A 57671-nucleotide genomic window follows, 5' to 3' on the forward strand; every position below is an offset into this window, starting at 1 on the left:
CCGTCGCCGCGCTGACCGGTGATCCGCACCGGGCCGACGTCGAAGTCGAGGTCTACGCGTCCACGGTCCGGATTCCGCTCTTCAAGATGTCTGCGGAGATGCGCGGGACGCACCGCTCCGCCCCGGAGCAGCGCGCCACCGACCTCGACCTGAACTCGGTCACCACCACGATCGAGCGCGATTACGGCGACGACCTCGTCAACAAGGGAGCGGTGCGGGTGATCACGGTCGGCGACCGCCTCTATGCCCGCAATACGCTCCAGTCGGAGCAGTGGCGGACGCCGGCGGAGGGGCCGCGGGTCGTCGGCAAGAAGGGGTACGACCCGGCGAGCACCGCGAACATGATCGAGACCACCCTGATCGGGCAGATGTTCCTCGACTCATGGCTCTACGGCTCCAGCCCGAAGTCGACGGCGGCGGCAGGAGGTGAGCGGATGAGCGTTTACTCCATCGTGTGCGAAGTGGCGAAGTGCCTCGAAGACTCCCCGGAGGCGCACAGGAAGGCGCTCAGCGCGTACCCCGGTGACGCGATCTTCAACGCCGAACTCTGGGTGGACGGGCAGGACCGCCCGCGCCGGCTCACGATGACGAGCGAGTTCGTCACCGGCGAAAGGAAGATGGGCCTGTCGGTGAAGTTCGAGGCGTCGCTCACCTTCCACGACCTCGGAAAACCACAAACCGTCACACCACCGGTGAACTGACCCGAAACGCACCGCGACCGGCCCGGTCCGCGGCGCGGCGGCCGGGGCCGGGGCGGGGGTTAGGTTTCGGTGGTGCTGGTGAGGCCGTGGCGTTCCTGGTCGCAGGGGCGGGGGGCCTCGGGGCCGTCGCGGCCCAGGCGCACCATCCGGGAGATGCGGACGGTGCGGAACTCGCGTCCGCGCGCGGTGATGTGGTGGCCGGGCGCCGACCGGATCTCCGCGGCGAGGGCGGTCCACTCGGTGAGTTCCGCGGGGGTGGCGGGGTCGCCCTGGAACTCGCGGAGCCGGGGGAGCAGGTCGGTGAAGTGCCGGGCCAGCCGGTCGCGGGACTCGGCGGGATCGGAGCCGCCGGCGATGGGCGCCCAGGACTCGCCGTCGATCTCCATGACGATGAAGGTGGGCGGGAGCAGCACGACTCCGGGGTGCGTCTGGATCGCGTGACGCGTCTCCGCGCGCACCATGTCGGGGACGGTGCCGGGCGCGGGCATGCGCGCGACGAGGTTCAGCCGCAGTTGCGCCTCCCACTGCCCGCACGGCGCAGGCGGGTCGAGCGGGTGGCCGCGGAGGTAGCCGTCCCCGTCGAGGTCGGCGTCGGTGGAGCGGGGCGGCTCCATGACCCGGTCGCCGATCAGGACGAACTTCTCGACCCGGATGATCCGGTAGCGGCGGTCGGCGATCTCCCATTCGTCCTTGGCGAGCTGCTCGCCCTCCTCGGGGTCGAGCCGGCCGGCCGCCGCCAGCATGGCTCCGGCGGTCTGCGGGTCCTTCTCCTCGGCCGCCGCCGTCCGCAGGTCCATGGCGAGGCCGTACCGGGCGGCGGACGGATCATCGGAGCACAAGGATCCAATTCGCCACTCTTTTCCAATCTGTACCGCATGCCCGAAACTGGGGGAGCCGGCGGGAAGGATCTTCGGGTACTGCAGAATTCGCTCACCGAGTTCCCGGTCGCGCACCGCCGCGACGGGATCGAGCTGGGCGACCACGTTGATGTGGTCGTACCCGTGCATCAGCGGGAAGGTCATGCCCGCATCCTGGCCGGACGACCGGGATGCCCGCTGGATTTTGGCGATATCCACCGGCCGCCTTGCGGCAATTAACCGGAAATGGTCCTATTGTGCATCGGGCGGCTCGGCGGCGGCCATCCGATCAGGGATCGGGATGCTCGGATTGCTCGGATTGTTCGGATTGCTTGGCCGGCGGTGCGGCGTCCGTCCCATTGCGGGACCTGCCGAACCAGGCGGGGACCTCGCGTTCGTCGTCGAAGCCGCGCGCCACGATCACGTCGGTGGACGAGTGCGCCAGGATCGACAGCGCGATCGTCGCGGCGACGAGATGGAAGATCTCGTCGGCGGCCGAGATGCCCGATTTCAGGACGATCAGCCCGTACACCACCGAGGCGAACCCCTTCGGCCCGAACCACATCACCGCGCCCTGCTCGCGCGCGGTCAGCCCCGACCGCAGGAACGACACCCAGATCGCCACCGGACGCGCGACGACCAGGGCCAGCACCGCGAACACCCAGCCCGCCCAGCCGACGTCGCCGAGGAACGTCGGGGACAGCAGCGCGCCGAAGACCAGCAGCGCGGCGAGCTTCAGCAGCTCGGCGATCAGCTCGCCGAACTCCTCGAACGACTCCTTGTACTGGTCGCCGACCGTCGCCACCGTGACCCCCGCCGCGAACGCGGCGAGGAACAGGTTGCCGTGCGTGGCGTGCGCCAGCGCGAGCACCAGCAGCCCGATCGCCAGGGCGTTCAGCGGCTTGTACTTCGGCGACACCGCGAACAGGCGGGTGCGCTCCAGCGCGAGCGCCGCCAGCGGCACCGCCACCCCGATGGCCAGCCCGCCGGCCAGCTCGGCGCCCAGCGTGCCGATGTGCAGGTCGTCCGACCCTTGCGCGACCGCCAGGAACACGATCACGAACGGCAGGACGAGGCCGTCGTTGACGCCGGACTCCACGTTCAGCAGGTGGCGCAGACGCGGCGGCACCTTCTCGTTGCCGACCAGCGCCGCCGCGAACACCGGGTCGGTCGGGGTGAGCACCGCCGCGATCAGCAGCGACTCGACCCAGCCGAGACCCACCACATAGTGGGCGAGGACCGCGGTGATGAGCAGTGTCAGCGGCAGGCCCCAGCCGAGCGCCCGCCCGGGCAGCCGCCATGCGCTCCGCAGGTCCTTCCAGCCGGCGTGCATGCCGTCGGTGAACAGCACCGCGAACAGCGCCAGCTCGGCCAGCGTGTTGACGATCTCGTCGTCAGGGCCGAGCGTGATGACGTCGCCGATGCCGTCGCCCAGCAGGAATCCGCCCAGCAGGAACAGGGCCGCCGTCGACAGGACGGTGCGGTGGGCCAGGCTCGACACCAGCACCGCCAGCAGCAGCAGAGCGGCGAAGACCAGCAGGAGATTCGTCATGACCGGGGTCCTTCGGGGATCGACGGACGTACTGCCGACCAGACTTCCCGGCGCACCGGTCAACGACTCTAACGGTCAGGACCCGCCCGGCGTAACCCGGATTATTCGTCGAGTGCGATGACGACCTTGACGTCGTCGGGGCGGGGCGTGAACGCGTCCTCGAAGTCCTCCAGCGGGACGCGGCGGGAGATCAGCCGTCCGAGCCAGTCCAGATCGGCCCCCGCCAGGGCCCGCGCCGCATCCTCGTAGTGGCCGAAGCCCGCGTTGACCGACCCGATGATCGCGTCGTTCTCCAGGACGATGTCGCGGTTGAGGCCGCCCGCGTCCGCGGTCACCTGGCGGCCGGCCGGCGACACCCCGGTCAGGCAGACGATCCCGTACGGGGCGTTGTTCGCCATCGCCCCGAGGACGAGCTCCGACGCCCCGGTCGCCTCGATGACCACGTCCGGCTCCGTGCCCCCGATCGCGCTCTCCAGGCCGTCGTGGTGGTACGCGGCGCCGAGGTCGGCGACGAGTCCCGGCTTGGGGCCGTCCGTGACGCGGTCGAGGACGTGCACGTCCAGGCCGCGTTGCACGCCCAGCAGCGCGGCCAGCAGCCCGATCGGCCCCGCGCCCGTCACCAGCACCTTGCGCGGCTCCCACCAGGCCCGCCGGCCGACCTTCTCGATCTGGTCCCACGCCTTCGCGACGACCGTGGCCGGCTCCATGAGCACGCCCACCTCCGCCAGCCGCGGATCGAGCGCGACGGCGTAGTCCGCCTCCACTGTCCACACCCGGCTCGCGAAGCCGTCGAGTTCCTTGATGCCGCGCTCGGTGTAGCGGCCGTTGCGGCACATGTCGAACTCGCCGTGCGCGCACGCCCCGCACGGCACCGGGTCCGGCCGCCGCACGACCCCGACCACGAGGTCGCCGGGGGAGAAGCCGCTGCCGGACGGGGCGTGCCGCACCCGGCCCAGCGACTCGTGCCCGATGACCAGCCGTTCGCGGCCGGGCGGAGCGGAGCCGAACTCGCCGGCGACGATCTCCTTGTCGGTGCCGCACACTCCGGCGGCGAGCCCGTCCACGAGCAGGTCGTGCTCCCCGGGCTCCGGAGCGGGGACGTCCGTGACGGCGAGCGAGCCGGGCTCGCCCGGCAGGACGGTCAAAGCGCGCATGGCGCTCTCCTTCCACGACTACGGGCGTGATGACTGAGCGCGGTCCCGCCAGGCGGGGCGCGTCCCGCTGAGATGCCGGGCGGTGTTGACGAGCCCGACATGGGAGTACGCCTGCGGGGTGTTCCCGACCTGCCGCCCCGCGGCGGTGTCGTACTCCTCGCTGAGCAGCCCCAGGTCGTTGCGCAGGTCCAGCAGCCGCTCGAACAGGTCGGTGGCCTGCTCGGTCCGGCCGATGCCGTGCAGGGCGTCGGCGAGCCAGAACGTGCACACCAGGAACGCGCCCTCGTCCCCGGGGAGCCCGTCGACGCCGCCGTCCGCGCCCGTGTCGTAGCGCAGCACGAACCCGTCGCGGTACAGCTCCCGCAGCACCGCGTCGACCGTCCCGACCACGCGCGAGTCGTTCCACGGCAGGAAGCCGACCTGCGGGAGGAGCAGCAGCGCCGCGTCCAGCCCGCGGGAGCCGTAGAACTGGGTGAACGTGCCGCGGTCCGCGTCGTAACCGTGCTCGCACACGTCGGCGTGGATCCGCCGCCGCAGCGCCTTCCAGGCGTCGACGGGCCCGTCCAGCCCGAACCGCTCGACCCCCTGGACGGCCCGGTCGACGCCCGCCCACGCGAGCACCTTGGAGTGCACGAAGTGGCGCCGGTCGCCCCGGACCTCCCACAGGCTGTTGTCGGGGTCGCTCCAGTGCCCTTCGAGGAAGTCCATCAGCGCGAGCTGCATGTCCCAGGCGTTCTCGTCCATCTCGATGTCGGCCTCCCGCGCCAGATGCAGGCCGTCGAGCACCTCACCCCACGTGTCGAGCTGGAACTGGCCGGACGCGGCGTTGCCGACCCGGACCGGCGACGACCCCTCGTACCCGGCCAGCCAGTCCACGGTGAACTCGGTGAGGCGGCGCGTCCCGTCGATGCCGTACATGATCTGCAGGTCGGCGGGGTCGCCGGCGACGGCGCGCAGCAGCCACTCCCGCCACGCCTTCGCCTCGGCGACGAACCCGGTGCCGAGCAGCGCCTGCAGCGTGAACGTCGCGTCGCGCAGCCAGCAGAACCGGTAGTCCCAGTTGCGCGGGCCGCCGAGCTGCTCCGGCAGGGACGTGGTCGCGGCGGCGACGATGCCGCCCGTCGGGGCGTAGGTGAGCGCCTTCAGCGTGATCAGCGACCGGCGGACGGCCTCGTCCCACCGCCCGTCGTAGTCGTAGTCGCGCATCCACTCCGACCAGAACAGCTCCGTGTCCTTCAGCGCACGCTCGGCCTCGACGGCCTTGGGACGGGGCTCGTGCGACGGCTTGTACGTCAGGACGAACGGGACCCGGTCGCCGGCCGACACGGTGAAGTCGCCGTACGTGGTCAGGTCGCGTCCCTCCAGTTCGACGGGCGTCTTCAGCCAGGCGGCGTCCGGGCCCGCGATCGCGTTGTGCTCCCCTTCGCGGTGCCGCATCCACGGCACGATCCGCCCGTAGTCGAACCGCAGCCGCAGCGCCATGCGCATCGGGACCCGCCCGCTGACGCCCTCCACGATCCGGACGACGTCGGCGGCCTCCCCGCGCGGCGGCATGAAGTCGATCAACCGGACGGTGCCCTCCGGCGTCTCCCACTCCGATTCCAGGATCAGCGTGTCGTCCCGGTAGCGGCGCCGCGTGCACAGCCCGCCCGCCGCGGGCGCGAGCCGCCAGAACCCCGCCTTCTCGTCGTCCAGCAGGGATGCGAAGCACGCGGGGGAGTCGAACCTCGGCAGGCACAGCCAGTCGATCGACCCGTCGCGGCCCACCAGCGCCGCCGTCTGCGTGTCCCCCAGCAGCCCGTAGTCCTCGATCCGCAACGCCAAGGCGCACCCGCTCTCATCCATCCGACTCACTCCGGAGTACCCGTGATAGTGGATGAATCTCGCGCAGGTCGGCGCTTCCCGCAGAAAGTCACCGGCACGGCGGCCTGGGAGCTGCCGCCGTGCCGGTGGTCAGGGGGTAGGAAGAGGGGTAGGGGTCAGGGGGTGCTGCAGGTGAGTGCGGGGTTGGCCACGTTCCCGCCCGGGGCGCTCACCGTGAAACCGAACGAAGCGGACGCGCCCGGTGCCAGGTTGAAGTTCCAGCCCACGGGCTTGACCGTGATGACGTTGCCGTTCTCCGTCGGGCTGCCGTTCCAGAGGGCCTGCAAGTCCTGGCCGGAGTTCATGGTCAGGACGGCCGTCCACGAGCTGACCGCGCTGCTGCCGGCGGTGATGGTGACCTGGCCGTTGAACCCGTTGTTCCACTGCGCGGTGCGGGTGTAGGCGCAGGTGACGCTGCCATCGTTGTCTCCGTCACCGTCACCGTCCCCATCTCCGTCTCCGTCGCCGGGGGTACCGCCGAGGGCTTCGAGCGTCGCGTCGTACGCGGGCTTCTTGTTGTAGTTGTCGTCGAAGAGCAGCGCCGCGCCCTCGCCCTCGAACACGTCCGGAACCCAGGAGTACTTGTCGGTCACGCCCCAGACGGTGATGCCCTTGCAGCGCGACACCGCCAGGCACGCGGACGTCACCGCGCGGTAGTCGCTCGCCTGCTGGGCGAGCTTGGAGCTGTCCGGCGGGGTCTGCATCCGGATGTCCAGCTCCGTGATGTAGACGTTCACGCCCAGGTCCGCGAAGCGCTGGATGTTGGCCTGGATGTCACCCGGGATGCTGCCCACGATCAGGTGCGCCTGGAGACCCACGCAGTCGATCGGGACGCCGCGGGCCTTGAAGTCCTGGACCATGGCGTAGACGGCATCGCTCTTCGCGTTGCGGCCGTCGATGTTGTAGTCGTTGTAGCAGAGCTCGGCGCCGGGGTCGGCCTGGCGGGCCGCCCGGAACGCCTCCTCGATGTAGCCGTCGCCGATGACGCGCTGGAAGACGGTGTCGCGCCGCGCGCCCGACCCGTCCTGGAACGCCTCGTTCACGACGTCCCAGTACTCGATGTCGCCGCTGAAGTGGCCGGCGACGTTCGAGATGTGGTTTCGCATGACGTCCAGCAGCTCGGTGCGCGAGGAGATGCCCTCGACCCAGCTCGGCAGCTGGCTGTGCCAGACGAGGGTGTGCCCGCGCACCGCCATGCCCTGCGACTGGGCGTGGCCGACGAGCTGGTCGGCCGCGCCGTAATTGAACGAGTTGCGGGACGGCTCGGTCGTCTCCCACTTCATCTCGTTCTCGGGGGTGAGCTGGTTGAACTCGCGGTTGAGCGTGTCGACGTACGCGGACTCGCCCATGTGGCTCTGGGCCGCGGCGGTGCCGAAGACGATGCCCTTGGCGGCGGCCGCCTCCTTCAGGGTGCTCGCCGCCGCCGACGCGGGGAGCACGCCGGTCACCAGCATCGCCAGGAGCAGGGTGGCCGCTCCGAGCACCGCGGTGAGTGCTCTTCTCATGGTTGTGTTCCTCCTTGGGGGTGGTGCCTGCTTTCGGGGGGCCCGAGATAGGAGGCCCTGAGTCCTCCGGTGTCGACGACGATCTTCTGCAGGACGACGGTCGGGTCGACCATCCAGAACTTCAGGGTGTGCGTCCCCGGTTCGGTGACGGTGTGCGTGGTGACGGTGCGGTTGACGTTGTCGGAGGTGTTCCGCTCCCACTGCTTGTTCATGGTCGTGTCGTTCGCGCCGGTCGCCTCGGTGATGTTCACGACCTGCGGCTCGCCGCCGTCGATCGAGACGGCGTACCTCAGCCCCCCGGTCGACAGGACGCTGTTCCTCGGCGACAGGTAGGCCCAGACCTTCACCGGGCCGGTCGTCGTCAGCGTCATGTCGTATTCGAGGCGCGGGCCTTCACCGGGCTGCCGGCTCGGCGCGGTGACGGGGAACGGTTCCATGCCGGCGCCCGTCCGGCCGACTCCCGGGACGCGCTTCCACCGGGCGTCGCCCGTGCGGGTCGCGCGGGTGTAGCCGTCGGCGTTCATGGAGACGTAGCCGCCGGCCTCCAGGAATCCGCGGGCCTTGAACGATTCCGGCTTGTCGACGACGGCCTGGACGGTCACGGTGCGGCCGTCGGCCCCGGTGACCTCGATGGGCACGCGGCTGGTCCCGTCGGGCGCATGCCGCCAGTCGATCCACACCGTCGCCCGCACCTGCTTGTCGACGCGGCCTCTGGCGTGGGTGACCTTCACCCACGGCTCGGCGGGGGTGATCCGGTAATCGAAGGGATCGGTGCCGCGGTTGAACACCTCGATGTACTGCCGGGGTGCGCTCTGGTACGGGCTGAACTCCGGCAGGACGGCCTCGGACTCCGCCCGCGGCCACCACTCGGTGGAACCGTCGATGGCCACGCCCATCTCGGAGCCGTCCGGCACCTCGATCCGCTTGAGCTCGGGGAAGATCTTGTCCGGCAGGGCTATGTAGTCCTTTTCGGGCTGCTGCCAGGGCGCGTTCGGGCCGTAGCGCTCCACGTCCCCGTAACCGATCTTCGGCTGGCTCTGGAAGCCGTTCCATTTCCCGCCGGCGAGTTCATTGTCGTAGTGGTCCGACATCGCCTGGTCCTCGTTGAACCGGGCCTCGGCGAGGTCGGCCTGGTCGTTGGTGGCCGCCCGTCCCTGCTCCGCGTAGAGGATGTTCGTGAACTCGGCCTCACGCAGCTCGTACAGATTGGCCGTCGCCTTCACCCGGTAGTAGACGAGCTGGTAATAGGCGTCCTGATACTCCTCCGGCAATCGGCGGCGTATCCGCTCCGCCTTCTCGGCGAGCCGCCGCCACCGTGCGGTGACCCTGTCCATCTCCCGGTACCGGTTCAGGTAGAACGGCGTCTGCTCGTCGTCGTAGACGACCGCGGCCGGGTCGGTGGACAGGTCCTTTTCCGGGTCGACGGTGATGCGGCGGTTGAGCAGTTCCGGCTTGCGGAGCGCCTGGAGGTCGCCGTAGGCGTTGAGCACCTCGGCGATCTCGTCCGCGTGCCGGGAGCCGAAGTTCTGCGCGGCGAACTTCCGTTCCCATTCGCCGAGCTTGTGCAGGGGCCAGCGGTCCGGGTTCCAGGCGTAGTCGAGGAAGAACTGCAGCGGCAGCTCGTTCGCCTTCATGTCGCCGACGTTCGCGACCCACAGGTTGCGGATGCCGTACTGATACGACTGGTGCAGCTGCTCCCACGTGTTGCCGAGCTGCGCGGTGTCGACCCACTTGTAGTTGCGGCCGCCGCCCACATAGTCGAAGTGGTAGTAGAGCCCGTATCCGCCGGCGCGTTCCGGCAGCCCCCGCTCGGGCATCTTGCGCATGTTGCCCCAGTTGTCGTCGGTGAAGACGACGGTCACGTCGTCGGGGACGCGCATCCCCCGGTCCCAGTACCGCTGCACCTCCTTGTAGAGGGTCCAGACCTGCGGGGTGGCGGACGCCTCCTCACCGGTGACCTCTTCCAGGATTTGGCGCTCGCTCGCGATGATGTTCTGCATCAGTTCGATGCCGTCGCCGTCGGGCAGGCTGACGTCGCCGTTGCCGCGCATCCCGATGGTCACGACGCCCTCGAAGTCGTCCTCGACCATCCGCTCGATGCCGTCGCGCCAGTACTTCTTGATGGCTTCGGAGTTGCGGCGGAAACTCCACTCGCCCGTTCCGCCGTACGGGTCGTGGCCCGGCTTGGTGATGTTCCCGTCCTCGTCGCGCTCCGCCGGGACGGCGTGCCGGTTCCACTCCTCGATGCCGCGCATCATCGGCGCCTCGTGGGACGTCCCCATGACCACGCCGTACTTCTTCGCGGTCGCGTGGTTCAGCGGATCGTCCTCGGCGAACGCCCGTCCCCAGACCGCCGGCCAGAGATAGTTGGCCTTCAGCCGCAGCATCGTCTCGAAGATCTTGGCGTAGAACTCGTGGTTGAAGCCGTTGGGGTATCCGGGGGCCTTTCCCTGGCCGAAGAACTTCGGCGCCCACCGGTTCAGTGCGGGGTTCTCGTCATTGATGAAGAAGCCGCGGTATTTCACGGCCGGTGTGCCCTGGGTGTGGCGGCCCGGCTTCACGTACACCTCGTCCCGGTGCCGCGACGGGACGTCGTCCCAGAAGTACCAGGGCGAGACGCCGATGTTCTTGGAGACGTCGTAGGCGCCGTAGATGGTGCCGCGCTGGTCACTGCCGGCGATGACGAACGCGCGGCGGACGCCCGGCATCGGGTGGTCCACCACCTGTTCCAGGGTGGTCTCCCATTTGCCTGCGATGCCCCTCACGTCCAGCTTCCCGGAGGAGACGAGCCGGTCGATGAGCGGGCTCTCGCCGATCGTGCCGATGATGACGACGGCGCTTCCGGACGGGACGTCGCCGCCGGTGGAGAGCGCGGGCCGCTCGCCGGTCACCCGCTCGATGTCGGCGCGCAGGTCTCCGGCGACCCGGACGACGCCGGGGTGGTCCGTGTCGCTGACCACCAGCGGTGCGGCCTTTCCGTCCGCGACGAGGGGGAAGTACCCGCGCCCGTCCCGGAAGGAGATGTAGGACGAGGGGTCGGCGGGCCTGTCGTGGCCGTGCCCTCCGCGGTCGGCGGGGAGCGCGGCGGCGGGCTGGGCGGTGAAGGCGATGACGGTCGGTATCAGGGCCAGGAGCAATTTCCACGTCCGACACGGTCTGCCCATCGGCTGTCTCCTCACTGCGGGAGCGGCACGGCCTTCGAAATATTTCGATACTTTTCGAGAGCCGACAGGAAAATAACCCCAGGAATCCCTTTCGTCAACCACCTCTTTCACCTTGGTTCTCGGTAAAGCGCTCTGATCTGGGAGCATGCGACCGCGACCCTTCCTTCGAAACATTTCGAAGGAAGTCGGATGATCACTGGAAGCAGTGCGTGGCCACGTCCCTACATTTCGCTACATGGAAAGATCCGAGCGCATAGGCTTTGTCGCAGGTGGCCGCGATCCTTCGCGGTGGCGGTTCGGCGAGCGCGCACGAGAGGGCCCGGACAGTGACCAACGATGAGCAGGCTCGCGTTGACCTCAGCGTGAACGTCGCTCACCCCGCCCGGATGTACGACTACTACCTGGGCGGAAAAGACAACTACGAGGCCGACCGGGTGGCCGCCCAAGCGTCCCTGGAGGCCGCGCCCGAACTGCGCGTCATCGCGCAGGAGAACCGCGCCTTCCTGCACCGCGCCGTCCGCCACCTGGTGAACGCCGGGGTCAGGCAGTTCCTCGACATCGGCGCCGGGCTCCCGGCCCAGCGCAACGTCCACGAGGTCGCCCAGGAGATCGCGCCCGAGACACGCGTCGTCTACGTGGACAACGACCCGATCGTCCTGGTGCACGCGCGGGCGCTGCTGAGGTCACACCGGATGGGCCGGACGGCCGTCGTCCAGGCCGATATCCGCGACCCCGAGGCGATCGTCGCCGACGACCTGGTCCGCTCGCTGATCGACTTCGACGAGCCGCTCGCGGTCATGCTCGTCTCGGTGCTGCAGTTCGTCCCCGACCGCGAGCCGCACGACATCGTCGCCCCGCTGCGGGACGCGATGCCGGCCGGCGGCTACCTGGCCGTGTCCCACCCCACGCAGGACTTCCGCGCCGGCCAGGTGACCCAGGTCGCCAGCACCTACAACCGCGCCAAGGCCCCCGCCGTGCCGCGGCGCAAGGCCGAGATCGAGCGCCTCTTCGACGGCTTCGAGGTGCTGGAGCCCGGCATCGTCCAGACGCCCCTGTGGCGGCCGGACGGCCCCGTCACCCCCGACCTCGATCTCATGTGGATGTACGGCGCCGTGGGCCGCAAGCTCTGAGCCGACCCGGCTCCGGCCGGCCGCCCGCCCGCCCGTCCGCCCGGCTGCCCGCCCGTCCGTCCGCAAGCGCAGAACCGCAGCCCGACCCGACCTGACCCCCCAGAGAGGTGACATGGACGTCATCGAGGCCATGAAGACAACGGGAACGTGCCGCTACTTCCGCAGCGACCCGGTACCGGACGAGGTCCTGATGTCGGCGTTCGAGGCCGCGCGGTTCGCTCCGCAGGGCGGCAACCGGCAACCCGTCCGCTGGGTCGTCGTCCGCGACAAGGACCGCAAGCGCCGGCTCGCCGAGTGGTACCTGGCGCCCTGGAAGGCCTACCTGGAAGGCATCGGCACCGGGGACGTCGGGGTCGGCGCCCCGCCGAAGGCCGTTACCGATGCGGACCACTTCGCCGAGCACCTGCACGACGTCCCGGCCATCGTCGTCCTGTGCGCCGAGATCGACGGCCTGCACCCCACCGACCTGGAGCTCGACAGGTTCAGCGTCGTCGGCGGCGGATCCATCTACCCCACCGCGCAGAACTTCTGCCTCGCGCTGCGCGACCAGGGCGTCGCCAGCGCCCTGACCACCCTCCTCGTCCACGCCGAGCCGCGGGTGAAGGAACTGCTGGGCATCCCGGACGGCGTCATCACCGCCGCCCACATCGCCGTCGGCTACCCCGAGCACGGCTTCCCCACCCGGCTGACCCGCACCCCCGTCAACGAGATCGTCTACGACGAGACCTACGGCGCCCCGTTCACCGCACGCTGAAACGTGGTGGAGTAGAGGGGCCGACACCCGAGGAGCGTTGATGGCACCGTTGCCGCTACTGCCGACGTCGCTGGTGGGCAGTTACGCCCAGCCCGAGTGGCTGATCGACCGGTCGAGGCTCGCCGGCCGGTTCCCGCCGCGCGTCCGCGCCAAGGAGCTGTGGCGCGTCGCGCCCGACCTCCTCGCCGAGGCCCAGGACGACGCGACGCTGCTGGCGATCCGGGCGCAGGAGGAGGCGGGGCTCGACATCCTCACCGACGGCGAGATCCGCCGGGAGAGCTACTCCAATCACTTCGCGACGGCGCTGGAGGGCGTCGACGTCGACAACCCCGGCACGGCGCTCGACCGCAGCGGACATCCGAATCCCGTCCCGCGGATCACGGGGCCGATCCGCCGGCCGCGCCCGGTCGAGGTCGAGGACGTGCGGTTCCTTCGGGCGCACACCGACCGGACGATCAAGATGACGGTGCCGGGGCCGTTCACCATGTCCCAGCAGGCGCAGAACGAGCACTACCCCGATGCCGAGGCGGCGGCGATGGCCTACGCCGAGGCGGTCAACGCCGAGATCGCCGACCTGTTCGCGGCCGGCGCGGACGTGGTGCAGATCGACGAGCCCTACATGCAGGCGCGCCCCGACGCCGCCCGCGCGTACGGGCTGACCGCGCTGAACGCGGCGCTCGACGGGATCACCGGCACGACGGCGGTGCACATCTGCTTCGGATACGCGGCGATCATCCACGAGCGTCCCGAGGGCTACTCGTTCCTGCCCGAGCTGGCCGGCTGCCCGGTCGACCAGATCTCCATCGAGACCGCCCAGTCCGGGCTCGACCTGGGGGTCCTCACCGACCTCACGGACAAGACGATCATCCTCGGGGTGATCGACCTGTCCGACGAGGCGGTGGAGACCCCCGAGACCGTCGCCGGGCGCGTCCGCCGCGCCTTCGACCGGGTCCCGCCCGAGCGAATCGTCATCGCCACCGACTGCGGGATGAAGTACCTGCCCAGGCCGTCCGCGGAGGGGAAGATGCGCGCGATGTCCGGCGCCGCCGCGCTGCTCCGCGAAGAACTCGGACCCTGACGGCCGCCCTGCGCACTACGTCAGCCGGCGGGGAATTGGCGGGTCGTCCAGGAGGAGAGTTCGGCGCGGGCCGCGGCCAGCTGAGCGGGCGTCGCCGGTGAGCCGGTCGTGGTGTTGACGATGAGGGCGAAATGCACCGCCGCCGCGGAGTCGCCGGCCGGTGTGAGCTGCAGCCGGTGCGCCGAGGACGAGCCGGGCTCACGCGTGGCCTTGACCGGACCGGAGGCGGGAACGCCGTTCACCGTTCCGAGGTCACTGACGACGGTGGTGCCGGCGGGAGCGAAGGACCCCGGAAGGTGCAGGTCGGTGGGGGCACCGGTCGCCGACCCCTTCCACACGAGGACGCCGAACTGGCGGTTCTCGACCAGGGCGGCCACGGCCGGCAGCGAGGACGGGACGGTGAGCCACGCCTGCTGCCGCCCCGCGCCGCCGTATCCGGAGCGTGCGAGGCTCTCGAAGGCGAACGCCAGCGTGTCGCCGTTCACCGCCGTGGGGTAGAGCCGGTCCAGGACGCGCCGGTCGAGCCTGAGCGTGACGTCGCCCGCGTCGTCGACGGCCACGACCGAGTGGTTCTCGTCGTTCCACCCGTCGCCCTCGGTCTGCACCTTGTTCGGGTTGCCGTTCATCAGCTCGTGGTGGCGGTCGTGGTAGATGTCCCAGTGCCACTGGATCGCGGACAGGACGGAGCCGCCGCCGGCCGGGTCGTCCCACCAGGTCCGGCCGGGGACGCCATGGTCCATGGCCTGGTACATCGCGCGGATCATCCACGGGGTGCGGTCGTCGTCGAGCTTGTTGCCGAACTCGGAGACGAACGGCGCGGTCCCCAGCTCCGTGGCGCGCTGCCGGATCTCGTTCATCGGCGCGGCATAGGTTCCGTCGGACGCGGGGGAGGGGTCGAGCGTCATGCGCGCCCCGTCGTAGTAGTGGCTGTTGAAGACCATCCGGGTTCCCAGCCGGCCGACCGACGCCATGCCGCCCTGCTCGAAGAAGCCGGTGTTCCAGAAGACCAGCGGTTCGACGAAGGCCGGTTTGGCGGCCCAGCCCGCCTCGTCCATGGCGGCGCGGAAACGCTGGTAGAAGGGCATTAGATACGCCTTCTCCCATTCCAGGCCGGTACCGCCGTCCAGGCCGCCGTCGAACGGCTCGTTGAAGGGATCGAACCCGACGATGCTGTCGAACGCCTCCCGCGGAAGTCGCTGTTCGAGGTAGGTCATGGTCGCCTTGGCCTGCGTGATGAAAGCGTCCTGGACGCCGACCGGCCCGGCGGACGTGGAGAGCACCCGGTTGCGCCAGAAGTCGTAGGCGGCCTCGCGGACGGCGGCGTTGGTCTGCATGTTCTGCCCCCACAGCAGGCAGATGCCGCAGGACTCCCTCGGATAGCCGCCCGCCTCGATCACCCACGCGGGCGCGCCGTCCCCGGTGTACCAGCTGCCCTCGTTGAACAGGTGCGAGGAGTACAGGTCCTGGTGGTAGTCCAGAAGCACGCGGAAGCCCCGGTCGGTGAACGCCCTGATCTGCGCGATGGCCCGGTCGAGGTAGGCGTGGTCGATCCGGTCGGGGGCGGGCTGGACGCCCTCCCAGCTGATCAGGAAGCGGACCGCGTTGGCGCCGGTCAGATCCCGCATCGCCTGTGCCGACTCGGCGGCGTCCGCGGCGCTGCGGAAGGGCAGCAGGTCGTTCTCGTAGAGCTTCGTGCTCCCCGAGACGTTGAAGCCGCGCAGCGTCACCTCGCGGCCGTCGCCGTCCCGGAACACCCAGTTCCCGTCCCCCGGCGAGACCACGACCGCCCCCGGTGCGTCGGCCGCGATCAGCGACGCGTCCGCCTTCGAGGGACTCGCGGTGACGGCCGACGCACCCGCCATCGCCAGGAGCACGGCGGACGTGAGCCGGACGGAACGGAGCGACGCGATCGGAACGCGAAGTACGGGCATGGCGGGGGGCCTTTCTGCTGGGGCCCTCCACTGTGCAAGAAGGTTCTTGCATGCGCAAGAGCTATCTTGCGTCCGTGTCCTCCACCACGCGCGAACGCATCCTCGACGCGGCTCTGGCGCTGATCCAGCAGCGCGGCTTCGGCGGCACGACCGTCACCGACATCGAGGAACTGGCCGGGTTGTCTCCCGGCAGCGGCAGCTTCTACCGGCATTTCAGGTCGAAGGAGGACGTGTTCGGCGAGGTCTTCGAGCGGGAACTCGGCCGCGCCCAGCAGCACCGCCAGGCCTTCGAACGCGGGCCCGTCACCGCCGACCCGACGGAGGCGCTCACCCGGCGCCTCCAGCAGCAACTCGACTACCTGGCCGAGATCAGGCCGCTGATCACGCTGCTGGCCCGCGAACACGGCAGGTTCCCCGAACTCACCCGCAAGATCCGCGGCGCGCTCCTGGACGAGGGCATCGCCGAGGAGGCCGAGCACCTGACACGGGACCTGCCGGCCCTGCCCGGCGACGACGACCCGCACGCGCTTCTCGCGGTCGTGGTCTCCGCCCTGACCGGATACCACCTGTCCCGCGAGTTCTTCGGCCGCCCCCCGGCCGACGTCGACCCCGCCAGGTTCACCGCCGCCCTCGCCGCCCTCCTCACAACACCCCGCTAGCCACCACGCCGGCCGGTCAGGGGAGTTTGGCCAGGGCGCCGTAGGCGGAGACCTGGGCGGGGGTGGGGGCGGGGGGCTCGGCGGGATCGCGGCGCCACTGCGACACCAGGACCACGCCGGGCTGGACGAGTTCGAGCGCCTGGCCGGTGAAGACGAGCCGCTCGAACTCGGCGGCGGTCCGGGGCTGGGTGCGGACGCCGTCGTCACGGTAACCGGCCGACGCCGACCGCAGCGCCGGTTCGTGCTCGGCCGTCACATGGCTGGCGAGCACGTAGCTGCCCGGCGGCAGTGCCTCAACGAGGGTGCGGACGATCTCGGCGGGCCGCTGCTCGTCGGGGATGAAGTGCAGGATGGCGCTCAGGATCAGCGCGATGGGCTCGTCGAAATCCAGGATCGTGCGGACGAGTCCGCTGTCGACGATGGACCGGGGCTCGCGGATGTCGGCGTCCAGATAGCCCACCTGCCCCCTGGGATCGGACACCAGCAGGGCGCGGGCGTGCACCAGCACGATCGGGTCGTTGTCGACGTAGGCGATCCGCGCCTCGGGCGCGACCTCCTGCGCGACCTCGTGCACGTTCGGTGACGTCGGAATGCCGGTCCCGATGTCGAGGAATTGCCGGATTCCGGCTTCGGCGGCGAGGTGCCGGACGCCGCGGAGCAGGAATCTGCGGTTCTCCTGGGCGCCGACTCGAATGGCCGGAAAGGCCTCCGCGATTTTGGCGGCGGCGGTCCGGTCGGTGGCGAAGTTGTCCTTTCCGCCCAGCAGATAGTCGTATACCCGCGCGGAGGAGGGATTGGCGGCATCGACGAGGGTGCGCGCGGCCGCGGGAACCGCGGCGGCTCCGGGGGGCGGCGTTCTCTCTTCTCGTGGGGTCGGCACGTTCCGGTGACTCGCACTCCTGGCGACGGCAGAGGGGAGTAGTTTAACGTGACCGGCAATGCCGGAAGAGATGTCCCAAGAATGTCGCCTCCCGTAATCGACCGATCGGGGACCGTGATGAGGATCGCCATAGCCAGCGCGTCCGGCCGACTCGCCCGCGGCACCGCGAAGTATGTGCTGGAAAAGGTCTCTCCCGATGACGTCATCCTGGTCAGCAGGAACGTCGACGCGCTCACCGAGTTCGCGGACCACGGCGTGGCCGTACGGTACGGCGACTACGACCGGCCGGAGACGCTGCCCGCGGCGTTCGAGGGCGCCGACCGGCTCTACCTGGTCAGCCTGCACGAGCTCGGCCACCGCGTCACCCAGCACCGCAACGCCGTCGACGCGGCCGTGGCCGCCGGGGTACGGCACATCGTCTACACGTCCTACATCATGGTCGATCCCGCCTGCCCGTCCACGGTCGTCCCCGACCACCTGCGCACCCATGAGCTGCTGGACGACTCCGGGCTCGACGTGACGTACCTGCGCAACGGCCTCTTCGCCGAGACCCCGGTCACCCAGATCCTGCCGCCGGCGATCGGCCGCGGGATGCTGGTGGACAACACCGATCACGCCCGGGGCGCCTTCGTCCACCGCGACGACTGCGCCGCCGTCGCCGCCGCGGTGCTGACGTCCTCCGGTCACGAGGGCAGGACCTACGACGTCACCGGTCCCGAGCTGCTCAGCTTCGCCGACCTCACCGCGCTCGCCGCCAAGGTTTCCGGCCGCCCCGTCGGCTACCTCAGCGTGGACGACGCGGAGTTCGACGCGCAGCTGCGCGCGGCGGGCGTGCCCGACGAGGTGCGCGGCATGATCGTCTCCTTCGGCGTGTCCCTCCGCGCCGGCTTCGGGGAGCCGCTGACCGACACGGTCCAGCGCCTCACCGGCCGCCCGGCCCGCCCCATCACCGACCTGATGGAACAGCACCGCGCCCTGCTGGCGGGCGAGACGGGCGAGTGACGGCCGGGCCGCAGGCCCACCCCGCCCCAGCCGCAGATCTACATGCGGTGACGTGGAGACGCGGCAACCGGCCCCCTGCGACGCCCTGCCGGGCCGGGTCAGGACGCCGGGACGACGTGGTTCGGTCGCGAATGGGGTGACAACAGGCGGATCGGCTGCAAGGCTTTCCTCGCACCCGGTCCGCCTCTGCGTGGTGACCGGGTGCCTTCAGGCCGGTGCGCATTGGGGTGCGGTACGGCACAGGGGACAGCGAGGAGGCGACGGTTGTGACCGTCTCGATGGTGAAGGGCCAGCGGATCTCGCTGGAGAAGCCCGGCGGTGCGCTGAGCATGGTCCGGATGGGCCTCGGCTGGGACGCGGTGAAGAAGAAGGGCTTCTTCGGTTCCCGGGAGCGGGAGATCGACCTCGACGCGTCCTGCGTGCTCTTCGCCGACGGCAACATCGCCGACGTGGTCTACTTCGGCAAGCTGACCAGCGACGACGGCTCCGTCCGGCACACCGGCGACAACCTGACCGGGGCGGGCGACGGCGACGACGAGTCGGTGATCGTCGACCTGGGGAGGCTGCCGGTGCACGTCACGTCACTGGTGTTCACGGTCAGCTCCTTCAACGGGCAGACGTTCAACGAGGTGGAGAACGCCTTCTGCCGGCTGGTCAACGAGATGGACGGCGGCGAGATGGCCCGGTACACGCTGACCGGCGGCGGCACCCACACCGCCATGGTGATGGCCCGGATCTACCGTCACGGTGACGCCTGGAAGATGAACGCGATCGGCGAGCCGTGCCACGGCCGCACGTTCCAGGACATGCTGCCGACGATCGCCGGGCTCGCCTGACCGCCGATGACCGAACTCTCGTCCGGCGCCAACGCCCCGCTGCCCGCCCGGCGGCTGACCGCCACCGTGTCCTGCGCCGTTCCCGTGGACGTCAGCGCCCTCATCGTGGGCCCGGACCTGCGGGTCCGCTCCGACGCCGACCTGGTGTTCTTCAACGCCCCGGAGGCGCCCGGCGTGCGCTGGGCCGACGGCGGGGGCCGCCAGCGCGTGGACCTCGACCTCGACGCGGTCCCCGCAGACGCGCAGGCGGTGCTGATCGCGGTCAGCCTGTCCGGGACCGGCTCGTTCGGGTCGATGCCGCCGCCGCAGGTCCGGCTCACCGGCGAGGGCGACGGCCTCGCGGCCCTGTTCACCGTCCCCGGGCTGGGGCCGGAGAAGGCGATCATCGGGCTGGAGATCTACCGGCGGGACGACCGGTGGAAGGTGCGCGCCGTCGGGCAGGGCTACGCCGGCGGGCTGTCCGAGCTGGTCGAGGCGCACGGCGTCGAGGTGGACGACCCGGGCGAACCGGCCGCCGAGACCGGGCAGCCGGCCATGGGCGCGCCGCCGGGCCCCGCCGTCGGGGCGCCGCCCTTGCAAGGCGGGGCGCCCGGGCCGCAGGCGCCGCCTCCTCCGCGGACGCCCCCTCCTTCGCAGGCGCCGCCCGCCCAGCAGTCGCCGTCCGGCGCGGAGGTCGGCTACCTGGAACGGTGCTGGCTGGTCTGGGAGGACGCCAGCCGCTCGCTGGCCTCGTTCCGCTCCGCCACCGAGCACGCGCTCACACTGCGCAACGAGGAGATCGCGGGGCGGGCGCCGCGCGGGCGGTTCGAGCAGCTCATGGCGGCGGCCAATGAGCGGCTGCGGGCCGACGCCGGGCAGTTGCGCGACGAGCTGGCCCGGGTGGAGCCGCAGGTCACCGCGGAGGTCGCGCCGTTCGACGCGCCGTCCTGGCTGACCTGGCAACCGCGCACCGACCTGGCCGAGGGAGTCCTGGTGGGCCGGCTGTCCACCGCCGAGCTGCCGGATCTGCGGGTGCCGCTCGTCCTGCGGGTGCCCTGGCGGCGCGGCGTGTGGATCTCCACGGGCATCATGCCCGGCGACTCGGCGGCGTTCGCCTGGTCGCTGGTGACCCGGTTCCTGGCCGCCGTCCCGCCCGGGGTCGCCGGGCTCGAGGTGATCGACGCGGCGGGCCTGTCGGGCGCCGGCTGGCTCCACGGGTTCGACCCGGTCACCAGCGCCCGGCTGCTCGGCGGCGGGGTGGCGACCGGCCCGGCGGCGGCCGAGCGGCTCCGGCACCTGCTCGACCTGGTGGACCTGCGCCGCATCGGCGGCCAGGACGAGGACATGCTGTCCGGCGCCGGGCCCCCGGTGCGGCTGGTGGTGATCCTGGACGCCGGCGCCGCGGTCGCCGGGGAGCAGGCGGACCGGCTCCTGCGCCTGGTGGAGGACGGGCCGCTGGTCGGCATCCCGGTGCTGCTGGTGGAGACCGACACCCCGGCGGCCGAGTCGGTGCGCGCCATGCGGATCCGGCAGTCCTGCAACAACCTGTCCTCCAGCGAGGGCGCCATCGCCGACTCGTGGGTGGGCGCGGACTGGACGCTCACCCCGGAGGTGCTCCCGGACGCCGCCGGCGGCGCCCGCGCCCCGGCGCTGTTCGCGCACGTGCTCGGCGCCCACGCCCGCACCATCGCCTCGTACGACTAGGCGGTGGCTCAGGCGCTCAGGCGCTCAGGCGCAGCCCTCGAACTCCGGGACGGTGATGGTGACTTCGAGGCCCGACGTGGTGAACCACTGGCCGAGCAGCGTTTCGGCGGTTCCGTTCTGGTACATCCCGGTGAGGATCCTGTTGACGGCCTGGCAGCCCTTCAGGTCTCCCTTGCGCAGGCCGATCCCGTACCGCTCGTCGGAGAACGGCGCGTTGACCATGGTGGTCGCGGAGCCTGCGGCGAACCCGGCGAGGATCAGGTCGTCGGTGGACACGGCGTCGAGGCGTCCACCGGTCAGCGCCTTCACGCATTCGCTGTAGGAGCCCGCCGGGACGAGCTCGGCGGCCACCTCGCGCTCCTCGGTGACACGGCGCCAGGAGTTGGATCCCGACACCTGGCAGAGCCTCTTGCCGCGCAGGTCGCGCACGTTCTTGATCGACGTTTCCCCCTGCCGGACGAGGATGTCCTGATGCGCGACGTAGTACGGCCCGGCGAAGGTGACCCGCTGCTTGCGCTCCGGGGTGATGGAGTACGTCGCCACCACCATGTCGACCGTGCCCCGGTTCAGCGCGCTCTCCCGCTCGTCCGAGGACAGCGGCCGGAAGGTCAGCTTCTCCGGTGAGACCCCGAGCCGGCCCCCGATGTAGGTGGCGACATCGACGTCGAAACCCTCCAACTCGCCGTCCTCGGTACGCATGGACAGGCCCGGCTGATCGTCCTTGACCCCGATCACCAGAGCGTCGAGCTCGGTGATCGACGGCTTCCCGTCGTCGGCGCCGTGGACCAGCGGGGCCACCGCCAGGGACGTCACCAGGATCAGGACGGCCAGTGCGGCCAGGACGGCGGTGGCGACGAGGGTGTGGTTGGTGCGGGCGGCGTCCACGGTCGGCTCCCGTTCTCGGTGTCTCAGCGGTATTCCGACAGGCGCGGCCAGACCCCGGCCACGATGAGGGCGGCGATGGCGAGCGCCGCGGCGGGAGGCAGCCAGTCCCAGTGCTCCAGGGCCCGGTCGCCGCGCGCGACGGCGCGGGCCCCGATGAACTCGTGGCGGCTGATCCAGGCGTCGAATTCCTGGTCGTGTACCCGGAAGCTGCTGTCGGGCAGCTCAGGCGCGCCGTCCTCCGGTGCCAGGTGTATCCGCAGGGCGCTCGCGCGGTCGTTCTCGGCCCGGACGCCCTTGTCGTAGACCTGGTAATGCCGGTAGCGCGCAAGCTGTCTGCGGATCTCGCGCGCCTGCTCCGGCGTGGAGGCCCGGTCCGACCATCGGCCGTAGAACCCGCCGAAGCCGGCGGCCCGCGCGTCCTCGCCCGGTTTCGGCAGCTCCAGTTTCCCGACGTAGTCGTCGAGATTGGTCGCTCCCGGTATGTAGAGGATGCTCTGCGCTTTCTCCAGGTACATCTGGTCGTAGCGGTCGGCGTCGGCCGGATCCAGGAGCCAGCGGCCCCGGTCGGTGTCCATGCCCTTGAAGACCGCCCGGGTGCGGGTGAGCTGAAGGACGGGGTCGAGGCCCGCGGTCTTGGCCGCCCGCAGGTGATCCGACTCGGTGGCCAGCAGCGACGCCCCGGCCACCGTCAGCGCCAGTGTGCCCGCGAGCGCGACGGCGAGCGGCACGCTGAGCAGGCGGCGGAACCGCCGGGCCAGGTAGACCTGCAGGCCCGCCAGCGCGACCAGCAGCGCCGACCCGGCCCCCACCACCCGGATCCACCCCGCCCGGACGGCCGAACGCTCGTCCCGGTAGGCCTCGTCGACGTCGGCCGCGCCGTCCAGCGTCAGGTTGTGCGCCTTCGGCAGCAGGTTCCGCGTCATCAGCGCGGTCGCCGCCCGGTATTTCCGCACCGCCTCCGGCGGCAGCGCCGCCGTCGCGGGGCCGTCCCGCCGCCCGACCTCCATGGCCGCCTGCACCTGCTGGTCGTAGGTGTGCAGTCCGTCAAGGACCGACCGGACGGACTGCAACCGCACCGGGTCGCCCTGCGCCAGTTGCGCGGCCTGCAATGCCGCCCGCTGCGCGTCCTCGCGGCGGATGTCGTAGGTGTACCGGGTGCGGCTGCGCTCGCAGACCGAGCCTTCCGTGCCGGGATCGCACAGCCAGCCCACCTGGTTCCCGGCCAGCAGCGCGTTGGTCACGAGCGCGTCCATGTCGCTGAGCGCGAGGTACATGTCGGCGGTGGCCACCACCATCGGACCTTCGCTGTGCCCCAGCGCGTCCAGCCCCTCGCGCGCGTCACCGGACGCCATCTCCGTGGCGGTGAACAGCACGGCGAGCGCCAGCAGCGCCAGGGCGGTCAGGGCCCGGACACGACCCGCGACGGTACGGAGACCAAACAGCTTGGAGGGCACGCTCGGCTCTTCTCCTTCGGGGGGCGCCTCGGACGTACCAGTCTCGGGGCCCCGCACCGTCCTCGGCAAGATCGCAACACGATCAGCCGAGGGCGCGACGGGCCGTCGGGACGTTAAGAAAACTTGACATCGTGTCTGCTTTGTTTTACCTTCCCCGCATATGTCAAGTTTGTTTTACATGGGGTGGCTCATGGCCTACGAGGAGAAGCGGGCGTGGATCATGCTGGTGGTCTCGGTCGCCGCCTACGCCGTCTACGCGGCCGTCACGCTGGGGCGCGCGGGCCCGGTGCCGCTGGCCGACGTGCCGTACGCGGCGACACTGCTGTGGACCATCGGCGCCGCGATCGCCGCGTCGATCGTCCTCAACATCGTGGTGGGGGCGGCGTCGTCCGACCGCGCCAAGACGGACGCGCGCGACCGGGAGATCAGCCGGCTCAGCGACCACATCGGCCAGTCGTTCGTCGTCGTCGGCGGTGTGGCGGCCCTGGCCATGTCGCTGGCCGAACTGGACCACTTCTGGATCGCCAACGTCATCTACCTGGCGTTCGTGCTGTCGGCCGTCCTGGGATCGGTGGCCAAGATCTTCGCGTACCGCAGGGGATTTCAGTCGTGGTGAAGCCGACCAGGGTCACCAACTCGATCCGGGCCCTGCGGTTCGCGCACGGGCAGATGACCCAGGCGGAACTGGCCGAGCGGATCGGGGTGACCCGGCAGACCGTCATCGCCATCGAGCGGGGGCGCTACTCGCCGTCCCTGGAGATGGCCTTCCAAATCGCACGGGTGTTCAAGGTGCCTCTGGACGAGGTGTTCCAGTACCCCGACGGCCAAGGAGAACGAGAATGAAGGCCATCATCGGCGACGACTACGGGCCACCAAGTGGCCTGCGGCTCCGGGACGTCGGCACACCGGAGCCGGCGGCCGGCCAAGTGCTGGTACGAGTGCTGGCGGCCGGCGTGCACGTCGGCGATTGCCTCGTCGTCCGGGGCGCGCCGTTCCCCGTCCGCTTCGCGACCGGCCTGCGCAGGCCCAGGTACGGCGTGCCCGGATTCGACCTGGCCGGCCGTGTCGAGGCGGTCGGCGAAGGCGTCGAGGGGTTCCGCCCGGGCGACGAGGTGTTCGGCACCGGCGACGGCACCTGCGCCGAGTACGCCCGCACCGCGCAGGAGCGGCTCGCGCCCAAGCCGTCCGGCCTCACCTTCGAGGAGGCCGCGGCCGTTCCGACCTCCGCGGCCACCGCGCTGCGCGCCCTGCGCGAGGTGGGGAGGCTCAAGGCGGGCCAGGAGGTCCTGATCAACGGCGCCTCGGGCGGCGTGGGGACCTTCGCCGTGCAGATCGCCGCGTCGCTCGGCGCGCGGGTGACCGGCGTATGCGGGCCGGGGAACCTGGAGATGGTCCGCTCGATCGGCGCGGACCACGTCATCGACTACACCCGGGAGGACTTCACGCAGGGTGCACGGCGCTACGACCTCATCCTCGACAACGTGGAGAACCGCCCCTTGGCCGACTGCCGCCGCGTGCTCGCACCGTCCGGGACGCTCCTGCTCAACAGCGGCACCGGCGCGCGCGGAATCGCCATGCTGATCCGCCTGGCCAAGCCGCTCCTGCTGTCTCCGTTCACCCGTCAGGGCCTGCGCCGGTTCGTGGTGTCCCCCAAGCGACGCGACCTGGCCGCACTGACGGAACTCCTCGACTCCGGGAAGGTCAAGCCGGTCATCGAGCGGACCTACCCGCTGGCGGAGACCCCCGCCGCCCTCAGCCACATCGAAGGCGGCCACGCCCGCGGGAAGGTCGTCATCACCATAGGTCAGTAGCGGTTGGTTTCGGAGTCCAGGGCGAGGTTCTTGTCGATCGCCTCCGCGGACATCTCCTTGACTCCCAAGTGGTCCTTGGCGATCTGCCCGAGGGTGGGCAGGGTCTTGCGGTTCGGCCAGGTCCCCGGGTCCCACAGGGACGAGCGGAGGAACGCCTTCGCGCAGTGCATGTACAGCTCTTGGACGTCGACGAGTAGCGCCAGCCGCGGCCGCTTCCCCTGGACCGTCAGGTCGTCGAAGAACGGCGCGTCCGACACGAGCGTCGCGCGCCCGTTCACCCGCAGTGTCTCGTTCATTCCCGGCACGAGGAACAGCAGCCCGACATGGGGGTTGTGCAGGACGTTGCGGAAACTGTCGATCCGGTGGTTGCCGGGGCGGTCGGCGATCACCAGCCGGTGGTCGTCCAGGACCAGGACCGACCCGGCCGGGTCCCCCTTGGGCGAGACGTCGCAGGTCCCCTCCGAGTTCGAGGTCGCCAGCAGCACGAACGGCGAGTGCGCGATGAGCGTGCGCGCGTGCTCGTCGATCCGGCCGATGTCCTTGTCCCAGAGGGACTGCGAAGGCTCTTTGACGATCTCCCGGAGCTCGGCTTCGGTGCTCACGGTACGGATCTCAGAAGGACGCATCGTCCGAATATAAGGTAACCCTAACCGGCGAGGCGCTTCGGGACCTCCTCAAGCGCCGGGCCCGTCGCCGCAGTACAAGGGGGAGGAAATGCCGTTCGCGCCCGACCGCGTACGCCCGTGACCCCGCGAATGCCCGTGACCCCGGGCACTCCCGCGGCCCGGCGTGCCTCCGCGGACCGGGAGACCCGGACGCTGCCCGCCCTCGCGGCGGGGCCGGTCGAGATGCCGCACGCGATCCTGAGCTGGAGCGAGGTCTTCGCCCGCGACACCGTCTGGAACGAGCATTCCCACCCCTTCCACGAACTGCTCTGGAACGAGCGGGGCGCGTCCACGGCCGTGGTGGGACCGCGGGTCTGGACGATCACGCCCGCCCTCGGCCTCTGGATGCCGGCGGGCACGCTGCACTCCGGCTCGGCGGCCGCCGGCACCTGGTGCCGCGCCGGCTTCTTCGGCTTCGACGCCATGGCCTCGATGTCCCCGACGCCCGTCGGGGTCGAGATCACCCCGCTGCTCAGGCTGCTGCTGGAGCGGCTCGCCGACACCGGGCTGCCGGCCGGCTCGCGGGCGGTGACCGAGGCGATGGTGCTCGACGTGCTCGCGCCCTCCTCGCGGGAACTCCTCGTGCAGATGCCCGTCTCCGATCTGCTGCGCCCGATCGCCGACGCGGTCCGGAGCGATCCGGGCGATCAGCGGACGCTGGCGCACTGGGCGTCCCGGCTGGGGGTGAGCGCCCGCACGATCACCAGGGCGTTCAACGAGGAGACGGGCACGAGCTTCGCCCGGTGGGTCGCGGCGGTGCGCGCCCAGCACGCGGTCGAGCTGCTCGGCCGGGGGTGGGAGATCGACGTCGTGGCCGAGGAGGTCGGCTACCGGTCGGCCAGTGCGTTCGGCGCGGCCTTCCGGCGGACGACCGGGCTGACCCCGGGGATGTTCCGGGCCCGTTGACATGTCCCGATCTCAATAACGGATGTCCCAAACGCTTTATTGCGACAAGTCGGGCATTCTTTTAGGGTGCGAGGCAAGGCAAGCCTTACCTAACTACCTCTGGGCTTGCGGCTGCGCGGTTCACCGCTCCACGGACGCCCACCCGCGATCCAGGCGTGCGAGGGCCGGCACCCCAGCGGATTCCCCGAACATGGAGCACGGATTGAAACGTCCACACAGCCTTCGCATCGTCGCCGTCCTGGCGATCCTGCTGGGCGGCATCGTGGCCTGCGGCGACTCGTCGGAGAACAAGGAGGCGGCCGCGAGCGGCGGCTCCAGCGCCTTCCCCATGACGATCAAGCACGCCCTGGGGACGACCACCATCGAGGCCAAGCCGAAGCGGGTCGCCACGGTCAACTGGGCCAACCACGAAGTGCCGCTGGCCCTCGGCGTCGTCCCGGTCGGCATGGCCGCCGCGAACTTCGGCGACAGCGACGGCGACGGCGTCCTGCCGTGGGTGTCGGAGCGCCTGAAGGGACTCGGGGCCAAGACGCCCGTCCTGTTCGACGAGACCGACGGCATCGACTTCGAGGCCGTCGCCGACACGCGTCCGGACGTGATCCTGGCCGCCTACTCGGGCCTGACCCAGCAGGACTACGACACCCTCACCGAGATCGCCCCCGTCGTCGCCTACCCGGACGCCGCGTGGGCGACCCCGTGGCGCGAGATCATCCGGATGAACGGCAAGGCCATCGGGCTCGCCGCCGAGGGCGAGAAGCTCATCAAGGACATCGAGAACGACATCACGACGTCCGTCGCGAAGTACCCGCAGCTCAAGGGCAAGTCGGCGATGTTCCTGGGACATGTCGACCCCAACGACGTGAGCGAGGTCGGCTTCTACACGACGCACGACACCCGAACGAAGTTCTTCGAGGACCTCGGGCTGACGACGCCGGGCAGCATCGCCGAGGCGTCCAAGGGCACGGACAAGTTCTCCCTGTCGAGGAGCGCGGAGCAGATCGACGTGTTCGACGACGTCGACATCATCATCGGATACGGCGACGAGAAGCTGGTCAAGAAGATCAGTGAGGACCCGCTGCTGTCGAAGATCCCCGCCGTCGAGCGCGGCTCGATGTACTTCCTGCCCGAGACCAAGCCGCTGGGCACCGCCGCGAACCCGACCCCGCTGTCGATCTCGTGGGTGCTGGAGGACTACGTCAAGGCGCTCGCCGAGGCCGCGGACAAGGTCAAGTGACGTCGGTCGACACCGACCCGACGGCCGTCACCGGCCGCGCGCCGGACGCCGCCCTCGTGCGGCGTCCGGCGCGCGTCCGCGTCCTGTGGCTGCTCGTCACGGCCCTGATCCTGGCCGCGGTCATGGTCGCCTCCGTCGTCCTCGGCTCGCGCGACGTCGCCTGGTCCGACGTCTGGGCCGCGCTCGGCGGCGCCGACGACACCCTCGAACGTGCGGCGGTCACCAAGCGCATACCGCGCACCCTGCTCGCGGTGCTGGTCGGCGCCGCGCTCGGCCTCGCCGGCGGCGTCATGCAGGGCGTGACCCGCAACCCGCTGGCCGACCCGGGCATCCTCGGCATCAACATGGGCGCGTCGCTCGCCGTCGTCACCGCCGTCGCGTACTTCGGGCTCACCTCGCCGACCGGGTACATCTGGGTCGCGATGGCGGGCGCCGCCGCCACGGCCCTGTTCGTCTACACCGTCGGGTCCCTCGGACGCGGCGGACCCACGCCCCTCAAGGTCACCCTCGCCGGCGCCGCCACGTCCGCGGCCTTCGCCTCCCTCGTCAGCGCCGTCGTCCTGCCCCGCAACGACATCGCCGGGGGCTTCCGGCTCTGGCAGATCGGCGGGGTCGGCGGTGCGTCCTACGAGCGCATCGGGCAGGTCCTGCCGTTCCTCGCCGCCGGCTTCGTCCTGTGCCTGTTGTCCGCGCGGGCGCTGAACTCGCTCGCCCTCGGCGACGAACTCGCGGCCGGGCTCGGCGAACGCGTCGCCGTCATCCGCGGGACGGCCGCCCTCGGCTCCGTCGTGCTGTGCGGCGCGGCGACGGCCGTCGCCGGGCCCATCACCTTCGTCGGGCTCGTCGTCCCGCACGCGTGCCGCCTGATCATCGGCGTGGACCACCGCTGGCTGCTGCCGTCCTCCGCCCTGGCCGGCGGGGCGCTGCTCACCGCCTCCGACGTCGTCGGCCGCGTCGTGGCGCGCCCCCAGGACATCGAGGTGGGCATCGTGACGGCGCTGATCGGCGCCCCGTTCTTCATCTACATCGTCCGCCGGCAGAAGGTGCGTGAGCTGTGACCGCCCCCGCCCCCGCTCCCGCAGCCGTCAGGCCGTCCGCGGTCCAGGCGGTCGCCCGCGGCCGCCGCCGGCGCGGTGCCCGGCGCCGCCTCATCGTCACGACGCTCGCGGTCCTCGTCGTCGCCGGGTTCGCCGTCACCCTGATGGCCGGGCACACGTTCTACCCGCCCGGCGACGTGGTCCGCGTCGTCCTCGGCGAGCAGGTGCCCGGGGCGTCCTTCACGGTCGGGCGGCTCCGGCTGCCGCGGGCCGTCCTCGCCGTCAGCGCGGGCTGCGCTTTCGGGCTGGGCGGCGTCACCTTCCAGACGATGCTCCGCAACCCGCTGGCCAGCCCCGACATCATCGGCATCAGCGCCGGCGCGAGCGCCGCCGCGGCCGTCGCGATCGTGACGCTGTCCCTCGGCGGGACCCAGGTGTCCGTCTTCGCGATCGTCTCGGCCCTCGCGGTCTCCCTGATGATGTACACCCTCGCCTTCCGGGACGGCGTCGTCGGCACGCGGCTCATCCTGATCGGCATCGGGATCGCCGCGATGCTCCACAGCGTCATCTCCTACGTCCTGTCCCGGGCCGCCGCGTGGGAACACCAGGAGGCCATGCGCTGGCTGACCGGCAGCCTCAACGGCGCGAACTGGGAGCAGGCGCTGCCCGCCCTCATCGCGGTGGCCGTCCTCGCCCCCGTCCTGCTGACCCTGGCGCGCGACCTGTCGGCGCTGCAGCTCGGCGACGACACCGCCTCCGCCCTCGGGGTCCGCGTCGAGCGCACCCGCATCGCGGTGATCGTCGCCGCCGTCGGCCTGATCGCCTTCGCCACGGCGGCGGCCGGGCCGATCGCGTTCGTGGCGTTCCTGTCCGGCCCCATCGCGGCCCGTCTCGTCGGCACGGGCGGGTCCCTGCTCGTGCCCGCCGCGCTCGTCGGCGCCCTGCTGGTCCTCGTCGCCGACTTCGCCGGCCAGTTCGCGTTCGGCACCCGCTACCCGGTCGGCGTCGTCACCGGCGTCCTCGGGGCGCCCTACCTCGTCTACCTGATCGTCCGCACCCATCGGGCCGGAGGCTCACTGTGACCACGTCCCACTCCCTCACGGCCGAGCACCTCACGCTCGGCTACGGCGACCGCGTCGTCGTGGAGTCCCTCGACCTGACCGTGCCGCCCGGCGAGATCACGGTCATCGTCGGCGCGAACGCCTGCGGGAAGTCGACGCTCCTGCGTTCCCTGTCCCGGCTCCTCGCGCCCCGCGAGGGCCGTGTCGTCCTGGACGGCCGGCAGGTGCACCGCATGCCCGCCAAGGAACTGGCCCGCACGCTCGGGTTGCTGCCCCAGTCGCCGGTGGCGCCCGAAGGAATCACCGTGCTCGACCTCGTCAGCCGCGGGCGCCACCCCCACCAGGGCATCTTCTCCCGATGGAACGCCGGGGACGACGCCGCGGTCGCGGCGGCCCTGGAGGCCACGCGCACGACCGGCCTCACCGACCGTCCCGTCGACGAACTGTCCGGCGGCCAGCGCCAGCGGGTGTGGATCGCCATGGCGCTGGCCCAGCAGACCGACCTGCTCCTCCTCGACGAACCCACCACGTTCCTCGACGCCAGCCACCAGATCGACGTCCTCGACCTGCTGACGGACCTGAACCGGACCCGCGGCACCACCATCGTGATGGTCCTGCACGACCTCAACCTCGCCGCCCGCTACGCCGACCACCTCATCGCCCTCGCCGACGGCGGCCTGCACGCCTGCGGAACCCCGGCCGAGGTCCTCACCGAGGAATGCGTCCGCACCGTCTTCGACCTGGACAGCCGCATCATCGAAGACCCCGTCTCCGGCCGCCCCCTGATGCTCCCCATCGGCCGCCACCACACCCGCCCGCTCCCCGTCCCGGAGCAGGACCACGCCGAGGCGACGTCCCGCTGACTCCCAACCGTCCCGCTGACTGCCAGACCGCCCACGGGAACGCGCGGACGCGGTCACGGCCGCCGCCAAGGGACCCGTGCCGCCATCAGCGCACGACGCGGTAGCGCAGGTGGGTGACGCCGTTGCCCTGGAGGACGGAGACCGGCCCTTCAAGGTCGACCGGGGCGTCGTCGCTCTTCAGCCCGCTCATGAACGGCACGCCGTCCCCGAGGAACACCGGCGACAGGTCGACCCACACCTCGTCGAGCAGGCCCAGTTCGAGCGCCTGCCGGGCCATGGTGCCCGCGGCCACGTTGACGTCCTTGCCGTCCGCCGCGGCCTTGGCCTGCTCGATCGCGGCGGCCACGCCGCCCTCGGTGACGAAGGTGAAGGGGGCGGAGGTCTCCCGGTCCCTCCAGTGCTCGGGGAACCTGTGGGTGACGACGAAGACGGGCTCGCCGGTCGGCGAGTTGCCGCCCCAGCCGTCGGTCAGGTCGAACAGCCGCCTGCCGATCACACCCGCCCCGGCCGCGCCGGCCATCTCCCGCCAGTGGATCGCGCTGGCCTGGCTCATGCGGAACGTCCGTCCGAGCACGGGGACCTCGACGTCCCCCGAGTCGTGCCAGCGCATCAGCCGGTCGAAACCGCTCTCACCGGGGCCGGCGATGTAGCCGTCCAGGGACATGCTCGCCGTCGCGTACACCTTGCCCATGATCATGCTCCCTTCGCTTCCAGGATGGACCCGGGAGGCACGGGAAACTCATCGGCGCCGGCTTCGCCGCGGTCGCGCGGTCAGGCCGAGGCCGAAGCGGCGTCGCCGATGGCGGCGATCTGGTCGGCGAGTGCCTGCGGCGCGTCGAGTGGAACGAAGGTACGCGCTTCGGGGACCTCGATGAACTCGGCGCCGCCGAACGCCCGCGCCAGGCGCCTGCCCAGTCTCGGCGTGAACGACCGGTCGCGGGTGCCCCAGACCAGCCGGACGGGGCCGTCGAAGCGAGAGAGCCGTGACGAGACGTCGTTCAACTCGCTCGGATCGACCGCCTGAAGGAACCGGACGGCGTCGGACCGCACGGCCGCGTCGGTGAGCGCGGGCTCCAGCCACGCGCGGCTCTGCGCGGGATCGAATCGCCGGGCGAGGAGCCCGAACCCGAGCGGCGAGTGCCGGACCGCGCGCAACCTCATCGGCTGAAGGACGGACCGCATGCGGCGGGTGCCCTTGAGGAGGTTGAAGACCACGTTGAAGGGGAACGGCGGGAAGGTGTCGAAGGCGTCGCAGTTCGTGAGCACCAGGCGGCCGACGCGGCCGGCGTCGGTGTCGACGACGTACTGGCACAGCGCGCCGCCGGTGTCGTTTCCGACCAGCGTGACGTCGGTGAGATCGAGGGCCTCGAGGAAGCTCAGGATCTGGCGGGCGACGCCTCGCGGCGTCTGGTCGGCGTCGGGCAGCGGCAGGCGATGGGAGCCGAGCGGCCAGTCGGGCGCGTAGGACCGGATTCCCCGGGCGGCCAGGCGGTCCGCCACGCCGGACCAGAGGGAACCGTCGACCAGGAAGCCGTGGACGAAGACGACCGGCGGTGACGCGGCGTCCTCGGGGCCTGCGGCCCGGTAGCCGACCGTGCCGTATGTTAGATCGATTGTCTCCATCCCGGCCCATCTCCCTGAAGTGAAGTAACATACAACTTGTATGTACTTACGGACAGACTGTATGAAAAATTCTCCTCGCACGCAAGCAGAACGTTCCGCCACCACCCGGGCGGCGCTCATCCGCGCCGGCCGGAAGCTGTTCGCCGAGCACGGCTTCGCCGGCGTCGGCACCGACACGATCGTCCGCGCCGCCGACGTCAGCCGCGGCGCGCTCTACCACCACTTCTCCGACAAGACCGGTCTCTTCGCCGCCGTCCTCGACGAGCTGGAGGGCGAGACCGCCCAGCGGGTGGCGGCCGCGGCGTTCGCGGCGCCCGGGGCCGAGTTCGTCGAGATCATGAACCGGTCCCTGCTCGCCTGGCTGGACGCCTGCGAGCAGCCCGAGGTGCAGCGCATCCTCCTGATCGACGGGCCGTCGGTGCTGGGCTGGAGCCACTGGCGCGAGATCTGCCAGAAACACGTCCTCGGCATGATCGAGGGCGTCCTCGCTCAGGGGATGGCCGACGGCGCGATCCGCGAGCTGCCGGTCAAGCCGCTCGCCCATGCCCTGCTCGCGGTGGCGGACGAGGCGGCCCTCCTGGTCAGCGCGGCCGAGGAACCGGCCGCCTCGCGGCGGGACGTGATCGCGGTGGTGGAGCCGTTCTTCGAAGCACTGAAGCGATAGGCGTCGAAGCCGCCAACGCGCACCAACCCGAATGTGCCCATCGGCATCTCACTACCAGAGCATCATGGAGATCCATGTGCGGGCGTGGGACGGGAGGGGTGCGCCTATGGAGGCTCTGCGGTCCGGTGATCCCCGGCGTGCCGGCGGCCACCGGCTGCTGGGCAGGCTCGGCACCGGGGGCATGGGACAGGTGTTCCTGGGACGTTCGCCCGGCGGGATGCTGGTGGCGGTCAAGCTCGTCCATCCGCACCTGATCGAGGACCCCGACTTCCGGGCGCGGTTCCGGCGCGAGGTCGGCGCCGCGCGGGCCGTCAGCGGCGCGTTCACCGCACCCGTCGTCGACGCCGACCCCGAGGCCGATCCGCCGTGGCTGGCCACCGCGTACCTGCCGGGCGTCCCGCTTGACCAGGCCGTGCCGCTGCCGGTGCCCGCGGTGTTCGCGCTGGGTGCGGGCCTCGCCGAGGCGCTCGTGTCGATCCACCGCGCCGGGGTCGTGCACCGCGACCTCAAACCGTCCAACGTCATCCTGGGGGCCGACGGCCCGCGGGTCATCGACTTCGGCATCGCCCACGCCGCGGACGCCGCCGTCGTCACCCGGACGGGCTCCGCCGCCGGATCTCCCGGCTTCATCGCCCCGGAGCAGGCCCGCGGCGGGCCGACGGGGCCCGCCGCCGACGTGTTCTCGCTCGGCGCGGTCCTGGTCTTCGCCGCGACGGGCGTCGGCCCCTACGGGAAGGGGCCGCCCCACCTGCTGATCTACCGGGCCGTGCACGAGCGGCCGCGGCTCGGCGGCGTCACCGACCCGGCGCTGCGGGCCGTCGTCGAGGCATGCCTGGACCAGGACCCGGACCGGCGCCCGAACCCCGATGAGCTGCTGCGGCGGCTCGCCCCCCGCGTGCCGGAGCACACCGACCTGCACGGCGTCGGCTGGCTGCCCGACACCGTCGGCGCACGCATCGTCCAGTCCGGCGCGGACGTTCCCGACCCGCCGCGTTCGACGCTCCGGATGGAGCACGCGCCGGGACGGCGGCGCTTCCTGGTGGTGGGCGGGGCCGCTGCGGCCGTCGCGCTCGGCACCGGGGGAGTCGCGGCGCTGGTACGGGTGTTGCGTGAGCCGTCCGCGGGACCGGAGGCTCAGACGCCGAAGGCGTCGCCCGTCGCCTCCTCCGCGTCGGCGCCCCCGCCGATGCGGGACGGCAAAGTCCTGTGGAAGCGCTTCTCAGGCGACGAATACCTGCTCTCCACCCCCGTCATCGCGGGCGGGACCGTCTTCGCCGGCAGCGAGAAGGGGAACCTGCTGGCGTTCGACGCCGGAACCGGCAAGCCCCGGTGGACGTACCGGACCTCGCAGCGGATCGTCACCGGCCTCGCCGCCGCCTCGGGCCTCGTCTACGCACTCTCCCAGGACGGCGTCCTGCACGCGGTCGACGCCCGCACGGGCCGGGCCAGATGGCGGCGGACGGTCGGGAGAACGCAGGCCGACCCCATCGCCGCCGGCGGTCTCGTCTACTCGGGCGGCGACGCCGTCCACGCGCTCGACGCGTCCGGCGGTTCGGTTCGATGGCGGGGGAGCGGCGCCGGCCGGACGCCCGCCGTCGCCGGCGGGGCCGTCTACGTCCCCCGCGACAAGAGCCTGGCCGCCTACGACGCGTCCACCGGCCGGGCCCGCTGGACGTACGCGTCGCCCGCAGGCGTCCAGGACACCGCGGCGGCGAACGGCCTCGTGTGCTTCGCCGACTTCCAGGGCGAGAGGATCCACGCGGTCGACGCCCGCACCGGCAAGCGGCGCTGGACGTTCGACGTCGGCGAGACCGCCACGTCCCGGCCCGTGATGACGGACCGCACGGTGTACGTCTGCGACTACGGCGGGAAGGTGTCCGCCCTGGACTCCGCCACGGGCACGATGCGCTGGCAGGCCCAGCTCGAAGGCCAGATCCAGGAGAACCCGGTTCTGGCCGGCGGCACTCTGTACGTCCCGAGCGGGGTCTACTCTGGCGGCTCCGTGTACGCGCTCGACGCCGGAACGGGCCGCAAGGTGTGGCGGTTCCAGACCGACGATGGCATCGAGTCGGGCCCGGCCATCGCGAACGGGATCGTTTACACCGGATGCAAGGACGGCTATCTGTACGCTCTCGACGCGCGCGGCGGTTCCGGCGCCGCGACCGGTTGAGAGGGGAGAGCCGATGTCCGCGACGCGTCCGGGAGACCCCCGGCAGGTCGGGCCCTACCGGGTCGTGGCGCGGCTGGGCGCGGGCGGCATGGGGCAGGTCTTCCTCGGCCGCTCGCCCGCCGGCCGCACGGTCGCCATCAAGATCATTCACCCGGCCATGGCGGAGGACGGCGACTTCCGGGCCCGGTTCCGGCGCGAGATCACCGCCGCCCGCGCGGTCAGCGGCGTCTACACCGCCGCGGTGGTGGACGCCGACCCCGACGCATCCCCGCCCTGGCTGGCCACGACGTTCCTGCGCGGCATGTCCCTCCAGGAGGCCGTCGCGACGCACGGACCGCTGCCCGTCCCCGCGGTGCGCGCGCTCGGCGCCGGGCTCGCCGAGGCGCTGCGGTCCGTCCACCGCGCCGGGATCGTGCACCGCGACCTCAAACCGTCCAACGTGATGCTCTCGCCCGAGGGCCCGCGGGTCATCGACTTCGGCATCGCCCGCCCGAGCGAGGCCACGGCGCTCACCCGGACCGGCGCGACCCTCGGCACCCCCGCCTACATGTCCCCTGAGCAGGCGTCCGGCCAGGAGGCGGGGGCGCCGTCGGACGTCTTCTCCTTCGGCGCCGTCCTGACCTACGCCGCCACCGGCATCGGCCCGTTCGGGCAGGGCGCCGTCCACGAGATGGTGTACCGCGTCATCCACCTGCCGCCCTACCTGGACGGCGTCGCCGATCCCGGCCTGCGCGCGCTGATCGCGGCGTGCATGGAGAAGGACCCCGCCCGCCGTCCCGGCGCCGACTGGCTGCTGGCGCAGCTGTCCGCCGACCCGCAGGGCACGCAATGGCTCCCTCCGCACGTCGCGCACGACGTCGCCCGGCGGGGCCAGGCCACCGTCCCCCGCGGCCCCGTCCGCCGCCGCTTCCTGGCCTTGGCCGCGGGCGGCGCGGTCGCCGCCCTCGCCGCGGGCGGCACCGGCGTCCTCTTCCTGCTCCGCGACGACTCTCCGCTCCGCTGGACGTTCGAACTCCCCGAAGGCATGTCCATCAGGACGCGGCTGGTCGCCGCCGGCGGCGCGGTGTACGCGTTCGGCTCCGCCGGGCGGTCCGGGCAGACCTTCGCCATCGACGCCCGGACCGGGAAGCAGAAGTGGCGCGGAGACTTCACAACCGCCCGCGGCTCCGCACCGGCTCTGCTCGACGGGAGAGGCTTCGTCTACGACTCCTCGGGCGGGGACCTGCTGACCGCGTTCGACATGGCGACGGGCAAGACCGTGTGGACGGAGCAACTGAAGACGTTCGGGCTCGCGCCCGCCCCGGTCGCCGGCTCCGGCGTCGTCTGCCTCGCCGGCAGCGGCGGCACCGGGGACTACGGCGTGTACGGGTACGACGCCGCGACCGGCAGGCCGCGCTGGCAGTACCAGGTGGACGACTTGCTCGAAACCGGCGCCGTGATGTCGGGAGCCACCTGCTACTTCACGTCGAACGACGGGTTCGTCTACGGGATCGACGTCACCACCGGCAACGCCCGCTGGCGGACGGGGACGGGTGCGCGCTCCAGGACGACGCCCATGGTGGCGGGTGACGTGGTGGTGGTCCTCGCCCAGGACGGCTCCCTCCGCGGCCTCGACGCGGCCACCGGCCGGCAGCGGTGGCGCACCCCCTTGGGCGACGACACGGTGATCCAGGGCGCGGTGGGACTGCCGACGGGCGTAGCCGGCGGCACCGTCTTCGTCGGCGGCCTGAGCGGGACGCTGTACGCCGTCGACCCGGTGACCGGACGCCTGCTGTGGAAGCAGTCCGCCGGGACCGCGCCGGGCAGAGCCGGGTCGCGCGACTTCATGATCCCCGCCATGGGCGGCGGTCTCGCGGTGGTCACCGACGACGAGGGACGTCTCGTCGCCCTCGACGCCGCCACCGGCAGGCCCCGCTGGGAACGCAAGGTCGACAAGGGCCTCGGCGAACGGCCGCTGATCTCCGGTTCCCTGGTGTACTACGGCGCCGTCGGCGGCCTGACCGCCTTCGACCTGACAACGGGCCGCACACGCCACCGATTCGACTTCGAGGAAGTCCAACGCGTGGTGGGCTCAACGCAGTTCTACACCGCAGCGAAGGGCACGGTGTACTGCGTAGTAGACAGCGCCGTAATCCAGGCAATCCACCCCGCCAAGTGACGCCGCCCGCCAAGTGACGCCGCCCGCCAAGTGACGCCGCCCGGCGCGTGGCGCCGGCCCTGGTCGTGGGGTTCGGCTAGGAGCGTGCGGGGGTGGCCATGAGTTCGCCGTCCATGTTGACGTGGTAGAGGGTGCCGCCCGAGGCGCACAGGTCCCGGGCTTGTATCAGGCGGGACCGGTGGTCGATGAGGATATTCCTCACCAGCCGGCCGGTCGCCGGGTCGAACGAGGACAGGCCCCGGTCGCCGATGTGCACCAGGCCGTCCGCGAGCACCGGTCCGCTGTCGCTGTCGGGGTGCAGCCGCTGCTGCCACAGGCCGCGGCCGCTGGAGGAGTCCACGACGACGAGCAGGCCGTTGTGCGTGTTCACGAAGAGCCGGCCAGGGGTAACGATCATGCGCGGCGGGTCGACGGAGTTCTTCACCTTGCCGAGAGGGTACGTCCAGCGGAGTCGCCCGGAGCGGCGGTCGAACGCGTGCAGCACCCCCTCCGACCACACCATGAAGATCGTCTTGTCGTCGGCCAGTGTCAGCGTGCCGCCACTGGCGGCCGAACCGGCGAGTTCCGCCTGCCAGCGCAGCCTGCCGTCCGAGGCGGTGAAGGCGAGCACCGTGAGCGACTGCGCCTGGAGCGCGCCGGTGATCGCCAAGACCAGGTCCCCGGCCTTCTGGAGGGGCAGGGCCGAGCGCTGCGGGAGTTCGGCGGACCACCGGCGGCGGCCGGTCGCGGCGTCGATGCCCACCAGCAGGTCATTGGCGTCCAGATGACACACCGTCCGTCCGAAGGCGACCGGCCCGTAGGCGGTCGCCGGCCGCCGGCCGCGGCTCCACCGTGGCCGGCCGGTGCGGGCGTCGAAGGCCATCAGCGTGTGCTCGCGGTCGACAGGGACGCACACCACGCCGCCCGTCGCCGCCGGCGGCGGGCCGGTGACGAAGAGACCGGGCCGCTGCGACCACGCCTCCCGGCCGGTGGCGATGTCGTACGCGGCGAGCCGGCCGTCCTTGAGGTGCAGGAACAACCGGTCCGCCGACCACGTCAAACCCTCCATGGTGTCGGTGTGCACGTCCGGGACGCTCCACGCGACCCGGCCGACGCGCGGGTCCACGGCGGCGAACGTGGTTCTGCCGACGACGAGCAGCATTCCGTTGACGAACACCAGGCGATGCTTTTTCAGCAATCCCTCACCCGGTAGGCGAACCATCCAGCGCACCGTTCCCGGTGGGCCGCCGCGCCGGGTGCGCATGTCGTCGATCGCGAGGAACGCGGCCACTCCGGTGACCGCCCCGCCGGCGATCAGCACACGGCGCGGTATCCGCCGTCGGCGGCGGACGGGCAGCGGCGGCGGTACCGGTTCCGTGCTCCGGTGGCCGATCCCGGTGACCACCTGGTTCGGCAGCCACTGGGTGCCGTGCAGCTCCATGGTCGCGGCGTCGGCCAGCCGCGCGGTCACCTGTTCGGGGCCGGGCCGTTCAGCGGGATCCTTGGCCAGGCAGGCGGCGGCGATGTCGCGGAGCACGGGGTCGGCCACCGCCTCCAGCCGCGGCGGCTCGTGCACGGTGCTGTGCAGGATCCGGTGGACGGGGCCGTCGCCGAACGGGCCGGTCCCGGTGACGGCGAAGACCAGGACCGCTCCGAGGGAGAACACGTCGGAGGCGGGCTCCGCCGTGCCGTGCACGATGTGCTCGGGCGCCATGTAGCCCGGCGAGCCGATCACCTCGCCGCTCTGCGTGATGGCGGCGGAGTCGGCCGCCCGCGCGATGCCGAAGTCGATCACTCGCGGACCTTCCCGGCCGAGCAGCACGTTGGCCGGCTTGAGATCGCGATGGACGACACCCGCCCGGTGGATCGACCGGACCGCCTCCGCCAGCCCCACCGCCAGCGCCCGGACGCTGGCCGGCGGCAGGGGACCGTACGACAGGACCGCCTCCTCCAGGGACAGGCCGGGTAAGTAGGACGTGGCCAGCCAGGGCCGTTCCGCTTCGGGGTCGGCGCGCAGCACCGGGGCGGTGAAGACGCCGCTGACCGTTTGCGCGATCTCGGCCTCCCGGCGGAACCGTGCGCGGAATCCGGGGTCGTCGGCGAGCTCGCGGTGGATCAGTTTGATGGCCACCGGCCGTCCGCCGGGGGACGTGCCGAGAAAGACCTCGCCCATGCCGCCCTGGCCGAGCCTGGCGAGCACCTTGAACTGGGCGAGCTGTCTCGGATCGCTGGGTCGCAGGGGCTCCATCGGTTCTCTCCCCGGGGGTGGGTCAGGGGCCGGTGACGGCGACCAGGTCACCGGTCGAGCAGATGACGGCTCCGTCCGCCGCGGCGAGCCCGTCGATCTCGGCGTTGAGGCGGACGCGCCACTTCAGGCGTCCGCGATCCAGGTCGACGGCGTGTACGGTGTCGCCGCCGGGCGCGTAGAGCGTGCCGCCGATGCGGGCCAGTGGCGCCGTCGCCGTATCGGAGCCGCCGGCCTGGACGGGCACGGCGAACCGCTGCTTACCCGTAGCTCGGTCGAACGCCCGCACGAAGCCGGCCATGTCCTGGACGACGACGGTATCGCCGTACACCACGGGCGGCCTGACGACCTTCCCGGCGGGGACGCTCCAGCCGACCTTGCCCTGCCGCACGGCGTGAAGCCGGTCATCCGCGTCGGTGACGTAGACGGTGCCCGCATCCAGTAGGGCCGCCGCCATGCCTTCGCCACGATGGCTCCACACGGTCGCGCCCGACGCCGTTTGGAAAACCCGGAGTTCCTCCTTGGTCAGGACGCAGAGCGCCCCACCACCGGCGGTCAGCACCGGGCCGCTCGCGGTCCAGCCGAGCGAACGCCGCCACCGCTCGGTTCCGGTACGGAGATCGAACGCGATCAGCGCGCCCTCCGCCGCGAACACCAGCCCATCCGCCGCGAGCGGCTGGTCCATCGGACCGCCCAGCGGTACCGACCACCGTCTCTTCCCATCCGCGGCACCGAAGGCGGTGAGCTTCCAACTCGCCGTATCGCCAAGAGCGCCCTTCTCAACCGCCACGACCGTTTCTCCGTCGAGCGCCACCCGTCTGTAGGACCGCTTGATGTCCCGCTTCCAGCGCTGCTTCCCGGACCGGACGTCGACGGCCAGGAGCGCCCCTTCGCCGCCCGTCAGCAGGTCGCCGGCCAAGCCCACCACGTAGGCCGTCCGCGCATCGGTGACGGGAGCGGCCGCGGTACGCGCGTTCCGCAGCCGCCACCGCACCCGTCCCGTCGACGGACCGTCTCCCGCCGGACTGGCCGCCGCCGCGGCGGGCGTCTCCGGCGGCCGCGTCGGCGTCTCGGTCCGGGATCGCTGCCACGCGTTCAACTCGCCAAGCCCGGCGCTCGCCGCCCCCACCGCCGCGAGCCCGCCGACGATCAGCAGCCGTCTCCGGCGGACCCGCCGTGGCAGCACCATGGTGGCCGGTGGCGGCTGCGCCTGCCTGGCCCGTACCGCCTCGGCCAGCGGCGCGGGCAGCCATCCGACCCCCGTCGGCGCCGTGCCGGCCCAGCTCAGCCGGTCCAGCAGCATCGCCGACGTGGGACGCAGCGCGGGATTGCGGACCAGGCAGTCGGCGACGAGGCCGCGAAGGAGCGCATCGGGTATCGCGTCCAGGTCCGGGTCCTCGTGCAGCACCCGATGGATCATGACCGGGAGCGGGCCGTCGCCGAACACCCTGCGTCCGACGGCGGTGAACCCCAGTACCGCGCCCAGCGCGAAGACATCGCCCGCCGGGCCGACCTCCTGGCCGGCGGCCTGCTCGGGCGACATGTAGCCGGGCGTGCCCAGGACCCCGCCGGGACGGGTCAGCGCGTGATCGTCGGCCGCCCTGGCGATGCCGAAGTCGATGATCCGCGGGCCCTCGCCGCTGAGCAGCACGTTGGACGGTTTGAGGTCGCGGTGCACCACACCGGCCCGGTGGATGGAGTCGAGTCCCTCCGCGAGCCCGGCCGCCAGCGCCAGCGTCGCCTCCACCGGGAACGGCCCGTGCGTCTGGACCGCCTCCTGCAGCGACAGGCCCGGCAGATAGGCCGTGGCCAGCCACGGCGTCGACGCCTCGGGATCGGCCTCCAGCACGGGCGCGGTGAACGCGCCGCTCACCAGCCGGGCGTTGGCGACCTCCCGCCGGAACCGCGCCCGGAACCGCGGGTCCCGCGCCAGATGCTCGTGGATCACCTTGATGGCAATCGGCGTCCCGGCCGGTGTGCGACCGAGATAGACCTGCCCCATGCCGCCGGCCCCCAGCCGGGCGACCAGCACATGGTTTCCGATGCGCACCGGATCTTCCCGGGTCAGCCGTTCCATGGCATCAATGACGCACACCAGCGCCCCCGAGATCGACCCTTTTCCCCGAAAAGACATCGGTTTGTTCGCGACGGAACCGGAGATGCGAGCCCGATATGCCCGGGCGTCCATGGCCAAGGGCGGGTCTCGGCTCGGACTCGAATGCGAACAGCGACGGCTTCACACGGGAAGTCGTCGCTGCTAAGACGGGGTGCGCCGTCAGGGACTTGAACCCCGAACCCGCGGATTAAGAGTCCGCTGCTCTGCCAATTGAGCTAACGGCGCATGTCGGGGACCGGCCCTGGCCGGGGGTCCCTGGCGACAGGAAGAACAGTATCAGGAGCGGTGGACCAGTGCGAACCGGTTTAGTCCCGGACGGGGAGGACGCTCATCATGCCTCGCCAGAGGGCGATTGCGGTGGCACGGGAGCTGACGCCGAGCTTGGAGTAGATGCGGTTGACGTGGTTCTTGACGGTCTTCTCGCTGAGGAAGAGCTGGCGGGCGATCTCGCCGTTGGAGCGGCCGGTGGCGATGAGGTCCATGACCTCGGACTCGCGTGCGGACAGGCCGAGGGAGGTGCGGGAGGCGTGGCGGACGCCGCGGATGAGGTCGGGGACGGTGAAGGAGCCGGGGACGAGATGGCCGCAGGCGCCCGCGTGGAGGGCGTCCTCCACGGCGGGGTGGCCGGCGGCGGCGAGGACGAAGACGCGGGCGCTGTGGCTCAGGGGGGTGGCGTGGCCGGCGGAGGCCGCGTCCAGCAGGACGATGTCGGGGCGCAGACGCTCGGCCAGGGACAGCGCCGCGGCGGGATCGGGGGTCTCGGCGACGACCTGGAGTTCGTCGCTGGCGTCGAGCAGGGAGGTCACGTCCGCTCGGACCTGCGGGTCGCCGTCCACCACGAGTACGCGCAGGGGGGCCGTCTCGTCGACACTCATCCGTCGCCCTTGGGGGGTTGTTGACATTTATAGGGTCGGAGCATAACGGGCCGCTCTTCGGGAGTCGATGGACCGCGCCGGTCAAGCTCCTGCTCGGCCCCGGTCTCTCGCCGGAGTGTGTGGTCCGAGCAAGATCACTTGCGGAGGGCTCCCAGAATCGGGCATCCGGGAGGGAGCCTGACGCAGGACGCAGAGAAGCCCTGAGCATCTTCGCGATGACCAGGGCTTTTTCTGTTTCTGGCTTGGGGTGAGTGAGGGGACTTGAACCCCCGACATCTTGGACCACAACCAAGTGCTCTGCCAACTGAGCTACACCCACCGTGGCCGGGATCGCTCCCGGCTCCCAGTAGTGTAGCGGCTCCGGAAGCGTGGGTCAGCCGGAGGTGTGCCGGGTCAGCCGGAGGCGACCTTGGCGGCGACGGCGCGGGCGGTCTCGGAGTCGGGGCCGGGCTGGGGGACGAAGACGGCCGCGCGGTAGTAGCGCAGTTCCTGGATGCTCTCGGTGATGTCGGCGAGGGCCCGGTGGCCGCCCTTCTTCTCCGGGCTGGCGAAGTAGACCCGCGGGTACCAGCGGCGAGCCAGTTCCTTGATGGAGGAGACGTCCACCATGCGGTAGTGGAGGTGGCCGTCGAGGGTCGGCATGTCGCGGGCGAGGAACGAGCGGTCGGTGGCGATGGAGTTGCCGCACAGGGGGGCCTTCTTGGCCTCTTTGACGTGGCCCTTGATGTATTTGAGGACGACGTCCTCGGCCTCGGCGAGGGTGATGCCGCCGGGAAGGGCTTCGAGGAGGCCGGACGTGGTGTGCATGTCCCGGACGACCTGGGTCATCTGCGTGATCGACTCCGGGGGAGGCTTGATGATCACGTCGACGCCGTCGTCGAGGATGTTGAGTTCGCTGTCGGTGACCAGGGCGGCTATCTCGATCAGCGCGTCGTTGCGCAGGTCGAGTCCAGTCATCTCGCAGTCAATCCAGACCAGCCGCTCGTTCATGGATTCACCCTACGGCCACGGGCGACTGCGCGGGGCACTGAGCCGGATCGATTTAGGAGGTCACGCGGTGGGTGATATGGGCGGGTATGGGGATTCCTGGGCGTAGGGCGGGGTCGGGGGAGGGCGTGCCGAACGCCTGGTGGACGGGGAGGACGCCCGCCCAGATGTCGAGGGCGTGGTCCTCGTCGTCGTCGCCTGGCGGGCCCTGGCGGATTTTGACGGACGCCTCGTCCAGGGGGAGCGCGAGTACGGAGACGGCTGCGAGTTCCTTGCGGGTGGGGCGGCGTGCCGCGTCCCATTGGCCGGGGGCCAGCTGCTCGGTGATGACGCGGAGGCCGGTCAGCTTTTCGTCGGCGTCGGTGACGAGGCGGGGCGTCCCGAAGATGACGGCGCTGCGGTAGTTGATGGAGTGGTGGTACAGGGACCGGGCGATGACGATGCCGTCCAGGTGGGTGACGGTGACGCAGATGTCCTGGGACGGTCCCGCCATGAGGCTGCTCGCTCCCGTGGAGCCGTGCAGGTAGAGGGTGTCGTCCAGGCGCCCGTAGCCGGTGGGGAGGACGCGCGGTGAGCCGTTCATGACGAGGCCGAGGTGGCAGATCATGCCGTCGTCGAGGATTTCGTAGAGGACGGAGCGGTCGCCGGTGGAGCGTTCGGGATATCTGCCGAGCCGGGTGCGGGCGGTCGATGAGAGTGGGGTCATGGCCGTTTACGCTAGGGAGGCAGTGGCCTGGTCGGTAGGGCCAATCGATGCATATAGCCGGAGACCACTTTGTCGATAGACCTGCCTCTCAGCGTCGACCGGGATGCCGGGGAGCCCATGAGCGCCCAGCTCGTCGGCCAGTTGCGCGCGGCGATGGGGGAGGGGCGGCTGGCGGCCGGTGAGCGGCTTCCCGCGAGCAGGGCGCTGGCGGGGCTGCTGGGTGTGAGCCGCACGGTCGTGACCGAGGCGTACGAGCAGTTGTACGCGGAGGGCTGGCTGGAAGGCCGCCATGGGTCGGGGACGTACGTGACCGACGGCGTCGCCACGCCGCCCGTGCCGAAACCCCAGCGGGTCAAGACGCAGACGGTGCGGAGGACGGCGGCCCCCCACGAGATCGATCTGCGGCCCGGTCTCGCCTGGATCGGGGCACTGGACACTCCCGCGTGGCGGCGTGCGTGGCGTCTCGCGTCCGGGATGCCGCCTCAGCAGCGCCAGGACCCGCACGGTCTGCCGGAACTGCGCGTCGCCCTGGCCGACTACATCAGGCGCAGCCGCGGCGTGGGGTGTCCTGTGGACGGGCTCCTGGTCACGCGGGGCGCGACGAACGGGCTCGATCTGCTGGCGGCGACCGTGCTGCGTCCGGGCGACCGCGTCGGAGTGGAGGAGCCCGGCTACCGGCGGGCACGCGCGGTGCTGGCGGGGCGTGGCGCCGAGCTGGTGCCCTGCCCGGTCGATGAGCACGGCCTCGTCGTCGAGGGCCTCCCGGACGATCTGCGCCTCGTCTACACGACGCCGTCGCATCAGTTCCCGATGGGCGGCGTGCTGCCCGTCCCGCGCCGTCAGGCCCTGCTGGCGTGGGCGCGGCGCAACGGGGCGCTCGTGGCGGAGGACGACTACGACGGCGAGTTCAGGTACGACGTCGCACCCCTGCCCGCGCTCTACGGGCTGGACCCCGACGTGGTGGTCTACCTGGGCACGACCGCCAAGATCCTCACGGCGGACATGGGGGTCGGCTGGCTCGTGGGCCGTCCCGACCTGGTGGGGCGGATCGCGCTGCGCCGCGAGGAGCTGAACGACCGCACGGCCGTCGTGCCGCAGGACGCGCTGCGGCTCCTCCTGGAACGCGGCGACCTGGACCGGCACGTCCGCCGGATGCGGGGGGAGTACGCGCGGCGGCGGGACGTGGTCGTCCGGGCGCTGGACGGGCTGCCCCTGCGCGGCGACACCGCCGGCCTGCACCTGGTGGTGGACGTCCCGGCGCCGGGCGCGCGGCGGGTCGTCGGCGAGGCGGCGGGCCGGGGCGTTCTGGTGGAGACGCTCGATCACTGCCACGCGGGCGCGCGGCGGGCGTCCGGGCTGGTGATCGGTTATGGCTCGGCGGCGAACCTCGCGGAACTCCGCAAGGGCTGCGAGATCGTCCACGAGCTGGTGGAGACGCGGGCGGGGTGACGGGAAGGGGGCTGCGCTCGGAGGGCGGTCAGTTGGACATGGCGGACTGCGCGACCGGTACGGGTTCCGGGGCGGGTTGGAGTGGACGTTTCGGTGGCGGCTCGTTCTGCGGCGGGCGGACGGGGTCGGGCGTGCGCGGGGGCCGGGGGAGGAGCCGGGGCGCGGTCGTGGTGTCGGGCAGGGGCGCGCGCGGCCTCGGGATGGGGGCGACGGGGGTGTCGGGCCCGGTGATGCGGCGGACGTCGATGGCGCCCGGGTCGGGACGGTCGACGAGCGGTACCTGCGACGCCCCGTAATGTCCGCCGCGCGCCCAGTCCTTGCGGCCGCGGCTGGCGTGGTACGACTGCGGCGACGGCAGCGGCGGCCCGGTGGGCCAGCGGCGCGGGATCCCCCACGAGTCCAGCCACTGGACGATCGCGTCGATGCCGCTGAGCGGCGTGCCGGTGAACGGCGTCCTGGACTGCCCGATCACCATGATCTGCACGCAGACGCGTCCCTCATGGCCGACGCGCCCGCCGAGGAGGCGGGCGGCGCGGGTGACCGGCAGGAGCTGGACGATCTCGCCGGTGCCGGGATGCCAGACCAGGTGCGGCGGCCGGTCCTCCTTGATGAGGTCGGCGGCCACCGAGCGGGCGGAGACGGTGCGGGGATCGTGCTCGCCGGCGCACCAGACGACCCGGGGAGCACCTCCTCGCAGAGCTCCGCCGTCCTGTCGCGCCGGCATGCGGCCGGCTCCCGGCAGCCATGCGTCTGCCACGGTGTGTCCCCCCCAATCGGGCGGTCTAGTCCCGAATGGTCTAGTCCTACTCTCATAGCCCAGCAGGACCCATAAAGTCCAGCCTGCCGTCATGGGCCGGGTATGACGGCTATGACCCTTCGCGCCGGGTAGAGACCATGCTGCTCGGGTGTCGTCGCAGATGCGTACCCCAGGGTTTCGCCTAATCCACCTGGCACCCGCTTTTTCCTCCGGAGGTCGCGCTCAATCGGCCGTCCTGCATCGGATGCCGGAGTGTCATCGCAGGTCAGCGCGATGCTGGACGCCAGGTGAACCATAGCTGCAAGTCGGCCGGAAGTGGCCGAGGGGTCACCCGCCGCAGCGACAAGGTACCCCGGTGGGGTTCACAGCCCGGACCGAGCCACGTTCTAATAGGGCGTCATGACCGTTGACGCAGAGCTTCCGTCCGGGGTCCCCGGCATCGACGTCCCCCGCCTGGCGGAGTGGCTGGACCGCGAGCTGCCCGGATCGGGCCGCATCGGCGCGATCGACCTGATCGCGGGCGGGCGTTCGAACCTCACCTACGGCATCACCCTGGACGGCGGCCGCCGCATCGTGCTGCGCAGGCCGCCGCTCGGGCACGTCCAGCCGACGGCCCACGACATGGGCCGCGAATACCGGGTGCTGACCGCGCTCGGCGAAGGCACGGCGGTGCCGGTGCCGAGGACGCTGGCGTTCTGCGACGACGAGGACGTCATCGGCGCGCGCTTCTACCTCATGGACTACGTCGAGGGACGCGTCCTGCGCAGCCGCGACGACGCTAAGGACCTCACCCCCGAGCAGGCGAACGGCCTCAGCGAGGCGCTGGCCGGGGCGCTCGCCGCGATCCACACCGTCGACGTGAAGGCCGTCGGCCTGGAGGACTTCGGGCGCCCGAGCGGCTACATGGCGCGTCAGCTCAAGCGCTGGGGCAAGCAGTGGGACGGCTCCCAGGAGGCCATCCGCGCCACCGGGACCACCCGTGACCTGCCCGAGTACGACCGGCTCGTGTCCAGGCTCGGGGACCGGATGCCCGCCGACGCCCCCGCCCGCCTCGTCCACGGCGACTTCCGGCTCGACAACGCCCTCGCCCGACTGGAGCCGCGTCCCGAGATCGCCGCCGTGGTCGACTGGGAGATGTCGACGCTCGGCGACCCGCTGTCCGACCTCGGGCTGACGCTCGTCTACTGGGCCGAGGCCGCCGACGAGGACCGGCTCCCCGTCGGGGCCACGATCACCTCGGCGCCCGGCTTCTTCACCCGCCGCGAGTTCACCGAGCGGTACGCGGCGCTGACCGGATTCGACCTTGCCGACCTCGACTTCTACGTCGCGTTCGCGTGCTTCAAGCTCGCCGTCATCCTGGAGGGCATCCACGCCCGCTATCTGCAGAAGGCGACCGTCGGCGAGGGCTTCGACCAGATCGGCGAGGGTGTGCCGATCCTGCTGGACCGCGCACACCGCACCCTGGACACCGGCACCATCTGATCAGCAGTATTCGACCCGGGCGGAACCGCCCGGCGAGAACGAGACCGACCCGGTCTTGTCCCCCCAGCAGAAGACGTTCGTCCGGCGGACGGTCACGGTCGCGGACTCGCCCGCCGACAGGCGGCCGCTTCCACCAGCGCTCAACTCGCCGGACGTGCCGGTCACCCGCCAGGTCACCGGCCCGCCGACGGCGGTGATGCGGACGCCGCACGACTCGCCGCTGCCCATCCGGCACCCGTTCACATCCAGCCGCCCGCGCTTCGGGGGGTCGGGTTCCACGGTGCCGGGAGGAGGCGGGGCCTGCGTCGTCGGCGTCATCGACGGCGTCTTGGACGGCGACGGGGTCTTCGACGGCGACTTCGACTCGGTCGGGGACGGTGACGTGACCGTCGGGGACGGGCCGGTCGGCGACGCCTCGGGCTGACCCGAGTCCACTGGCCCGCCGCTGTCGCCCGGCACCACCGGACCGGTGGCCGACGTGTTCGAGCCGTCGCCGCCGCCGAGCGCCGACATCGCCCCCACGAACAGCACCACGACTCCCACGGCAACGGCGACGGCCCCGATGAGGGGGCCGCGGCGCCGGGGATTCCGCTCGCGGACGCGGGTGGGCGTCGGCTCGTAGGGGAGCGGCCAGCCGTACTCGTCGAACGGCTCGGTCCAGGCGGCGATGGCGCGGCGGTTCCCGGCACGGTCCTCGGCGGTCGTGGCGGTCAGCACGTCCAGCCGCAGCTCCGCGGGGATCGCCGCGATCGGCAGCACCGACAGCAGCCGGTCGGCCGGGAGCGGCGGAGTCTCGCGCTCCCCGCACACCGGGCAGCTCGCCACATGGCGGACGAGCGACGCCGCCGTCTGCGGGGACAGCGGCCACGACTCGGTCAGCGCCGAGACGCTGGGGCAGTCCTTCCAGTGGTTCTGCGCGATGAGGGCCGCGTGCAGCGCGCCGGCGAGGTCCTCGCGGGCCCGCTCCACGAGCGCGAGAGTCTCTTCCAGCGGCATCCCGAAGATGCCGGACAGGTCGACCTCGTCCAGCTCGTGCCGCACCGACAGGTCGATCGCCTCGCGCTGCCGGCCGTTGAGCGCGGCGAGCGCGCTGTGCGCGAGCAGCCGGCGCTCCTCGCGGCGGGCGAGCTGCTCGTCGGTCAGGTCGTCGTCGGCCTCCGGCGCCTCCTGCCCGGTGTGCCGGTTCGGGCTGTCGCGGCGCCGCATGCACTCCTTGCGGGCGATCGAGTACAGCCAGCCGCGCAGCCGCTCCGGCTCGGTGAGCCGGTCGATGTGCTCGCGGGCCGCGACGACGACGTTGCGCAGCGCGCCGGCCGCCTCCACCCGGTCACGCAGCAGCCCGTGACAGTAGTCGTAGAGGAACGGTGCATAGGTGTCGTAGACCTCGGTCAGCGCGATGACGTCCCCGGCTCGCAGCGAGTTCGCCAGCCTCAGGTCATCGTTCTGCTCGGGCCCTGGCTCACCGGCCACGGGAACCCTCCCAGTCGAATTCGGTGTTGTCGATCGTGCCCCCGGTGAGCACCGACGCCTGTCGGCCCGCTCTGGTTGCCTGATCTTGCCACCAAGTTGCTGAGATTTCTCCCCAGTGCTCGAACTTCCGTGACGGAATCGGTACACGCCGTGGCCGTCTGCCCTAGTGGATCAGCCTTTACACGCGAAAAATGTGACCTATATCACGTTTCGACTAGCCGCCATCTGGGCCGCCCCCACCGTCGTCCGGGGGGCCGGACTCGCACACCAGGGCCACCGCGCCCGTCGCGCCGGTGGAGAATCTGACTGTGCCGGAGCCTCCCGGCGGGTTGCAGGTCCCGCTGACGTGGGCGAAGCCCACCCCGCCGCTGGCGAGCGTGCCGCCACCGCTGGCGCTGACTCCCGATGCGCCCGTGACCGACCAGGTGACCGTCCCGCCAACGGCGCGCACCGGTAGATCACAACTGCCCTGACCGGTGCCCCGGATCGTGCAGCTGCCCACCTCCAGCCTCCCCCTCTTCGGCTGGGTGAGGCTGGGTCTTGGCTCGGACGACTGCGACGGTCGGCGCGTTCGTGTGGGAGTCGGAGTCGGCGTGGTCGGTGTGGGCGTCGGAGTGGCGCTCTCCGTGGGCGTCGGGGACTCTGACGGCTCTTCGGTCTCGCTCGGCAGGGAGGAGTCGGGCACGGATGTGGACGGCTCTGGGGAGCCCTGGGCGTCCGTCCGTCCCTTGGACGAGTCGGGCATGATGAAGAACGCGCCCGCCACGATCAGCACCACGGCGGCGACGGCGGCGAGCATCGGCCAGAGCGCGCGCGGGGCGGCCCGTCTCGAGGAATCCTGTACGCCCGTCCGGTCGACGTGGACAGGCCAGCCCCAGACGTCGAACGGCTCGGCCCGGTACGCGATCTCGGACAGGTCGGCGGCCAGGGCCGGGTCGGTGGCGGTGGCCATGACCAGGCCGCGCAGGTCCGTCGGCGTCATCGCGACGGGCATCACCTGGAGGAGCCGAGCCGCGGGCACCGTCCGGTCGCGCCGGGCGGCGCAGGTCGGGCAGGTCTCCATGTGGTGGACGAGCTTGCGGACGACGGGCGGCGGCAGCGGCCATCCCCCGTCGTCGGCGAGCGCGGCGACGCTGGGGCAGTCGGCCCCGTTCCGTGCGAGGTGGGCGGCGGCGAGCGCGTCGTCGAGGCGGGCGTGGGCCGCGCCGGTCATGTCGGCGGCGTCCCGCGCGTCCATGGCGAGGACGCCGCCGACCTCCGCGGCGTCCAGTCCGTGCCGGAGCGTGAGGTCCAGCGCCTCGCGTTCACGCCCGCGCAGCCCCGCCAGGGCGCTGTGGACGAGCTGGCGGACCTCCAGCCGCTGCGCCAGTTCCGCGTCGTCCAGGAAGCCGTCCTCGACCTCTGGGGCCTCGTGGCGCTCGGCCGGCCGGTCCGGGTCGCGGAGCCGCCGCATGCACTCGTTGCGGACGAGCGCGTACAGCCAGCCGCGGAACCGGTCGGGCTCGCGCATGACGGACACGTGCGCGTAGGCGGCGATGAGCGCGTCGTGCAGGGCGCCGGCCGCCTGGTCCTGGTCGCGCAGCAGCGCGTGGCAGTAGTCGTACAGGCGGGCCGCGTAGCGATCCATGACCTGGATGAGGGCGCTTGGATCACCGGCGGCCAGGGACCGGGCAAGGCGCTCGTCATCGGCGCGATCAAGACTGGGCCAACCGGACACGAGGTCCTCCCGCGGGCTGTGTTCGGAATCCTCGTCCGCGTCGTCGGGGACGGGCTGGAAGATTCACTGGGGAGCTGGTGCACTCTCCCGGCCCCGGTCTCCGACCGGCGGCCGCCGTGCCATTTCCGGCCGGCGTGCCGGGGGTCCGCCCCCGGCGAGCTGCACCAGGCTGAAGATGACTCACTTTCCCTGTCACGGGCCAGGGAGGGGAAAGTAGGTCGGAGGCCCGACGGCCCCGCTCCCCGTCGGGCCTCCACTAGATTGACGATCGGCTACGGCCCCCGGTTGACACCGATCGCCAGGAAAAATCAAGAACTACCTGGCGCATCCGGATGATCACCGACCGATGATCATCCGGATGCCTTGTCACTGGATGCGCCGGGACAGCATCTTGAGGAAGATCTTCTGGATCTCCTCCGGCGTCTGCGCGACCTGGACGTTGCCGTGGGTGACGTCGGCGATCTGCTTCAGTTCGTTGACGTCCACGCCCTTGCCGAACCCGATCATGTTGACCTGGATCGGCTTGTTCGGGTCCAGCATGCCCTTGAGCTGGTTCAGCGTGTCCTGCAGAGTCGGGCCGCCGGGGTCGTCGTTCTTCCCGTCCGTCAGCAGCAGGATGGAGTTGCCGAACTCCGGCTTGTAGGTCTCGTTCATCATCTTGTACGCGGCGAGCATCGTCCGGTACAGCCCGGTGTCGCCGTTCGGCTTGGGCCGCATCTGGTTGAGCGTCGACAGGACGAGGCCGCGCCGGGTGGTCGACCCGACCCGCTCACCGAGCGGGCCGATGTCCACCGTCTTCTTGTACGGGATGTCCCCGTTCATGTTCGTGGAGAACAACCACTGGCCGAGCTCGGTGTCGTCCGACATCATGCTGAGGCCGCCCTGCGAGATCTGCGCGATGGCCTGCAGCCGGTTGGTGTTCGGCCCGACCTTCTCCAGCATCGAGCCGGACACGTCGATCAGCGTGAGCATCCGCAGCCCGAGCGACAGCTTCGACCACGCCTGCATGATCTTCGCGACGTCCTCGCTCTTCGGCGCGGGCAGCTGCCGCGGCCGCGCCGGGCTGACGCCGGCCTTCTGGCCGAAGCCCTCGGGCGCCTTGCCGTCCGGCGTCCGGAACCCCGCCGCGTGGACGTCGTTGCGGGTCGCCTCGGTGCCCATCGCCTTCTCCAGCAGGCGGGCGGCGTTCTGCTTGGCGGCGTCCTTGGTGGTGACGGTGAACGGGTAGTCCATCGACAGCGTGCCCTCAAGCGGGTACAGCGCGACCGCCGGCTGCTCCGGCTTGCTCTGGTTGTAGCTCCACAGCGCCTGCTCGGACGACAGGGAGATCGGCTGCTTGCCGCCGCTGTTCTTGCGGAAGGCCTCGAACTCGGCCTTGACCGTCGGGACGGTGCTCTCCCGGACGGTCCGGACGATGCCGGTGAAGATCGAGTCGCGGTTGGGGTCGTTCGCCAGCAGCGTGCTCGTCACCATCAGAGAGCCCATGCCGGCCGCGTTCCGCATCGGGTCGGGCACCACGAGCCGCACCGTGCCGGGCGGGATCATCTGGTTCTTGGTCACCGCGCCGCCCGCGACACCGCCGGCGGCCTTGAGGAGGTTGTCCCAGGACGGGCTGGCGGTGATGCCCTGCTTCTTCAGCTGCGCCGCGAGCGACTGCGGCAACCCGACCACGATCGGGCTCTGCGCCACCGACGTCTTGGTGGAGATGACGCCGCTCTTGTTGTCCTTGCCCGCCTGGGCCAGCGAAATCCACAGCGAGGAGTCGGGGATCCACACGTCGGGGCGCTCGTTGGACGGGTTCGCGACGCCCTGCCCGGACAGCAGCGTCGACACCGACGAAGGCTCGACCTTCGTCACCGTGGCGTTGACGCACTTGCCGTCGGTCTCGTGCTTGCCGTCGTTGAAGCGTTTGGCGGCCTTCTCCACCACCGGCGCGATGTCGGGAGCGGCCGCGACCGACAGGCTCAGCGCGTCGTCGCCCGTGCACCCGCCGCTCTCGGCGAACGCGTAGACGCCGACGCCCAGAAGCAGCGCGAGGCCCACGGCACCGGCCATCGGCCCGATCAGCGCGGTCGCGCTGCGCTTGCGCTTGCGGCGCCCGTACTCGTAGCCACCGGACTCACTGCCGTAGCCACCGGATCCGCCCGAACCTCCGTAACCACCGGATCCGCCCGAGCCTCCGGACCCACCCGACCCTCCGCCGTAGCCGCCGGAGTCACCCGGCCCCGAGCCTCCGCCGAAGAACCCCGACGGGCCACCGTCGGAGCTGCGGATGGAGTCGTACTCGCTGTACCCGGTTCCGGCCAGCGGCGATGAGGAACTACCAGGCGGCGGTCCCTGGCGGCCCCCCGGCGGCTCACCGGCACCGGGCCCGCCGGGACGTCCACCGCGGTAACCCCCGCTGCCGGACGCAACGCCGTACCCGCCTGAGCCGTAGATGGGCTGCTCACCCGTCTGCCGCGGCGTGAACCACTCCGGAGTCTCGCCCGACGCCCCGGGGCCGGCGGCGCCGGGCGGCGCCCCCTGCGGACCGGCCTGCGGCTGGGCGAGCGGCTGGCCCTGGGCGTCCCGCCCGCCGAACCAGTCGGACGACCCGTCGTTGGCCGGACCGAAGACGGGCCGGGACGGGTCGTACCCGCCCTCGCCCATCCCCTCGGGGATGTCATTGCGATGACGTCCGCTCATGGCCTGCCCTCGATTCACCAGAAACCCGCCGATGTTCCACGGCACTGTAGTAGTACGAACTAGAGGTTACAAAGAACTCAAAACTGATAATGACGCAGGTCATGAGCGTATGTCTCAACGATCCTGGCATTGCCCCCGATCGGCACGCTCCGCGACGGCACCGCCACACCACGCCACCCCGGTGCGGACCGGTCGGGCGGCGGGGCATACTCAGCGCCCCCGGCCCCCGGATCCCGTTGACGTGCGGGACGCCCCACCCTCCGCCCACCGGCAGACTGGGGCCATGGCCAGCCTGGTTCCCGTCACCGACCCCGCAGACCCCCGCATCGCGGACTACGTGCGACTCCGGGACGTGAACCTCCGCAAGAGCCTCGAAGCCGAGCACGGCCTGTTCGTCGCCGAAGGCGAGAAGGTGATCCGCCGCGCGATCGGCGCGGGCCACCCCGTCCGCTCTCTGCTGATGGCCCGCCGCTGGGCCGAACCGCTGGCCGACGTCCTGGACGTCCTCGACGCCCCCGCCTACGTCGCCGACGACGCCACCATGGAGTCGATCACCGGCTTCCAGGTCCACCGCGGCGCCCTGGCGTCCCTCGAACGCCTCCCGCTCCCCACCGTGGACACCGTCCTCACCACCGCCCGCCGCGTCATAGTCTGCGAAGACATCGTCGACCACACCAACATCGGGGCCATCTTCCGGTGCGCCGCGGCTCTCGGCGTCGACGCCGCCGTGCTCGCGCCCCGCTGCGCCGACCCGCTCTACCGGCGCTCGGTCAAGGTCTCCATGGGCGCGGTTTTCGCCCTGCCCTACGCCCGCATGACCGACTGGCGCTCCGGACTGACCGCGCTCCGCGGACGCGGCTTCCAACTCCTCGCCCTGACTCCCGCGCCCGACGCGACACCCCTCGACGAGGTGCGGACGGCCGACCGCCGGGCACTGCTCCTCGGCTCCGAAGGGGACGGCCTGTCGTCCCGCTGGCTCCACGAGGCCGACCACCGCGTCCGCATCCCGATGAACGAGACGGCCCTCGCCCGCGGCGTCGACTCCCTGAACGTGGTCGCCGCCGCCGCGATCGCCTGCTACGGCCTCACGCGCTGATCAACTGCCGAACATGCCCTTTTTTGGCCGGCGGTGCGTGCCCTTCAGCCGCTTCGCCGCGCCGGCCGGCAACCGCCGCCGCCCGAGCCGCAGCTGCGTCAGCAGCAGCGAGACCGCCACCAGCAGCGCCGCCAGCCACGCCACCTGGGTGCTCGCCATCCGCTCGAACGTGAGGTCCTGCGCGACGGGAGCCTTGTTCCCCTGCAACCGGCTCTGCGGCGTCGTGGTCCCCAGACCGGGCGCCACCGATGGGCTCGGCGCCTGAATCGGCGGCAACGCCACCTGCGGCTTCTGCGGATCGAACGACGAGTTCGGATTCGGCGGCTCGACCCCGCTGATGGAAGCCGACGGCCCGCCGTCACCGGATCCGGAACCCGAACTAGAGCCACCACTAGAGCCATCGCCGCCACCGGACCCGCCACCCCCACCGGACGACGACTTCGTCGGCGACGGCTTCGGCGTCGTCTTCGTCGGTGTCGCACTAGGCGACGTGGACGGGGGCGGTGAAGTCGTCTTCGTCGGTGTCGGCGTCGGGGTCGGCACGACGTAGGTGATCGTGGCCTTCGAAGACTGGTCCGTCAGGCCGGTTGCGCTGACTGTGACAGTGACCGTCACAGTGACCGTCTTCTCCGCGGACTTGGGGATGGAGACCGTCGAGGCGACTTCGTCGTGATCGCCGCTCTCCAGCTTCCCGACGGTGCAACCGGCGTCGTCGAAGGGGGCCGGGCAGTCGCCGCTGATCGTCGCAGCGGCGGACTCCGGGCTGGCCGTGATGTTCACGATCTCGATGCCGGAAACGGCGCCGTTCTCGGCCACGATGTGCGTGCGCAGGCTGACGACCTCGCCGGGGGACGCGTCCTGGGCGGCGGGGGTGACGCTCACCTTGAGGGCGCCCGGGGCGGGGGACGTCGTGCCCGACTCTGATGGAGTGGGGGACGAGGTGTCGGCGGCTATGGCGGATGCGCCGCCGGCGGCCAGGACGGCGGCCGTGCCGAGCCCGACAAAGATCGGTTTCACCGCTGATCGGCAGATCACTGCCGCAGCACCTCCGTCGCATCGCCGTTGAGCGCTGTGCCCGCGACCAATCGAGGGGTCGCCTCGAGAATCATGCGAACACGGATCCGCGGGGCAAATCAACCCCGTGCGCCATCAGATCAACTCCTCCCGGACGTCCTCGACCTCCGACCCGGGAGCCCATGTCTGCCAGATGCCCTGGTCGATGCGGTCGAGCCCGAGGCTCTCGGCGACCGGGGCGCGTCCGCCGGTGTATTCGACGCGCAGCCAAGTTTCGTGCTCGCCGACGATGACGAACCGTTCGCCGCGCCAGCGGCACGTCGTCCGGACGTAGCGGAGGTCCTCCACTTCGGACGCGGGGACGATGCGGCGGTAGCGTCCGGGGCGCAGTTCCTCGAACCCGTCGGTCGGCCCCGGCGCGTACAGCCTGATCTCGCCGTCGGCGCCCGGCGCGGCCTCGAAGTCGCGGCCGAGCCACCGCGCGATGTACCCGTCCCGGATCATTGGGTGGCCTCCGTCCGCCCGTCCCATGTGTCGGCGTTCGCGTCCGGCCGCAGCCAGGCGAGCCGGTCGGGGTCGTACATGGCGACGAACCGTTCGGACCGGTCGCGGCCGAGGAAGTACATCTCCGCCCCGAATGGGAGGCGGACGCTGTCCACCTTGTACTCGCGGATGGAACCGGCGCTTCCCGGCGCGAAGCCGCTTCCCGTGAACGGTGGCCGCTCGATCACCCAGCCGGACTCGCCCCAGGTGGCCCGCTCCTCTTCGTCCCGTCCGCCGAACGGGATCCGGTACAGGTCGGGGCAGTACGCGGGCCACCGGATGACGTAGACGCCCTCGTCGCCCGGTGAGAACGACGAGCCCTCGTACAGGAGACCCAGCGCCTCGTACAGCTGGACCGGCGTCTGCAGCTCTGCCACGTCACCCGTCGAATGGACGAACCCGCCGACCCGGTCGTAGCCCTGCTCCAGGTACCACGCGACATGCCCGTGCGGCACGACCTTCTGCATGATGGACGGCGACGAGACACGGTCGTCGAGGTCGGGCGGCATCTGCGGCGCCGGCTCGGGCCGCGGCGGCGGCACCGGGACCTCCGGCCGCGCCTGGACGAGCCCGACCCGCACCGCCCAGTCGCTGAGCGCCCGCACCTGGTCGCCGAGCAGCGACGCCCCGATGCGCGTTCCCGGGTTGAGCAGCATCGTCCAGTCTTCGCGGGGCCACGCGCCGATCAGCTCCCGGAAGTCGGCGTACACGAACCGGGACTCCGGCAGCACCTCGCGCAACCGGACCAGCGACGTGAACACCTGCACCGCCGACTCCGTCCGCAGCGCGGCGTCCCACCGGAACTCCCGCTGGACGGGGGTCACCTCTAGCGGCGCGTCGTCCGGTATCGGCACCAGGACGTTCGCGTTCAGCAGGACGCGCAGGAACGCGTCCGAGTCGCCGCTCAGCGCCGCCTCGTGCAGCTCCTGGTCGATCCGGTTCCCCGGCTCGAACGCCGGCTCCGGTTCGCCCGCCGCGCGCAGCGGCCGTTCACCCGGCGCGTCCTGACTGCTGTCGGCTCCGGCCGCGACCGGCATGCCGGGGCCGCTCGCCGAACCGGGAGCGTCGAACGCGGCGATGCCGTCCTGCCCGGCGGGTCCAGGCCCCGGAGGGGCGCCGGCCTGCGGGCCGGTCTCCTGCGACGCCCCGTGGGGATCGCCGGGCGTGTCCGGCATGCCGGGCGCCTCGTGTCCGTGCTGCGGCGGCTGGGCGGTGTCGGGCGCCGGTCCCTGAGCGGGGCCGGGATGGGGTTCGGCTGGGCCGGGGCCAC

The 57671-nt window shown here is 71.4% G+C and carries 47 protein-coding genes and 2 tRNA genes (2 of these 49 only partly in view); 22 read left to right on the plus strand and 27 right to left on the minus strand.

The window, feature by feature from the left end:
* Nucleotides 1–701, plus strand: partial view of a hypothetical protein gene (locus tag AB0C35_RS17695; RefSeq protein ID WP_358456610.1) — the 3' portion only. 118 nt of this gene lie to the left of the window's left edge; the window shows 701 of its 819 coding nt (coding positions 119–819); its start codon lies off the left edge, out of view; it ends in the stop codon at nt 699–701.
* A 59-nt stretch (nt 702–760) separates the two neighbouring features.
* Here AB0C35_RS17695 and AB0C35_RS17700 read toward each other — a convergent pair whose 3' ends face one another.
* The 6 genes from AB0C35_RS17700 to AB0C35_RS17725 form a co-directional block, all read right to left on the minus strand.
* Nucleotides 761–1723 (minus strand): DUF5954 family protein, encoded by a 963-nt coding sequence (locus AB0C35_RS17700; protein ID WP_358456613.1) that lies wholly within the window; start codon nt 1721–1723, stop codon nt 761–763.
* A 124-nt stretch (nt 1724–1847) separates the two neighbouring features.
* The gene (locus tag AB0C35_RS17705) at nt 1848–3110 is read right to left on the minus strand and encodes a cation:proton antiporter (RefSeq protein ID WP_358456616.1); all 1263 of its coding nucleotides are present in this window, start codon (nt 3108–3110) and stop codon (nt 1848–1850) included.
* 101 nt (nt 3111–3211) lie between these two features.
* Nucleotides 3212–4264, minus strand: coding sequence for a glucose 1-dehydrogenase (locus tag AB0C35_RS17710; protein WP_358456619.1), 1053 nt, complete (start codon nt 4262–4264; stop codon nt 3212–3214).
* A gap of 18 nt (nt 4265–4282) precedes the next feature.
* Complete coding sequence (locus tag AB0C35_RS17715; RefSeq protein WP_358456622.1) at nt 4283–6109, minus strand: glycoside hydrolase family 15 protein; 1827 nt, start codon at nt 6107–6109, stop codon at nt 4283–4285.
* 134 nt (nt 6110–6243) lie between these two features.
* On the minus strand, nt 6244–7632 hold the full coding sequence (locus AB0C35_RS17720; RefSeq protein ID WP_358456625.1) for an endo-1,4-beta-xylanase: 1389 nt from the start codon (nt 7630–7632) through the stop codon (nt 6244–6246).
* A complete protein-coding gene (locus AB0C35_RS17725; protein WP_358456628.1) occupies nt 7629–10796 on the minus strand; it encodes a glycosyl hydrolase 115 family protein in 3168 nt (1055 codons plus the stop codon). The genes AB0C35_RS17720 and AB0C35_RS17725 overlap by 4 nt, the downstream gene beginning before the upstream one ends.
* Before the next feature lie 326 nt (nt 10797–11122).
* Here AB0C35_RS17725 and AB0C35_RS17730 point away from each other — a divergent pair, with 326 nt between their 5' ends.
* The 3 genes from AB0C35_RS17730 (at nt 11123) to AB0C35_RS17740 (ending at nt 13758) form a co-directional block, all read left to right on the plus strand.
* Nucleotides 11123–11926 carry an SAM-dependent methyltransferase gene (locus AB0C35_RS17730; RefSeq protein WP_358456631.1) on the plus strand — a complete coding sequence of 268 codons (804 nt, stop codon included), beginning with the start codon at nt 11123–11125 and terminating at the stop codon, nt 11924–11926.
* A 112-nt stretch (nt 11927–12038) separates the two neighbouring features.
* A complete protein-coding gene (locus AB0C35_RS17735; protein WP_358456634.1) occupies nt 12039–12680 on the plus strand; it encodes a nitroreductase family protein in 642 nt (213 codons plus the stop codon).
* Nucleotides 12681–12720: 40 nt separating this feature from the next.
* A complete protein-coding gene (locus tag AB0C35_RS17740; protein ID WP_358456637.1) occupies nt 12721–13758 on the plus strand; it encodes a uroporphyrinogen decarboxylase family protein in 1038 nt (345 codons plus the stop codon).
* A 20-nt stretch (nt 13759–13778) separates the two neighbouring features.
* On the opposite strand, the gene AB0C35_RS17745 is transcribed toward AB0C35_RS17740, so the two are convergent.
* Entirely contained in the window at nt 13779–15689 is a 1911-nt protein-coding gene (locus tag AB0C35_RS17745) for a cellulase family glycosylhydrolase (protein ID WP_358456640.1), read from the minus strand.
* A gap of 74 nt (nt 15690–15763) precedes the next feature.
* On the opposite strand from AB0C35_RS17745, the gene AB0C35_RS17750 reads away from it, so the two are divergent.
* Entirely contained in the window at nt 15764–16348 is a 585-nt protein-coding gene (locus tag AB0C35_RS17750; protein ID WP_358456643.1) for a TetR/AcrR family transcriptional regulator, read from the plus strand.
* Nucleotides 16349–16364: 16 nt separating this feature from the next.
* Here AB0C35_RS17750 and AB0C35_RS17755 read toward each other — a convergent pair whose 3' ends face one another.
* Nucleotides 16365–17228, minus strand: coding sequence for an SAM-dependent methyltransferase (locus AB0C35_RS17755; RefSeq protein WP_358456645.1), 864 nt, complete (start codon nt 17226–17228; stop codon nt 16365–16367).
* Nucleotides 17229–17345: 117 nt separating this feature from the next.
* On the opposite strand from AB0C35_RS17755, the gene AB0C35_RS17760 reads away from it, so the two are divergent.
* The 3 genes from AB0C35_RS17760 (at nt 17346) to AB0C35_RS17770 (ending at nt 20749) form a co-directional block, all read left to right on the plus strand.
* On the plus strand, nt 17346–18230 hold the full coding sequence (locus tag AB0C35_RS17760; RefSeq protein ID WP_358456648.1) for an NAD(P)H-binding protein: 885 nt from the start codon (nt 17346–17348) through the stop codon (nt 18228–18230).
* Nucleotides 18231–18496: 266 nt separating this feature from the next.
* A complete protein-coding gene (locus AB0C35_RS17765) occupies nt 18497–19066 on the plus strand; it encodes a TerD family protein (RefSeq protein WP_358456651.1) in 570 nt (189 codons plus the stop codon).
* 6 nt (nt 19067–19072) lie between these two features.
* On the plus strand, nt 19073–20749 hold the full coding sequence (locus AB0C35_RS17770) for a TerD family protein (protein WP_358456654.1): 1677 nt from the start codon (nt 19073–19075) through the stop codon (nt 20747–20749).
* A 24-nt stretch (nt 20750–20773) separates the two neighbouring features.
* Here AB0C35_RS17770 and AB0C35_RS17775 read toward each other — a convergent pair whose 3' ends face one another.
* Nucleotides 20774–21634, minus strand: coding sequence for a glutamate ABC transporter substrate-binding protein (locus AB0C35_RS17775; protein ID WP_358456657.1), 861 nt, complete (start codon nt 21632–21634; stop codon nt 20774–20776).
* A 23-nt stretch (nt 21635–21657) separates the two neighbouring features.
* Nucleotides 21658–23088 carry a hypothetical protein gene (locus AB0C35_RS17780; RefSeq protein ID WP_358456660.1) on the minus strand — a complete coding sequence of 477 codons (1431 nt, stop codon included), beginning with the start codon at nt 23086–23088 and terminating at the stop codon, nt 21658–21660.
* A gap of 160 nt (nt 23089–23248) precedes the next feature.
* Here AB0C35_RS17780 and AB0C35_RS17785 point away from each other — a divergent pair, with 160 nt between their 5' ends.
* From AB0C35_RS17785 to AB0C35_RS17795, 3 genes are read left to right on the plus strand one after another with little or no spacing between them, the layout of a single operon-like run.
* Complete coding sequence (locus tag AB0C35_RS17785; RefSeq protein WP_358456664.1) at nt 23249–23704, plus strand: hypothetical protein; 456 nt, start codon at nt 23249–23251, stop codon at nt 23702–23704.
* Complete coding sequence (locus AB0C35_RS17790) at nt 23698–23931, plus strand: helix-turn-helix transcriptional regulator (RefSeq protein WP_358456667.1); 234 nt, start codon at nt 23698–23700, stop codon at nt 23929–23931. The genes AB0C35_RS17785 and AB0C35_RS17790 overlap by 7 nt, the downstream gene beginning before the upstream one ends.
* Nucleotides 23928–24899: an NAD(P)-dependent alcohol dehydrogenase gene (locus AB0C35_RS17795; protein ID WP_358456670.1), complete on the plus strand. Its 972-nt coding sequence runs from the start codon at nt 23928–23930 to the stop codon at nt 24897–24899. The genes AB0C35_RS17790 and AB0C35_RS17795 overlap by 4 nt, the downstream gene beginning before the upstream one ends.
* Here the strand turns inward: AB0C35_RS17795 and AB0C35_RS17800 are convergent.
* Nucleotides 24893–25501, minus strand: a complete 609-nt coding sequence (locus AB0C35_RS17800; RefSeq protein WP_358456673.1) for a pyridoxamine 5'-phosphate oxidase family protein — start codon at nt 25499–25501, stop codon at nt 24893–24895. The genes AB0C35_RS17795 and AB0C35_RS17800 overlap by 7 nt on opposite strands.
* Before the next feature lie 153 nt (nt 25502–25654).
* On the opposite strand from AB0C35_RS17800, the gene AB0C35_RS17805 reads away from it, so the two are divergent.
* The 5 genes from AB0C35_RS17805 (at nt 25655) to AB0C35_RS17825 (ending at nt 30665) form a co-directional block, all read left to right on the plus strand.
* Nucleotides 25655–26470, plus strand: a complete 816-nt coding sequence (locus AB0C35_RS17805) for an AraC family transcriptional regulator (RefSeq protein ID WP_358456676.1) — start codon at nt 25655–25657, stop codon at nt 26468–26470.
* 202 nt (nt 26471–26672) lie between these two features.
* Nucleotides 26673–27704, plus strand: a complete 1032-nt coding sequence (locus AB0C35_RS17810; protein ID WP_358456679.1) for an iron-siderophore ABC transporter substrate-binding protein — start codon at nt 26673–26675, stop codon at nt 27702–27704.
* A complete protein-coding gene (locus tag AB0C35_RS17815) occupies nt 27701–28762 on the plus strand; it encodes an iron ABC transporter permease (protein ID WP_358456682.1) in 1062 nt (353 codons plus the stop codon). The genes AB0C35_RS17810 and AB0C35_RS17815 overlap by 4 nt, the downstream gene beginning before the upstream one ends.
* Nucleotides 28759–29823: an iron chelate uptake ABC transporter family permease subunit gene (locus AB0C35_RS17820; RefSeq protein WP_358456685.1), complete on the plus strand. Its 1065-nt coding sequence runs from the start codon at nt 28759–28761 to the stop codon at nt 29821–29823. Before AB0C35_RS17815 ends, AB0C35_RS17820 begins: the two co-directional genes overlap by 4 nt.
* Nucleotides 29820–30665, plus strand: a complete 846-nt coding sequence (locus AB0C35_RS17825; protein ID WP_358456687.1) for an ABC transporter ATP-binding protein — start codon at nt 29820–29822, stop codon at nt 30663–30665. The genes AB0C35_RS17820 and AB0C35_RS17825 overlap by 4 nt, the downstream gene beginning before the upstream one ends.
* Before the next feature lie 85 nt (nt 30666–30750).
* On the opposite strand, the gene AB0C35_RS17830 is transcribed toward AB0C35_RS17825, so the two are convergent.
* Both AB0C35_RS17830 and AB0C35_RS17835 read right to left on the minus strand, forming a co-directional pair.
* The gene (locus AB0C35_RS17830) at nt 30751–31362 is read right to left on the minus strand and encodes a dihydrofolate reductase family protein (protein WP_358456690.1); all 612 of its coding nucleotides are present in this window, start codon (nt 31360–31362) and stop codon (nt 30751–30753) included.
* Nucleotides 31363–31436: 74 nt separating this feature from the next.
* The gene (locus AB0C35_RS17835; RefSeq protein WP_358456693.1) at nt 31437–32288 is read right to left on the minus strand and encodes an alpha/beta hydrolase; all 852 of its coding nucleotides are present in this window, start codon (nt 32286–32288) and stop codon (nt 31437–31439) included.
* A gap of 61 nt (nt 32289–32349) precedes the next feature.
* On the opposite strand from AB0C35_RS17835, the gene AB0C35_RS17840 reads away from it, so the two are divergent.
* From AB0C35_RS17840 to AB0C35_RS17850, 3 genes are all read left to right on the plus strand, one after another.
* Nucleotides 32350–32952: a TetR/AcrR family transcriptional regulator gene (locus AB0C35_RS17840; RefSeq protein ID WP_358456696.1), complete on the plus strand. Its 603-nt coding sequence runs from the start codon at nt 32350–32352 to the stop codon at nt 32950–32952.
* A 106-nt stretch (nt 32953–33058) separates the two neighbouring features.
* Complete coding sequence (locus AB0C35_RS17845; protein ID WP_358456699.1) at nt 33059–35122, plus strand: serine/threonine-protein kinase; 2064 nt, start codon at nt 33059–33061, stop codon at nt 35120–35122.
* A 13-nt stretch (nt 35123–35135) separates the two neighbouring features.
* Nucleotides 35136–37280 carry a serine/threonine-protein kinase gene (locus AB0C35_RS17850; protein ID WP_358456702.1) on the plus strand — a complete coding sequence of 715 codons (2145 nt, stop codon included), beginning with the start codon at nt 35136–35138 and terminating at the stop codon, nt 37278–37280.
* Nucleotides 37281–37356: 76 nt separating this feature from the next.
* On the opposite strand, the gene AB0C35_RS17855 is transcribed toward AB0C35_RS17850, so the two are convergent.
* The 7 genes from AB0C35_RS17855 to AB0C35_RS17885 all read right to left on the minus strand — a co-directional run bounded on the left by AB0C35_RS17855 (nt 37357) and on the right by AB0C35_RS17885 (nt 44188).
* A complete protein-coding gene (locus tag AB0C35_RS17855; protein ID WP_358456705.1) occupies nt 37357–39507 on the minus strand; it encodes a PQQ-binding-like beta-propeller repeat protein in 2151 nt (716 codons plus the stop codon).
* Nucleotides 39508–39529: 22 nt separating this feature from the next.
* Nucleotides 39530–41581, minus strand: a complete 2052-nt coding sequence (locus tag AB0C35_RS17860; RefSeq protein ID WP_358456707.1) for a serine/threonine-protein kinase — start codon at nt 41579–41581, stop codon at nt 39530–39532.
* A 191-nt stretch (nt 41582–41772) separates the two neighbouring features.
* A tRNA-Lys gene (locus AB0C35_RS17865) sits at nt 41773–41845 on the minus strand.
* An 80-nt stretch (nt 41846–41925) separates the two neighbouring features.
* Nucleotides 41926–42495, minus strand: coding sequence for a response regulator transcription factor (locus tag AB0C35_RS17870; protein ID WP_358456710.1), 570 nt, complete (start codon nt 42493–42495; stop codon nt 41926–41928).
* Nucleotides 42496–42738: 243 nt separating this feature from the next.
* Nucleotides 42739–42814, minus strand: a tRNA-His gene (locus AB0C35_RS17875).
* A 74-nt stretch (nt 42815–42888) separates the two neighbouring features.
* Nucleotides 42889–43485: an oligoribonuclease gene (gene orn / locus AB0C35_RS17880; RefSeq protein WP_358456713.1), complete on the minus strand. Its 597-nt coding sequence runs from the start codon at nt 43483–43485 to the stop codon at nt 42889–42891.
* A 52-nt stretch (nt 43486–43537) separates the two neighbouring features.
* Nucleotides 43538–44188: a pyridoxamine 5'-phosphate oxidase family protein gene (locus tag AB0C35_RS17885; protein WP_358456716.1), complete on the minus strand. Its 651-nt coding sequence runs from the start codon at nt 44186–44188 to the stop codon at nt 43538–43540.
* Between the two features lie 117 nt (nt 44189–44305).
* Between AB0C35_RS17885 and AB0C35_RS17890 the strand changes: the two genes are divergently transcribed.
* Nucleotides 44306–45637 (plus strand): PLP-dependent aminotransferase family protein, encoded by a 1332-nt coding sequence (locus tag AB0C35_RS17890; RefSeq protein ID WP_358456719.1) that lies wholly within the window; start codon nt 44306–44308, stop codon nt 45635–45637.
* Nucleotides 45638–45665: 28 nt separating this feature from the next.
* Here AB0C35_RS17890 and AB0C35_RS17895 read toward each other — a convergent pair whose 3' ends face one another.
* Nucleotides 45666–46361, minus strand: a complete 696-nt coding sequence (locus tag AB0C35_RS17895) for a hypothetical protein (RefSeq protein WP_358456721.1) — start codon at nt 46359–46361, stop codon at nt 45666–45668.
* A gap of 432 nt (nt 46362–46793) precedes the next feature.
* Between AB0C35_RS17895 and AB0C35_RS17900 the strand changes: the two genes are divergently transcribed.
* Nucleotides 46794–47876, plus strand: a complete 1083-nt coding sequence (locus tag AB0C35_RS17900; protein ID WP_358456724.1) for a phosphotransferase family protein — start codon at nt 46794–46796, stop codon at nt 47874–47876.
* Here AB0C35_RS17900 and AB0C35_RS17905 read toward each other — a convergent pair whose 3' ends face one another.
* The 3 genes from AB0C35_RS17905 to AB0C35_RS17915 all read right to left on the minus strand — a co-directional run bounded on the left by AB0C35_RS17905 (nt 47877) and on the right by AB0C35_RS17915 (nt 53748).
* The gene (locus AB0C35_RS17905; protein ID WP_358456727.1) at nt 47877–49346 is read right to left on the minus strand and encodes a sigma-70 family RNA polymerase sigma factor; all 1470 of its coding nucleotides are present in this window, start codon (nt 49344–49346) and stop codon (nt 47877–47879) included.
* Between the two features lie 214 nt (nt 49347–49560).
* Nucleotides 49561–51063, minus strand: a complete 1503-nt coding sequence (locus AB0C35_RS17910) for a sigma-70 family RNA polymerase sigma factor (protein WP_358456730.1) — start codon at nt 51061–51063, stop codon at nt 49561–49563.
* Nucleotides 51064–51429: 366 nt separating this feature from the next.
* Nucleotides 51430–53748, minus strand: a complete 2319-nt coding sequence (locus tag AB0C35_RS17915; protein WP_358456733.1) for a substrate-binding domain-containing protein — start codon at nt 53746–53748, stop codon at nt 51430–51432.
* A gap of 283 nt (nt 53749–54031) precedes the next feature.
* On the opposite strand from AB0C35_RS17915, the gene AB0C35_RS17920 reads away from it, so the two are divergent.
* Nucleotides 54032–54844: an RNA methyltransferase gene (locus AB0C35_RS17920; protein WP_358456736.1), complete on the plus strand. Its 813-nt coding sequence runs from the start codon at nt 54032–54034 to the stop codon at nt 54842–54844.
* On the opposite strand, the gene AB0C35_RS17925 is transcribed toward AB0C35_RS17920, so the two are convergent.
* From AB0C35_RS17925 to AB0C35_RS17935, 3 genes are all read right to left on the minus strand, one after another.
* Nucleotides 54845–55726, minus strand: coding sequence for a hypothetical protein (locus tag AB0C35_RS17925; RefSeq protein ID WP_358456738.1), 882 nt, complete (start codon nt 55724–55726; stop codon nt 54845–54847).
* 267 nt (nt 55727–55993) lie between these two features.
* Complete coding sequence (locus AB0C35_RS17930; RefSeq protein WP_358456741.1) at nt 55994–56362, minus strand: hypothetical protein; 369 nt, start codon at nt 56360–56362, stop codon at nt 55994–55996.
* On the minus strand, nt 56359–57671 hold the final stretch of the coding sequence (locus AB0C35_RS17935) for an SseB family protein (RefSeq protein ID WP_358456743.1). The gene runs 2155 nt beyond the window's last position; 1313 of the gene's 3468 nt are visible here — the last part of the coding sequence; its start codon lies beyond the right edge, outside the window; the stop codon is at nt 56359–56361. Before AB0C35_RS17935 ends, AB0C35_RS17930 begins: the two co-directional genes overlap by 4 nt.

Origin of the sequence: Spirillospora sp. NPDC048819, from assembly GCF_040650055.1 — a bacterium.
GTDB lineage: Bacteria > Actinomycetota > Actinomycetes > Streptosporangiales > Streptosporangiaceae > Spirillospora.

Excerpts from the sequence above, each read along its gene's own strand:
- AB0C35_RS17700 (WP_358456613.1), bottom strand. The coding sequence starts at position 1,723 with ATGACCTTCCCGCTGATGCACGGGTACGACCACATCAACGTGGTCGCC.
- AB0C35_RS17705 (WP_358456616.1), bottom strand. The coding sequence starts at position 3,110 with ATGACGAATCTCCTGCTGGTCTTCGCCGCTCTGCTGCTGCTGGCGGTG.
- AB0C35_RS17710 (WP_358456619.1), bottom strand. The coding sequence starts at position 4,264 with ATGCGCGCTTTGACCGTCCTGCCGGGCGAGCCCGGCTCGCTCGCCGTC.
- AB0C35_RS17715 (WP_358456622.1), bottom strand. The coding sequence starts at position 6,109 with ATGGATGAGAGCGGGTGCGCCTTGGCGTTGCGGATCGAGGACTACGGG.
- AB0C35_RS17720 (WP_358456625.1), bottom strand. The coding sequence starts at position 7,632 with ATGAGAAGAGCACTCACCGCGGTGCTCGGAGCGGCCACCCTGCTCCTG.
- AB0C35_RS17725 (WP_358456628.1), bottom strand. The coding sequence starts at position 10,796 with ATGGGCAGACCGTGTCGGACGTGGAAATTGCTCCTGGCCCTGATACCG.
- AB0C35_RS17735 (WP_358456634.1), top strand. The coding sequence starts at position 12,039 with ATGGACGTCATCGAGGCCATGAAGACAACGGGAACGTGCCGCTACTTC.
- AB0C35_RS17740 (WP_358456637.1), top strand. The coding sequence starts at position 12,721 with ATGGCACCGTTGCCGCTACTGCCGACGTCGCTGGTGGGCAGTTACGCC.
- AB0C35_RS17745 (WP_358456640.1), bottom strand. The coding sequence starts at position 15,689 with ATGCCCGTACTTCGCGTTCCGATCGCGTCGCTCCGTTCCGTCCGGCTC.
- AB0C35_RS17760 (WP_358456648.1), top strand. The coding sequence starts at position 17,346 with ATGAGGATCGCCATAGCCAGCGCGTCCGGCCGACTCGCCCGCGGCACC.
- AB0C35_RS17770 (WP_358456654.1), top strand. The coding sequence starts at position 19,073 with ATGACCGAACTCTCGTCCGGCGCCAACGCCCCGCTGCCCGCCCGGCGG.
- AB0C35_RS17785 (WP_358456664.1), top strand. The coding sequence starts at position 23,249 with ATGTCAAGTTTGTTTTACATGGGGTGGCTCATGGCCTACGAGGAGAAG.
- AB0C35_RS17795 (WP_358456670.1), top strand. The coding sequence starts at position 23,928 with ATGAAGGCCATCATCGGCGACGACTACGGGCCACCAAGTGGCCTGCGG.
- AB0C35_RS17805 (WP_358456676.1), top strand. The coding sequence starts at position 25,655 with ATGCCCGTGACCCCGGGCACTCCCGCGGCCCGGCGTGCCTCCGCGGAC.
- AB0C35_RS17830 (WP_358456690.1), bottom strand. The coding sequence starts at position 31,362 with ATGATCATGGGCAAGGTGTACGCGACGGCGAGCATGTCCCTGGACGGC.
- AB0C35_RS17835 (WP_358456693.1), bottom strand. The coding sequence starts at position 32,288 with ATGGAGACAATCGATCTAACATACGGCACGGTCGGCTACCGGGCCGCA.
- AB0C35_RS17840 (WP_358456696.1), top strand. The coding sequence starts at position 32,350 with ATGAAAAATTCTCCTCGCACGCAAGCAGAACGTTCCGCCACCACCCGG.
- AB0C35_RS17845 (WP_358456699.1), top strand. The coding sequence starts at position 33,059 with ATGGAGGCTCTGCGGTCCGGTGATCCCCGGCGTGCCGGCGGCCACCGG.
- AB0C35_RS17850 (WP_358456702.1), top strand. The coding sequence starts at position 35,136 with ATGTCCGCGACGCGTCCGGGAGACCCCCGGCAGGTCGGGCCCTACCGG.
- AB0C35_RS17855 (WP_358456705.1), bottom strand. The coding sequence starts at position 39,507 with ATGGAGCCCCTGCGACCCAGCGATCCGAGACAGCTCGCCCAGTTCAAG.
- AB0C35_RS17860 (WP_358456707.1), bottom strand. The coding sequence starts at position 41,581 with ATGGAACGGCTGACCCGGGAAGATCCGGTGCGCATCGGAAACCATGTG.
- AB0C35_RS17870 (WP_358456710.1), bottom strand. The coding sequence starts at position 42,495 with ATGAGTGTCGACGAGACGGCCCCCCTGCGCGTACTCGTGGTGGACGGC.
- orn (WP_358456713.1), bottom strand. The coding sequence starts at position 43,485 with ATGAACGAGCGGCTGGTCTGGATTGACTGCGAGATGACTGGACTCGAC.
- AB0C35_RS17885 (WP_358456716.1), bottom strand. The coding sequence starts at position 44,188 with ATGACCCCACTCTCATCGACCGCCCGCACCCGGCTCGGCAGATATCCC.
- AB0C35_RS17890 (WP_358456719.1), top strand. The coding sequence starts at position 44,306 with ATGAGCGCCCAGCTCGTCGGCCAGTTGCGCGCGGCGATGGGGGAGGGG.
- AB0C35_RS17895 (WP_358456721.1), bottom strand. The coding sequence starts at position 46,361 with ATGCCGGCGCGACAGGACGGCGGAGCTCTGCGAGGAGGTGCTCCCCGG.
- AB0C35_RS17900 (WP_358456724.1), top strand. The coding sequence starts at position 46,794 with ATGACCGTTGACGCAGAGCTTCCGTCCGGGGTCCCCGGCATCGACGTC.
- AB0C35_RS17915 (WP_358456733.1), bottom strand. The coding sequence starts at position 53,748 with ATGAGCGGACGTCATCGCAATGACATCCCCGAGGGGATGGGCGAGGGC.
- AB0C35_RS17920 (WP_358456736.1), top strand. The coding sequence starts at position 54,032 with ATGGCCAGCCTGGTTCCCGTCACCGACCCCGCAGACCCCCGCATCGCG.
- AB0C35_RS17930 (WP_358456741.1), bottom strand. The coding sequence starts at position 56,362 with ATGATCCGGGACGGGTACATCGCGCGGTGGCTCGGCCGCGACTTCGAG.